Here is a 56,346-nt window from a genome sequence, read left to right as displayed (position 1 = left end):
CGAAGTGGAACACACCGAGCACGGTGTGCTGCCGCACCGGCTCCCGGCGCGGGCCCGGGCACAATGCACCGACGGGCAGTTGGCGCTGGCCGAGGCGCAGCCGTCCGGGGTCCGGCTGGCCCTCCGCACCCGGGCCACCGTCGTCGAGCTGGACACGCTGCCGACGAAGACGGCCTACCGGGGTGCCCCGCCCCGGCCGGACGGGGTCTACGACCTCCGTGTCGACGGTGTCCTGACGGACCGGGGTTCCGTGTCCGGAGGCAACACCCTGACGATCGACATGGCGACAGGTTCGGCCGGGACGCGCCCCGGCCCCGTCGGCACGCTCCGGTTCGCCGACCTGCCGGACCGGGAGAAGGACCTGGAGATCTGGCTGCCGCACAACGAGACGACACAGCTCGTCGCCCTGCGCTCCGACGCTCCGGTCGAACCGGCGCCGCAGGACGGCCGGCGCGTGTGGCTGCACCACGGCAGTTCCATCAGCCAGGGGTCCGACGCCGCCTCGCCCAGCACGACCTGGCCCGCTCTGGCGGCCTGCTCGGCAGGGGTCGACCTGGTGAATCTGGGCCTGGGCGGGAGCGCTCTGCTCGACGGATTCACCGCCCGCGCGCTGCGCGACACCCCTGCCGACCTGGTCAGCATCAAGATCGGCATCAATCTGGTCAACACCGACGCGATGCGGTTGCGGGCCTTCACCTCCGCGGTCCATGCCTTCCTCGACACTGTCCGGGAGGGGCACCCGGACACGCCGCTGCTGGTGATCTCGCCGCTGCTGTGCCCGCTCCACGAGGACACCCCGGGGCCCACCGCCCCGGATCTGAGCGCACTCGGTTCCGGACGGCTCCGGTTCCGGGCCGCGGGCGACCCGGCGGAACGCGCCTCCGGAAGACTGACGCTGGCAACCGTGCGCGAGGAACTGGCGCGGATCGTGCAGCAGCGGTCGGCCGACGATCGCCACCTGCATCATCTCGACGGCCGCGCGCTCTACGGCGAGGCGGACTTCGCGGAACTGCCGCTGCCCGACGGCCTCCACCCGGACGCCGCCACCCACCGGCGCGTCGGAGAACGCTTCGCCGAACGGACCTTCGGCACCGGCGGCCCCTTCGGCGGCGGGGCGGAGTGAGGTGCGGCGGTCGGGAGAGGTCGAACGACGGCCGGACCGGCACGAGCACGTGCTGAACGAGGACAACCGCACCGGAGGTGGGAGATGAAGCTGGCCGAGGGTCTGGCGTGGAGAGCCGACGCGACACGGCGCGTGGAGCAGCTCCGCGCACGCATCGTGAGCGCAGCCCGGTACCAGGAGGGTGAAGAACCGGCGGAGGACGCGGCCCGGCTGCTCGACGGGACCCACGAGGTGCTCGACGAGTTGGAGATGCTCATTCGGCGGATCAACCGCACGAACGCCACGGTGGACATGGGCGATGACGGGACCCTCACGGATGCACTCGCACGCCGGGACGTGCTGCGGCTCCGTCACTCGTTGGTCTCCGCAGCGGCGGACGCGGCCGCCGGGAAGGGCGAGCGCGGCATTGCACGCCAGATGCGTTCGGAACTGACGATGCTGGCCGCTCTTCCGGTAGCGGAGCTGCGGGCCCGGGCCGACGAACTCGCCAGAGACATCAGGGAACTGGACATGCGGATCCAACGGACGAATTGGGAGGTCGATCTGCTGGAATGACTCACCGAGCCGAGTGCAGCAGGTAGCTGTTCCGGAGGCGTGCACACACCGAGGGTCGGCGGTCTTCCGGCTCACTCCTGGCGTGCGGAGAGCAGCGCGGGGGTTCGACTCCCCTCGTCACACTGCAGCTCAGCACCGCGCACAGGTGACCGTGCACACCGCACAGCACATCACCACGTGCAGATCCGGAACGGCGAGGGCGGGTTCGGGGCTTCGCACTCGGCTTCCCGGTCGGTCTCCGGCACCGCACCGCGCCTCCGCATTGCCCGGGCCTGGCATGACGGCCGCCTCCCGCCGAGCGTACCGGGCCGCACGGCACGGAGAAACGCAGACGAAGGGATGCGTGAGGGCAGGGGTCGGCGGCGGAGCGGGACTGTTCTCGGTGGTGTGGGGGCTGGGAGCCGGCAGCTTCGGCTGGGTGATCGCCACGAATTTCCGTGGAGCCGCGGACCGTTCGCACCGGCTGTTCCGGCAGTCCCTACCGCTCGGCAGAGGCGGGCCGATACCGATGAGCGTCGGCTTTCAACGGGCCGTCGCCAGGGTGTTCGCCATCGCCGGGCCGATCGCTCTGATCGTGGGGATACTCGGTATGGCGAAGGGAGCCTCGCCCTCGGGCGATGTCGTCGAGGAGAGAGCCGGGGCTCACGCGGAATCGAACCGTGCACGACCGTGCGCAGCACGCTGAACAGCATGCGCGTCACAGGGTGAGCACCATTCCCTCGTCCGCAGTCAGGATCTCCCCGCTGCAGACGACACCGGCCTCCGCAACGGACTGCCCACGGTCGGCCCCGGGCCAGAAGTGCGTCAGCATCAGGCGCGCCGCTCCTGCGCACGCGGCCCACCGGCCGGCCTGAGTGGCGCTGAGGAGGTAGGGGTCGGCGGCCGCACCCTGCAGTGTTGCTCCGGCGATCAGCAGATCCGCCCCAGCCGCCAGTTCGCCGAGCACGTGGTCGGCGCCGGCGTCGCCCGTGTACGCCACGCTCAGATCGGGGCCCGTCAAGCGCACTCCCGCGTGTGGCACGTGGTGCGGAAGGAACCGTCCGTCCAGAAGAAAGGGTCCGACCTGGTAACGGCCGGGCAGCGGGCGCGCATCGAAGACCCCGTGCAGGTCCTCGGTCGGCTCCATCGCCTGCACTCTTCCGAGCACTCCCGCAGGGCAGTACAGCGGCACACGGTCCCGCCGCCCGCCGCCGTGGAGCAACGCTCGGCACAGGGCGCTGAGATCCGCACAGTGATCCGGGTGCTCGTGGGTGATGACGACGGCATCGAGCTCGCTCGCCGTACATCGCGCCAGGAGCCGGGGCAGCGTCGCATAGCCGAGGTCCATGACCAGGCGAAAACCTTGGGTCTCCAGCAGGAAACCGCTGGCTGCCCGGCCCGCCTCCGGCCAAGCGCCACATGTTCCCAGCACACTCAGGGAGTTGCACATCGACGCATGCTCCCACGAGGGAATGCGTTCCGAAGCGGTGAACGATGGCCCTCGCACGGGTGCAGTCCGTTCGCCTGCCGGGTCGGGACCGTACGTTCAGCACAGACCCGGCAGTTCCGGGTACGCAGCGCTTTACCGTCCTCGGAGCGACCGGTAGCGGGCGACGAGGGACGCGGTGGACGCGTCGAGGCCCTCCACGGCGGCGCCTTCGGTCAGTGCGGGTTCGAGGCGCTTGGCGAGGACCTTGCCCAGTTCGACGCCCCACTGGTCGAAGCTGTCGATGTCCCAGATCGCGCCCTGGACGAAGACCTTGTGCTCGTAGAGGGCGATGAGCTGGCCCAGCACGGACGGGGTGAGCTCGGAGGCCAGGATCGTCGTCGTGGGCCGGTTCCCGCGGAACACGCGGTGCGGGACCTGCGCCTCGGGCACGCCCTCCGCACGGACCTCCTCCTCGGTCTTGCCGAGGGCGAGGGCCTGGCCCTGGGCGAAGAGATTGGCCATCAGCAGGTCGTGCTGGGCGGCGAGTTCCCCCAGTTCGGGGACGGGACGAGCGAAGCCGATCAGATCGGCCGGCACCAGTCGGGTTCCCTGGTGCAGCAGTTGGAAGTAGGCGTGCTGCCCGTTGGTGCCGGGCGTGCCCCACACCACGGGTCCGGTCTGCCAGTCCACCGGACGTCCGGAGCGGTCGACGGACTTGCCATTGGACTCCATGTCCAACTGCTGCAGGTAGGCAGTGAACTTCGACAGGTAGTGGGAGTAGGGCAGGACCGCGTGCGACTGGGCGTCGAAGAAGCCTCCGTACCAGATCCCGAGCAGGCCGAGCAGCAGCGGCACGTTCTCCTCGGGGGGTGCCGTGCGGAAGTGCTCGTCGACCAGGCGGAAGCCGTCGAGCATCTCACGGAACCGGTCCGGGCCGATCGCGATCATCAGTGACAGGCCGATGGCCGAGTCGTAGCTGTACCGGCCGCCGACCCAGTTCCAGAACTCGAACATGTGGGTGGTGTCGATGCCGAACTCGGCAACCTTCTCCGAGTTCGTCGACAGCGCGACGAAGTGCATGGCGACGGCGGTGTGGTCGGCGCCGGGGCTGTCGAGCAGCCATCGCTTCGCGGCGTGCGCGTTGGTGAGGGTCTCGACCGTGGTGAAGGTCTTGGAGGCGACGACGAACAGTGTCGTCGCCGGGTCCAGGTCGCGCAGCGCCTCGTGCAGGTCGGCGCCGTCCACGTTGGAGACGAAGCGCACGTCGAGGTCGCGGCGGGTGTAGGCGCGCAGCGCCTCGTAGGCCATGGCGGGGCCGAGGTCGGACCCGCCGATGCCGATGTTGACGATCGTGCGGATCGGCAGGCCGGTGTGGCCGACCCATTTGCCGTCGCGCACGGCCTCGGCGAAGGAGCTCATGCGGTCGAGGACTGCGTGCACCTTCGGCACGACGTTCTCGCCGTCGGCCTCGACCACCGCGTCGCGAGGGGCACGCAGTGCGGTGTGCAGGACGGCGCGGTCCTCCGTGATGTTGATGTGCTCGCCGCGGAACATCGCGTCCCGCAGGCCGGCGACGTCGGCCGCCGCGGCCAGTGCGCGCAGCAGCCGCAGCGTCTCGTCGGTGACCAGCTGCTTCGAGAAGTCCACGTGGAGGTCTCCCACGCGGGCCGCGTACCGCTCGGCGCGTTCCGGGTCCTGGGCGAACAGGTCGCGGAGGTGCGTGTCACCGAACTGCTCGCGGTGTGCGGCCAATGCCTGCCACTCGGGCATCCGGTCGAGCCGGGTGCGCGGCGCCGCGCCGTCTCCATGTGTCTGCACAGTCAGCCCATTCGTTCTCGTCGGTTGCCCACGCCACGACCAACCTACGGGATCGGTGTCCCCGCCGCGCAGCCGACAGGGGCGCGTGGCGGGGAGGTGACACGGTGTTCATCCGACGGACGGGCGGTGTCCGGCTTCCGTTCCGGGCGGGAGCGCAGGGACCCGCCCGACCTGCTCAGACCTCGCCGCGCAGCTTGGCGAGCGCCTCGGCGAGGATCGCCTCGCCGTCGGCGTCGCTGCGGCGTTCCCGCACGTAGGCGAGGTGCGTCTTGTAGGGCTCGGTGCGCGGCGGGTCCGGTGGGCTCTCCCGGTCCTTGCCGGCGGGGAAACCGCAGCGGGGGCAGTCCCAGGTCTCCGGGACGTCCGCATCCCCGGCGAAGCTCGGCTGCGTCTCGTGCCCGTTCGAGCACCAGAAGGAGATGCGGAGCCGCGGCGCGGACTCGCCCCGTTCGGCTTCTCCCATCGGCCCCGCCCCGACCCGGCTGCCCCGGATCGCGTTGCCACTTGCCACGGTCGTACTCCCTGCCTCACGGTGCCGCGGAACGTGGAGGTGTCGCTCCGCCGCGGGCGCCCTGGTTGTCACGTAGCACCAACGCGCTTCCGACGGCCGGGCGGGACGACCGCACCGGCCGCGGTCGCGGAGCCACATGATAGGCAGGAGGGGCGGCCCGTTGTCAGCAGTGCGCCACGGTCAGCTGTTGCCGAACTTCATGAGCAGGCCGAGCACCACGACGATGCCGAACCAGGCGAGGCCCACGACGACGGTGATGCGGTCCAGGTTGCGCTCGGCGACCGAGGACCCTCCGACGGAGGACTGCATGCCGCCGCCGAACATGTCGGAGAGGCCGCCGCCCTTCCCCTTGTGCATCAGCACCAGCAGCATCAGCAGCAGGCTGAAGACGATGAGGGCGATAGAGAACCCCAAGACCACGGCTGGACCAACTCTCTCGGACGGTGAGCGGAAGATTCCTGACTGTTGCGGGGGCCGGGTTGTCACCTTCCCAGTCCCCCGACAGGGTACGACGAGCGGTCACCGTTCGTCACTCGTACCCCGGCACCCCGGGGCGGCACCACGGAGAGTCACCACGGTGCCACCCGCGGGACGCTCGGTCACTGGTCGCGGAAACGCACGATCCGGACGAACTCGTCCGCGTCCAGGGCCGCGCCGCCCACGAGGGCGCCGTCGACGTCGGGCTGCGCCATGATCGCCGCCACGTTGCCGGACTTCACGGAGCCGCCGTACTGGATGCGGACCTTGTCGGCGACGCCCTGGTCGTACAGCTCGGCGAGCCGGACGCGGAGCGCGTGGCAGACCTCCTGCGCGTCCTCGGGGGTGGCGACCTCGCCCGTGCCGATGGCCCACACCGGCTCGTAGGCGACGACGAGGGTCTCGGCCTGCTCGGCGGGGACGCCGTCGAGCGCCCCGTCGAGCTGCGCCAGGGTGTGCGCCACCTGGTTGCCGGCCTTGCGGACCTCCAGCCCCTCGCCGACGCACAGGATCGGCGTCAGACCGTGCTTGTAGGCGGCCTTGACCTTGGCGTTGCAGACGGCCTCGTCCTCGCCGTGGTACTGCCGCCGCTCGGAGTGCCCGACGGCGACATAGGTGCACTTCAGCTTGGCCAGCATCGGGGCGGACACCTCGCCGGTGTACGCGCCGGAGTCGTGCGCCGAGACGTCCTGGGCGCCGTACCCGATGCGCAGCTTGTCCCCGTCGACCAGGGTCTGCACCGAACGCAGGTCGGTGAAGGGCGCGAGGACGGCGACCTCGACGGCGTCGTAGTCCTTGTCGGCGAGGGCGAAGGCGAGCTTCTGGACGTGGGCGATGGCCTCGAGGTGGTTGAGGTTCATCTTCCAGTTGCCCGCCATCAGGGGCGTGCGGGTGCTCATACGTGCTGTCCTTTGTTCGCTGCTCCGCCCGTGCGGCGGGGGAGCGCGGGATTCGTGGTGGTCCGCCGGCGGGCGGCTTCGCGCGTGTCGCGCGGGGCCTCAGTCCTCCAGCGCGTCGAGGCCGGGCAGGGTCTTGCCCTCGAGGTATTCGAGGCTGGCGCCGCCTCCGGTCGAGATGTGTCCGAAGGCGTTCTCGTCGAAGCCCAGCTGCCGTACCGCTGCGGCGCTGTCGCCTCCGCCGACGACGGTGAAGGCCGGGCTGTCCAGGAGCCCCTGCGCCACCGCGCGGGTGCCTTCGGCGAAGTCGGGGTGCTCGAAGACGCCCATCGGGCCGTTCCAGAAGACCGTGGCCGCGTCCGCCAGCTTCGCGGCGTACAGCTTCCGGCTCTCCGGGCCGATGTCCAGTCCCTGCAGGTCTGCCGGGATGGCGTCGGCGGGCAACGCGACGGGGTCGACGGGTGCCTTGGCCCGAAGGTCCGGGAAGCCGGCCGAGGCCAGTACGTCCACGGGGAGCACGAACTCCACGCCGCGCTCCGCGGCCCGCTCGAGGTAGTCCTTCACGGCCGGGATCTGGTCCTCCTGGAGCAGCGAACCGCCCACCTCGTGGCCCTGGGCCTTGAGGAAGGTGTACGCCATGCCGCCGCCGATCAGGATGCGGTCGGCCTTCTCCAGCAGGTGCTCGATGACGCCGAGCTTGTCCGAGACCTTCGCTCCGCCGAGAACGACCGCGTACGGGCGGCGGACGTCGTCGGTGAGCTTACGCAGCACGCCGACCTCGGTGGCGATGAGGCCGCCGGCGGCGTGCGGGAGGCGGGCGGGAAGGTCGTACACCGAGGCGTGCCTGCGGTGGACCGCCCCGAAGCCGTCACCGACGTAGAGGTCGGCGAGGGAGGCGAGTTCGTCGGCGAACGCGCCGCGCTCGGCGTCGTCCTTGCTGGTCTCCCCCGCGTTGAAGCGGAGGTTCTCCAGCAGTGCCACGTCGCCGTCGGCGAGGGAGGCGACGGCCGCCCGGGCCTCGTCCCCGACCGTGTCGGCCGCGAAGGCGACGTCCTTGCCGAGCAGCTCCCCGAGCCGAGCTGCCACCGGCGCGAGGGAGAACTGCGGGTCGGGCGCCCCCTTCGGGCGTCCCAGATGGGAGGCGACGACCACGCGTGCCCCGGCGTCGGCCAGCCGGCGGATCGTGGGGACGGCGGCCCGGATACGGCCGTCGTCGCTGATGGTGCTCCCGTCGAGCGGAACGTTCAGGTCGGCGCGGACGAAGACCCGCTTCCCCGCCGGCTGAAGATCGTCGAGCGTCTTCATCGTTCGTTGGACTCCTCGTGCCGGGCCGCCGCGGCGGCCCGCGTCGTACGCGCCGGGGCCCGCGGAGCGGTTTCTGGTGCTCCGCGAGCCCCGGCCCTGTCACATTCCGGTGCGCTGCTCCGTGGGAGAGCCGCCGTCGGTCAGAGCTTGCCGCCGACGAAGACCGTGAGGTCCACGAGGCGGTTGGAGTAGCCCCACTCGTTGTCGTACCAGCCGACGATCTTCACCTGCTTGCCCTGCACCATCGTCAGCGACGAGTCGAAGGTGCAGGACGCGGGCCAGTTGACGATGTCGGAGGAGACGATCGGGTCCTCGGTGTACTCGAGGATGTTCTTCAGCTGCCCCTCGGCGGCCTTCTGGAAGGCGTCGTTGACCTCGTCCCGGGTGACCTCGCGGTCGAGTTCGATGACCAGGTCGGTGACGGAGCCGGTGGGGACCGGGACGCGCATCGCGATGCCGTCGAGCTTGCCCTTCAGGTGCGGCAGGACCAGGGCGGTGGCCTTCGCGGCGCCCGTCGAGGTCGGGATGATGTTCTCCGCCGCCGCCCGCGCCCGGCGCAGGTCCTTGTGCGGGAAGTCCAGGATGCGCTGGTCGTTGGTGTAGGCGTGGACGGTCGTCATCATGCCCTTGACGATGCCGAAGTTCTCATCGACGACCTTCGCCATCGGGGCCACGCAGTTGGTGGTGCAGGAGGCATTGGAGATGACGTCGTGGCGGGCGGGGTCGTAGTCGTCCTGGTTGACGCCCATGACCACCGTGATGTCCTCCTCCTTGGCCGGAGCCGAGATGAGGACCTTCTTCGCGCCGGCGGCGAGGTGCTTGGCGGCGTCCTCGCGCTTGGTGAAGATGCCGGTGGACTCGATGACGATGTCGGCGCCGAGCTCGCCCCAGGGCAGCCGGGCCGGGTCGCGCTCCGCCATCGTGCGGAAGGTTTGGTCGCCCACCGTGATGGTGTCGTCGGTGTGGCTGACGGGCTGCTGCAGGCGGCCGAGGATGCTGTCGTACTTCAGCAGGTGCACCAGGGTCGCGTTGTCGGTCAGGTCGTTGACGCCGACGACTTCGACGTCCGCTCCCTGCTCAAGGAGTGCGCGGAAGTAGTTGCGACCGATGCGGCCAAAGCCGTTGATTCCTACGCGGATCGTCACGAACCGATCTCCTCGTTGGTACGCCGGCACGAGCACCGGCGATGATGTGTGGGACGTCCCCGACCACTGCCGACCCTACCGCGCACCCGGGGCACGGGGCGTAGGGACGGGACGGTGCGTCTCACTCCGCAAGACCGCCGGAACCGCGCCGAACGCCCGGCACCGGGCAGCGCGACCGCCCGACCGGGGCCGGACGGTGCGGACGCACGGGCGGCGTCAGACCGCCATCTCCTCCGTGAGGTTGGACTCGGTTCCGGGGATGCCCAGGTCGGAGGCGCGCTTGTCCGCCATCGCGAGCAGCCGCCGGATGCGCCCCGCCACGGCGTCCTTGGTCAGAGGCGGGTCCGCGAGCGCGCCGAGTTCCTCCAGCGACGCCTGCTTGTGCTCCATCCGCAGTGCGCCCGCCGCCGCCAGGTGCTCGGGGACGTCCTCGCCGAGGATCTCCAGCGCACGCTGCACCCGGGCCCCGGCGGCCACCGCGGCGCGCGCGGAACGCCGCAGGTTCGCGTCGTCGAAGTTCGCGAGCCGGTTGGCCGTCGCCCGGACCTCCCGCCGCATGCGGCGCTCCTCCCAGGCCAGCACGGCCTCGTGTGCGCCGAGCCGGGTGAGGAGCGCGCCGATCGCGTCGCCGTCGCGGACCACGACCCGGTCCACGCCGCGGACCTCCCGGGCCTTCGCGGGGATCTGGAGCCGCCGGGCGGCACCGACCAGGGCCAGCGCCGCCTCCGGGCCCGGGCAGGTGACCTCCAGCGAGGAGGACCGGCCGGGCTCGGTGAGCGACCCGTGGGCGAGGAACGCGCCCCGCCAGGCGGCCTCCGCGTCACAGGTGGCCCCCGAGACCACCTGCGGCGGCAGGCCGCGGATCGGGCGGCCGCGGCTGTCGACCAGCCCGGTCTGCCGCGCGAGCTGGTCGCCGCCGGAGACGACGCGCACCACGTAGCGGGACCCGCGGCGGAGCCCGCCGGGAGCCATGACCACCAGGTCGGAGGCGTGTCCGAAGATCTCCAGGATGTCCTTGCGGAGGCGCCGGGCCGCGATGCCCGTGTCCAGCTCCGCCTCGATCACGATGCGCCCGCTCACCAGATGGAGCCCGCCCGCGAACCGAAGGATCGACGAGACCTCCGACTTCCGGCAGCAGGTCCGGGTGACGGGGAGCCGGGAGATTTCGTCCTTCACCGCTGCCGTCATCGCCATGGGCCGATCCTTCCATGCATCCGAAAAATACGGTCGTACGCGGCCGCCAGCCGCTCCGGGTCGTGCCGGGCGGAGTCCCCGGCGGCTGCCACCGGCGCCAGTTCGACCGCTGCCCCGAGCTGCTCCGCGGCTTCCCGCAGGGTCTGCTCGTCCGGCACGGCGTCCTGGTCGGCCAGCACCGCGTCAAAGGCGAGTTTAGGTGCGTGTCGTGCCAAAACCTCCAAATGACGCTGCGGGGAGAAACCTTCCGTCTCGCCCGGCTGGGGTGCCAGATTGAGTGACAGGACACGGCGCGCCCTGGTCTCCTGAAGCGCCTGGAGCAGTTCGGGCACCAGAAGGTGCGGGATCACCGAGGAGAACCAGGAGCCGGGACCGACCACGACCCAGTCCGCGTCCAGGACCGCTGCCAGCGCCTCCTCCACGGCCGGCGGGTCGGACGGCACCAGGTGGACCTGCTGCACCTCACCCGGGGTCAGCGCCACCGTGGCCTGGCCCCGGACGAGATCCACCGTGTCCGGGGCGGCGGGGTCGTGGCCCCGCACCGTCGCGGTGAGCTCCAGCGGCACCGCGGACATCGGCAGCACCCTGCCGTGCGCACCGAGCAGCTTGCCCACCAGGTCGAGTGCCTGCACGTGGTCGCCGAGCTGCTCCCACAGGGCCACGATGAGCAGGTTCCCCACGGCGTGCTCGTGCAGGTCGCCGCGGCTCTCGAAGCGGTGCTGGATGACCTCCGCCCAGGTGCGTCCCCAGTCGTCGTCCCCGCAGAGCGCCGCGAGAGCCTTCCGCAGATCGCCCGGCGGGAGCACGCCGAGCTCGTCGCGGAGGCGGCCGCTCGAACCGCCGTCGTCGGCGACGGTGACGACGGCGGTGAGGTCGCCCGTGATCCGCCGGAGCGCGGTGAGCGAGGCGGACAGGCCCATGCCACCCCCGAGCGCGACGACCTTGGGCTGCGTGCCCCGCCGGGCGACGTGACCGCCGACGAAGCGGCGGAGGCGGACGGTCCTACGCGGCATCACTCACGTCCCATGTCCCGGTGCACGACGACGGTCTCCACACCGTCGTGGGAGAGGCGTGCCGCCAGTCTCTCGGACATGGCGACCGACCGGTGCTTCCCACCGGTGCAGCCCACGGCGACGGTGACGTAGCGCTTGCCCTCCCGGCGGTAGCCCGCGGCGATGAGCTGGAGCAACTCGGCGTAGCGGTCGAGGAACTCCTTGGCGCCGGGCTGGTTGAAGACGTATCCGGAGACCTCCTCGTTCAGGCCGGTGTAGGGCCGCAGCTCCGGCACCCAGTGGGGGTTGGGGAGGAAGCGGCAGTCGACGACCAGGTCGGCGTCGACGGGCAGCCCGTACTTGTAGCCGAAGGACATGACCGTGGCCCGCAGCTCGGGCTCCTCCTCGCCGGCGAACCGGGCATCGAGCTTCGCGCGCAGCTCGTGCACGTTGAGGCTGGAGGTGTCGATCACCAGGTCGGCATCGCCCCGCAGCTCGCGCAGCAGGTCCCGTTCGGCGGAGATGCCGTCGACGATGCGGCCGTCGCCCTGGAGAGGGTGCGGGCGCCGCACGGATTCGAACCTGCGCACGAGGGCGTCGTCGGACGCCTCCAGGTAGACGGTGCGGCGGGTGACCTCCTTGGCGTCCAGCTCGGCCAGGGACTGCTTGAGGTTGTCGAAGAAGCGGCGGCCCCGCACGTCGACCACCACCGCGATGCGCGCCACGTTGCCCTGGGAGCGGGCCCCCAGGTCGACCATGGTGGGGATGAGCGCGGGAGGAAGGTTGTCGACGACGAACCAGCCGAGGTCCTCCAGGCACTTGGCAGCCGTGCTGCGGCCCGCCCCGGACATTCCCGAGATGATCACCAGTTCCGGCGTCGTGCCGTCCTCGGTCTCCGCCGCGGTGCCCGTGGCCACCTGTCCTCCGTCTCCGAGTGTCTCGTGCGTTGCTTCCATGCTCGCCGTCCCCCGGCCTCGCCGTTCCGCGCGTCCGCCGGTGGCCCGGCGCCGTCAGCGGTTGTCGTGTTCCACGATCTCACCCGTGGCGGTGTTCACGGCGGCCCCGCCCGGCGCCGCCCCGGCCAGGGACGCCACGACGGTCTCGGCGGTCCTGCGCCCGACACCGGGCACCTCGCAGATCTGCTCCACGGTGGCGGCGCGCAGCCGCTTCACCGAGCCGAAGTGCTTGATCAGCGCCTGCTTGCGGGTCTCCCCCAGGCCCGGCACGCCGTCCAGCGGGCTCGCCCTCAGCGCCTTCGAGCGTTTGCTGCGCTGGTAGGTGAGGGCGAAGCGGTGGGCCTCGTCGCGCACTCGCTGCAGCAGATACAGACCTTCACTCGTCCGGGGGAGCACAACCGGGTCGTCGTCGTCCGGCAGCCACACCTCCTCGAGCCGTTTCGCCAGGCCGCAGACCGCCACGTCGTCGATGCCCAGCTCGTCCAGGGCGCGGCGGGCGGCAGCGACCTGCGGGGCACCGCCGTCGACCACCAGGAGCTGCGGCGGGTAGGCGAACCGCTTCGGACGGCCGTCCTCGTCGCGGTGCTCGTCCTCCTCGCCCTCCGGCCATTCGCCGGTGCGCTGCCGTTCCTGGAGGTACCGCTTGAAGCGGCGGCCGACCACCTCGTGCATGGCCCGTACGTCGTCCTGTCCGGCGAACGACTTGATCTGGAACCGCCGGTATTCGCCCTTGCGGGCGAGTCCGTCCTCGAAGACGACCATGGAGGCCACGACGTCGTCGCCCTGGAGGTGGGAGACGTCGAAACATTCGATCCGCAGCGGAGCGGAGTCGAGCTCCAGCGCCTCCGCGATCTCCTCCAGGGCCCGGGAGCGCGTCGTCAGGTCGGACGCGCGCTTCGTCTTGTGCAGGGCGAGGGCCTGCTGGGCGTTGCGCTGCACGGTCTCCATCAGGGCCCGCTTGTCGCCGCGCTGCGGCACCCGGAGGTTCACCGCGGCACCGCGGTGGCCGGACAGCCACTGCGCTATCGGCTCCACCGGGTCGGGGAGCTCCGGGACGAGCACCTCCTTGGGCACGGCGTCCCCGGTCTCCTCACCGTAGAGCTGTTGGAGGGCGTGCTCGACGAGTTCGGCGGTGCCGACCTCCTCGACCCGGTCGGTGACCCACCCGCGCTGTCCGCGCACTCTGCCGCCCCGGACGTGGAAGATCTGCACCGCCGCCTCGAGTTCGTCCTCGGCGAGCGCGACGAGGTCGGCGTCGGTGGCGTCGGTGAGGACGACGGCGTTCTTCTCCATCGCCTTGCGCAGCGCCCCGATGTCGTCGCGCAGGCGCGCGGCCCGCTCGTACTCCATCTCCTCGGCGGCCTGCTGCATCTCCTTCTCCAGGCGCCGGAGATGCGTTCCCGTCCTCCCGGCCATGAAGTCGCAGAACTCCTCGGCGAGTTCGCGGTGTTCCTCGGGCGTGACACGGCCGACGCAGGGAGCGGAACACTTCCCGATGTAGCCCAGCAGGCAGGGGCGTCCGATCTGCGCGCTGCGTTTGAACACACCGGCGGAGCAGGTGCGCACAGGGAAGACGCGCAGCAGCAGGTCGACGGTCTCCCGAATGGCCCAGGCATGGGCGTACGGGCCGAAGTAGCGCACGCCCTTCCTCTTGGGGCCGCGCATCACCTGGACCCGGGGGAACTCCTCGCCCAGAGTGACGGCGAGCGACGGATAGCTCTTGTCGTCCCGGTACTTGACGTTGAAACGGGGGTCGTACTCCTTGATCCAGGAGTACTCCAGCTGCAGCGCCTCCACTTCGGTCCCGACGACGGTCCACTCCACGGAGGAGGCTGTGGTGACCATCGTCCGCGTACGCGGGTGGAGGCCCGCGAGATCCTGGAAGTAGTTGGCGAGCCGGGAACGGAGACTCTTGGCCTTGCCGACGTAGATCACGCGACCGTGCGGGTCGCGGAAGCGGTAGACCCCCGGCGAGTCGGGGATCTGTCCCGGCTTGGGTCGATAGCTGGAGGGGTCGGCCATGTGTCACAGCCTAATGGTCGCCCGTGCGTGTCCGGACGTCATGAGTACTGGTCCGCTGCCTGCCGCTCCGCCAACAGCACTGGTGGCCGGTGCGGCACCTGAGTTCCGGGACTTCTCCGTGCTGATGCGGGAGCGTGACCCGCATGCGGCGGCCCCGGAGCGGCCGCAGGACTCGAGGACTCCACAGGCCTGTACTGCGGCCGGCGGTGGCGGGCTCGGGGCGGTCAGTGGCCCGAGGTGACCTTGAGGCCGACGATTGCCACCAGCAGCAGACCGATGAAGAAGATCCGTGCCGCGGTCGCGGGTTCGTCCAGTACGAGCATGCCGACGAGGGCTGCTCCGAGCGCACCGATGCCGACCCACACGCCGTAGGCAGTGCCGATCGGCAGGGTGCGGGTGGCCTGGGCCAGCAGCAGCATGCTGGCGGCGAAGCCGGCGACGGTGAGCACGCTGGGCCACAGCCGGGTGAAGCCCTCGGTGCAGGTGAGGCCGATCGCCCAGCCGACCTCGAGCAGTCCGGCGACGGTGAGCATGATCCAGGCCATGACGGGCACCTCCGTGTCGGGTGAGCGGGGGTGCGTCGTCTTTGCCTCGGCCGGTCACGTCGCTGGGGGGCCTGCGTGCGGGCGGCCGCCCGGTACGGCGCGTCTCGTCGGGCGTTGGTGCTGAAACTAGCAAACCGATGTGTCCGGTCGGCCGGTACTCCGGCCTACGGCGTCATCGCCCGGAGTGCCGGGGTGCAGTCGGTCGAGGTTTCGCCGGTGGACCCGCCGTTCGTCGTGCCGCTCCCCTCCGCGTCGACCTCCGCGTCGGGGTCGAACGTGGCGGTGCCTGGTGCGTCAGCACGGTCACCAGCCGCGCTCGCGCCACTCCGCGAGGTGCGGGCGTTCGGCTCCCAGCGTGGTGTCGGCGCCGTGCCCGGGATACACCCAGGTCTCGTCGGGCAGCCGGTCGAACAGCTTGGTCTCCACGTCGTGCAGCAGCTGTCCGAACGCCGCGGCGTCGCCGAAGGTGTTGCCGACGCCGCCGGGGAACAGGCAGTCGCCGGTGAAGAGGTGCGGATGACCGTGCGGGTCGTCGTGGACCAGCGCGACGGAGCCGGGGGTGTGCCCGGTGAGGTGGCGGACGGTGAGCTCCACCTCGCCGACCCTGACGGTGTCGCCGTCCGCCAGCGGTACGTCGGTGGGCACGGGGATGCCCTCGACGTCGAACCGTCCGGCGTAGGTACGGGCGCCGGTGGCGCGGACGACCTCTTCCAGGGCCTGCCAGTGGTCGCCGTGGCGGTGGGTGGTGACCACGGCGGTGATGCCGTCGTCGCCGATGAGCCGCAGCAGCGTGTCCGCCTCGTTGGCGGCATCGATCAGGAGCTGCTCGCCGGTGGCGCGGCAGCGCAGCAGGTACGCGTTGTTGTCCATCGGGCCGACGGCGACCTTGGAGATCATCAGATCGGCCAATTCGTGCACGTCGGCGGGACCGCCGACCTTCACCGCTCCGCTGTATGCCATGGCGCCAGCCTAGTGCCGCGCGGCGACGGTGCGGCAGACCCCGGCACGTCACGTGCAGGCGGACGGCAGCACCTCCCGTGCGGGGCGCAGCACGCCACCGCACGGGGGTGGTCCGGGTTCAGAAGGTGGGCAGCACCGGGAGCTCGGCGGAGGCGGTCAGGGCGGTCGCGTCGCCGCGGCCGCTGATCCAGCCCAGGAGGTCCGCGGGCCGGCCCGTGACGACGACGGGTTCGCCGTCCGGCGTGCCGGTGCGCCACGACTGCCCGTCCTCGCTGCGCAGCTCGATGCCGACGCCCAGGTCGGGGTGGCCCGTGAAGCGTTTCGCCAGGTTGGCGATCTCGCGGCCGACGAACTCCTCGGGGATGTCGTCGAGTCCGTAGCCCGCTCCCAGGTCGACGTGGTGCAGCTCCACCTCGATCCACCGCCGCCACGGGATGCCGGCGACCAGGTCGGTCACGCCGTTGCGCAGTTCGATGGTGCGCTGCCATCCGGCTTCGCCGTCCGGCTGCGCGGTGAAGGCGCCGTCGAGGCGGTGGGCGGTGAAGGTCAGGTCCGCGAGCTGTGTGGCGGCGGGCCGTGGCGCCCCTTCGGCGATGTCGGCGTCGCGGGCCTCGGCGCTCGCGTACATCGGGCGGCCGGCCAGCACCTCGATCAATGCGTCGGAGTTGCGCGCGAGATGCGCGAGCACGTGGCCGCGGGTCCATCCCGGCAGCCGCGAGGGAGCGGTGACGTCCGCGTCCGAGAGCCCGGAGACGGTGTCGAGCAGGCGTGCGGTGGCGGCGCTGAGCGCCGCGCAGTCTTCCTGGGGTACCGGAGTCGTCATGGCCCCAACGTATCGGCCTCACACTATGGGGTGAAGCTCGTCCGGCGGCGACGAAAATCGAATGCACGTGCTATAGGCTCGCTGTGCGGCATCCGAAGCACACCACTGCGGCGCTCCCCATACCCTGGGATTCGTGGGCTGGCGCCCATACCTCCCGCACGAAAGGTCTCAACCGGCGTGGCCGACCGTCTGTACGTCCGAGGCGCTCGCGAGCACAACCTCAAGAACGTCTCCATCGACCTCCCCCGTGACTCGCTCATCGTGTTCACGGGGCTCTCCGGCTCGGGCAAGTCCTCCCTGGCCTTCGACACGATCTTCGCGGAGGGACAGCGGCGCTACGTGGAGTCGTTGTCCAGTTACGCCCGGCAGTTCCTCGGGCAGATGGACAAGCCCGACGTCGATTTCATCGAAGGCCTGTCCCCGGCGGTGTCGATCGACCAGAAGTCGACCTCCCGCAACCCGCGGTCCACGGTCGGCACCATCACCGAGGTCTACGACTACCTCCGGCTGCTGTTCGCCCGGATCGGGAAGCCGCACTGCCCGGAGTGCGGGGACCCGATCGCCCGCCAGTCGCCGCAGGCCATCGTGGACAAGGTGCTCGGGCTGGAGCCGGGCAGCCGCTTCCAGGTGCTCTCGCCGCTGGCCCGCGAGCGCAAGGGGGAATTCGTCGACCTCTTCAAGGAGCTGCAGACCAAGGGCTACAGTCGCGCCCGGGTCGACGGGCGCACCGTGCAGCTCTCGGACCCGCCGAAGCTGAAGAAGCAGGAGAAGCACACCATCGAGGTGGTCGTCGACCGCCTCACGGTGAAGGAGAGCGCGAAGCGCCGGCTGACCGACTCGGTGGAGACCGCTCTCGGTCTCTCCGGCGGCATGGTGATCCTCGACTTCGTCGACCTGGACGAGACGGATCCGCAGCGCGAGCGGATGTACTCGGAGCACCTGTACTGCCCGCGGGACGACCTGTCGTTCGAGGAGCTGGAGCCGCGCTCGTTCTCGTTCAACTCACCGTTCGGCGCCTGCCCCGAGTGCACCGGCATCGGCACCCGCATGGAGGTCGATCCGGAGCTGATCGTTCCGGACGAGGACAAGTCGCTGGACGAAGGCGCGATCCACCCCTGGTCGCACGGCCACACCAGGGACTACTTCGGGCGCCTGGTCGGTGCCCTCGCCGACTCGCTGGGCTTCCGCACGGACGTCCCCTGGGCGGGGCTTCCGCAGCGGGCCCGAAAGGCGCTGCTGAACGGCCACCGCACACGCATCGAGGTGCGCTACCGCAACCGCTACGGGCGGGAGCGGGCGTACACCACCGCCTTCGAGGGCGCGGTCCCGTTCGTGCGGCGGCGGCACCAGGAGGCGGAGACCGACAGCAGCCGGGAACGCTTCGAGGGGTACATGCGCGAGGTGCCCTGTCCGACCTGCGAGGGGACGCGGCTGAAGCCGATCGTGCTCGCGGTCACGCTGCACGGCAGGTCGATCGCGGAGGTCTCGGCGATGTCCATCAGCGACTGCGCCGAATTCCTGCGGGAGTTGAAACTGAACGCCCGCGAGAAGACCATCGCGGAACGGGTACTCAAGGAGGTCAACGAGCGGCTGCGCTTCCTGGTCGACGTGGGCCTCGACTACCTGTCGCTGAACCGCGCGGCAGGCACCCTCTCCGGCGGCGAGGCGCAGCGCATCCGCCTGGCCACGCAGATCGGTTCGGGGCTCGTCGGCGTGCTGTACGTGCTGGACGAGCCGTCGATCGGCCTGCACCAGCGGGACAACCACCGCCTGATCGAGACGCTGGTGCGCCTGCGGGATCTGGGCAACACCCTGATCGTGGTGGAGCACGACGAGGACACCATCAGGACCTCCGACTGGATCGTCGACATCGGCCCCGGTGCCGGTGAGCACGGCGGCAAGGTCGTGCACAGCGGACCGTTGGGCGGGCTGCTGGCCAACGGCGAATCGATCACCGGGCACTACCTCGCGGGCAAGAAGCAGATCCCCACTCCGGGCGAGCGCAGGCCGGTGGATCCGGAGCGGCGTCTGACGGTCCGCGGTGCCCGCGAGAACAACCTGCAGAACATCGATGTCGGCTTCCCGCTGGGAGTGCTGAGCGCGGTCACCGGTGTGTCCGGTTCGGGCAAGTCCACGCTGGTGAACGACATCCTCTACACGCACCTGGCGCGGGAACTGAACGGCGCCAAGACCGTCCCCGGCCGCCACACGCGTGTCGAGGGGGACGACCTCGTCGACAAGGTCGTGCATGTCGACCAGTCCCCCATCGGCCGGACGCCCCGCTCCAACCCGGCCACCTACACCGGGGTGTTCGACCGGGTGCGGAAGCTCTTCGCCGAGACCACCGAGGCCAAGGTCCGCGGCTACCAGCAGGGCCGCTTCTCGTTCAACGTCAAGGGCGGGCGCTGCGAGAACTGCTCCGGCGACGGAACGATCAAGATCGAGATGAACTTCCTGCCGGACGTCTACGTGCCGTGCGAGGTGTGCCACGGCGCGCGGTACAACCGGGAGACCCTCGAGGTCCACTACAAGGGCAAGAGCATCGCCGAAGTTCTCGACATGCCCATCGAGGAAGCGCTCGACTTCTTCGAGGCGGTCCCGGCGATCGCCCGCCACCTGCGCACCCTGCACGACGTCGGCCTCGGCTACGTGCGGCTGGGGCAGCCCGCCCCGACGCTCTCCGGCGGAGAGGCGCAGCGGGTGAAGCTCGCGAGCGAGCTGCAGAAGCGCAGCACCGGACGCACGGTGTACGTGCTGGACGAGCCGACGACCGGTCTCCACTTCGACGACATCCGCAAGCTGCTCGGCGTGCTGTCCGGGCTGGTCGACAAGGGCAACTCGGTCATCGTCATCGAGCACAACCTCGACGTCATCAAGACCGCGGACTGGATCGTCGACATGGGTCCGGAAGGCGGTAGCGGCGGCGGCCTGGTGGTCGCCGAGGGAACGCCGGAGCAGGTCGCGGCGGTCCCGGCCAGCCATACCGGGAAGTTCCTGCGGGAGATCCTGGGCGACCGGGTGAGCGACGCCTCGGTGCCGGCTTCCCGGAAGCCGCGCAGCTCCTCCGGCCGCGGCAGGGCAGGGGCCCGGAAGTGACCGGCCCGCACGGGCGTGCAGGCGTGGACGTCGACGATCGCCCCACCCCCGGCGGTGGGCCCGCGGTTTCCCGGCGGGGCGCTCTGCTGTGCGGCGCGGCGCTGGCAGGGCTGGGCGCCGCTGCCGCCGGCTGCTCCTCCTCGGGTGGGCCCGAGACCTCCACCACGCCGACGGCGCCGGTGGAGTTGGGCCCTGCCACGGCCGTTCCGGTGGGTGGGGCGAAACTCTTCCGCGAGCAACGGCTCCTGGTGTCCCAGCCGTCGGAGGGCGAGTTCCACGCCTTCAGCGCGGTCTGCACACACGCCGGATGCGTCCTCGACAGCGTCGAGGACGGGCAGGGCAGGTGCCCCTGTCACGGCAGCCGGTTCGCCGTGGATTCGGGCACGGCCGTCCGCGGACCGGCCCGGAGGTCACTGCCCGCCGTGCCGGTGCGTGTTCGGAACGGTCATCTGGTCGCGGGGCCCCGGGGATAGCGCTCCGGGCCCCGGCTCGGCGTCCGGTGGCTGACGGACACCGGGCCGAGGGGCCGCGGGATCTCAGTGCCAGTCCCAGGCGATGCCCAGGAGGCCCGGTTTCACTTCCTGATCGACGAGGTGCACGGTGCGGTGCGGGCCCGTCAGGGGCAGTTCACGCACTCCGGTCGGACGGGCGCCGGGGGCGGTACGGGCGAAGCTGCGGCACCGCATCGGCAGCGCGGCGTCGTCGAAGGCGACCTGGAGCACGTACTGGCCACCGCCGAAGCTGAATCCGCGCACGTACTCGTCGCATCGGCCGGCCGTGCCGTCCTCGAAGGTGTAGCTGAACATGTGCGTCTCCCCCACCCGCAGGCGCGCGTCGAAGAGCAGCTCCGCGGCGACGAGGCCCGTGGGCGCGTGGCGGCGCATGCTGCCGAGGCGGCAGTTCTCGCCGGGGTGCAGCCGCACCCCGGCCACGTCGCACCCCGGGTCGCCGTAGTGGATGGCGACGTACCGGTCGACGCCGTCCCGATGCGCGCGGACCACCTGTTCGGAGTGGCGGGCCGCCAGCTCCCTGCGGGGCCCGGTCCGCACCCGTTCGACGTGCAGCACGGTGTGGACACCGCCATCGGCGGGGGCCTGGAGTTCGGCGAGCAGTTGCTGCAGCGCATCGGCCGCATCCACCAGGGACCGGTAAGGGCGCGCGGTCGGCTGCTCTGCGGTGGCCGCCTCCCGCAGCAGGCGGGTCAGCGTGTCCTGGGGGAGGTCCAGTACCTGTTCGAGCACGGTGACGGCACGGATCGACTCCGGGCGTGCCGGGCGGCGGCTGCCCTGCTGCCAGTAGCTGAGGCTCGTGACCCCGACGCGGATGCCGCGTTCGGCCAGTCGGTGCTGTATACGGTGCAGTGCCAGTCCCCGCGCCTTGATGGCTGCTCGCAGGGCGACGTGGAACGGGCCGGTCTTCAGGAGCTGTTCCAGTTCGGAGTGTGTGTCCACCGTGTCGCTCTCGTTCTCGCGCGGGGCTTCGACCCGCACCGGCCCACGTCCACCGGCGCCCGGTCCCTCACCCCGGTACGTCCTCGCGCATTACAGCTTGTTGACCTGCGGGTAAGCAAGGTTCTCGGCAGCTTCGGCTTCGCGAGCCCGGCTGCGGCCGGTTTGCTCCCTCCTCCGGACGGACACGGACGGGACATGTCTCTCGACGATCTGCGGCAGCGCGCACTCCGCGTCCACGACCTCTACGACGCTCTCAACAGGCAGGAGAGGGGCAGGGTGTGGACGCGCGAGGAGTTCATGCTCGGCTTCATGGGCGACGTGGGCGATCTGGCGAAACTCGTGATGTCCGAGGAGGGGGCGCGGGACGTGCCGGGCGGTCGGGCCGCGCTGGAGCACGAACTCGCGGACTGCCTCTGGTCGGTGCTCATCCTGGCGCACCGTTACGGCGTCGGCCTGGAAGCGGCCTTCGCCCGCACCATGACGGAGCTGACCGCGACCGTCCGTGCCCGACTGCCCGGGGAGGACGCGGCCGCGGCGTCCTCGGAGTGAGGCCCCTGCACGGCTTCCCCGCGTCCTCACTCGTGGCGGCCGTTGCCGCCGTGCTCGCCGTCGTCCCGTACGGGGCCACCGCTGACCGGCTCGGGGCTCTTCGCCTCCGCCCTGTCCTGCTTCCTGGCGGCGTACAGGCTGGTCGCGGTGGTGAGGACCAGAACGGCGCAGATCACGGCGAGCGACACGGGTGTACTGATCTGGGGCACGTGGACGCCGGTTTCATGGAGCGCGTGGAGCACCAGCTTCACTCCGATGAAGCCGAGGATGACCGACAGCCCGTAGGAGAGGTGGACCAGCTTCTTCAGCAGCCCGCCGATGAGGAAGTAGAGCTGGCGCAGCCCCATGAGCGCGAAGGCGTTCGCGGTGAACACGATGTACGGGTCCTGGGTGAGCCCGAAGATCGCGGGGATCGAGTCGAGTGCGAAGAGGACGTCCGTCGTGCCGATCGCGAGCATCACGATGAGCATCGGCGTCATCAACCGCCGGCCGTTCTCCCGGACGAACAGCTTGGTGCCGTGGTACCGGTCGGTGGAGGGGAAGCGGCGCTCGACCGCCTTGAGCAGGCGGTTCTCCTCGTAGGCCTCCGTCTCGTCCTCGGCACGTGCTTCCTGGATGAGCTTCCAGGCGGTCCAGACGAGGAAGCCCCCGAAGAGGAAGAAGACCCAGGAGAAGCTGGCGATGATGGCTGCTCCGGCGGCGATGAAGCCCGCACGGAGTACGAGGGCGATGAGCACGCCGACCATCAGCACGCGCTGCTGGTAGATGGTGGGCACGGCGAACTTCGCCATGATCAGGACGAAGACGAAGAGGTTGTCGACGCTGAGGGACTTCTCGGTGATGTAACCGGCGAAGAACTCGCCGGAGGTCCCGCCGCCGGCCGTGACCAGCAGGCCGGCACCGAACGCGGCGGCCAGGACGATCCAGACGACCGTCCAGGTGCCCGCTTCCTTCAGGGACACCTCGTGGGGCTTCCGGCCGACGAAGAAGTCGACCGCGACGAGGGCGCAGAGACCGACAACGGTCACGGCCCAGATGGAGAAGGACACATCCACAGGAAAGGCACCTCCGGCCTTCATGCTGCCGGAGGTCTCTTCCGCTCGCGACGCACCTGATCCTCGGGCGCATGGCGGGCCGGCTCCCCGGGGCCGGTCCGCCCGGCCCGTACTGACGAGGTCGCCGCAGAACGGGAATACTCCCCTCCGCTCACCTCAAGGTAAAGCAGAACCAAGAAAAGGTAAAGAACCTCTTTGCTCGGCGCTCCCGGTCGCCCGGTGGGTCCGAACTCAGAGGTGCGCCACGATCGACGGCATGAGGTCCTGGAAAGTGCGGCCCTGAGCGGGCTCGCCGATGGCCTTCATCTGCCAGCCGCTCCCCTCGCGCTGCACCTTGGCCATGATCTGCGCGGTCCAGTCGCCGCCACCCGTCAGCGTGTAGCGCGCGAGTTCCTGGCCCGTGGCCTCGTCGAGCAGACGGCAGAAGGCGTTCTCCACCTCCGCGAAGGTCTGCCCGGTGAAGGAGTTCACGGTGAAGACGACGCGGTCCACGTGCGCCGGGATCTGCTGGAGATCGACCATGATCGTCTCGTCGTCGCCACCGCGGCCCGCGCCGCCGACCAGGTTGTCGCCACCGTGCCGGACCGACCCGTCGTCGCTCACGAGATGCCGGAAGAACACGACGTCGACAGGCTCCTTCCCGGCGAACAGCACCGCGGAAGCGTCCAGGTCGATGTCCTTGGTGCGCCGGCCGAACAGGCCGCGCCGGGGTGCGGCCTGCCAGCCCAGGCCCATGCGCACCGCGGACAGGCTCCCGCCCCCGGACTTCTCCAGGCTGATGGTCTGACCCTTGGACAGATTGACCGACACCGTGCGCCCCTCTCGACGTGTCCTGCGCCGTCCCCGTTTTCGGGGGTGCCCGTGAAGCCTACTTGAGCCCGGCCTCCCGCATCTGGCGCAATTCCTTCTTGAGCTCGCCGACCTCGTCACGCAGCCTGGCGGCCACCTCGAACTGCAGCTCGGCCGCGGCGGCCCGCATGCGCTCCGTCATGTCCTCGATCAGTTCGGCAAGTTCCCCGGCGGGCCGATCGGTGGGCTCGGCCGGGCCCTGCTTCCCGGCCTTCGCCCCCTTCTTCGCGGCCTTTCCTGCGCCGTCCCGCCCGAGCTCCGGCACCGGCGCCCTGCCGGAGCCCGAGCCGCCCGACGGGCCCTGCCGGTAACCGGACCCCAGGAGCTGCTCGGTGTCGACATCCTCCCGGGCGATGTCCGCGACGATGTCGCCGATCCGCTTGCGCAGCGGCTGCGGGTCGATGCCGTTCGCCTCGTTGTAGGCGATCTGCTTGGCGCGACGGCGGTTGGTCTCGTCGATGGCCTTCGCCATGGCGGGGGTGACCTTGTCGGCGTACATGTGCACCTGCCCGGAGACGTTCCGCGCGGCACGTCCGATCGTCTGGATCAGTGAGGTACCCGAACGGAGGAACCCCTCCTTGTCGGCGTCGAGGATGGCGACGAGCGACACTTCCGGCAGGTCCAGTCCCTCCCGCAGCAGGTTGATGCCGACCAGTACGTCGAACTCGCCCGCTCGCAGTTCCCGCAGCAGCTCGACGCGGCGGAGGGTGTCGACATCGCTGTGCAGGTACCGGACCTGGATGCCCAGCTCGAGGAAGTAGTCGGTGAGGTCCTCCGCCATCTTCTTCGTGAGGGTGGTGACCAGGACGCGCTCGTCGCTCTCCGTCCGGGTGCGGATCTCGTGCACCAGGTCGTCGATCTGCCCCTCGGTCGGCTTCACCACGACCTCCGGATCGACCAGCCCCGTCGGACGGATGATCTGCTCCACCACCCCGTCGGAGCGGGACAGCTCGTACGCGCCCGGAGTGGCGGAGAGGTAGACCGTCTGACCGATGCGCTCCAGGAACTCCTCCCACTTCAGCGGCCGGTTGTCGATCGCCGAGGGCAGCCGGAAGCCGTGGTCGACCAGAGTGCGCTTGCGCGCGGCGTCCCCCTCGTACATGGCACCGATCTGCGGCACGGTGACGTGCGACTCGTCGATGACCAGCACGAAGTCGTCCGGAAAGAAGTCGATCAACGTGTGCGGCGCCGAGCCGGGTTCACGGCCGTCGATGTGGCGCGAGTAGTTCTCGATGCCGGAGCAGGTGCCGATCTGGCGCATCATCTCGATGTCGTACGTGGTCCGCATCCGCAGCCGCTGAGCCTCCAGCAGCTTGCCCTGCTTGTCGAGCGCGGTCAGCTGCTCGTCCAGCTCGGCCTCGATGCCCCGGACGGCGCGTTCCATCCGCTCCGGGCCGGCCACGTAGTGGGAGGCCGGGAAGACGTAGAGCTGCTCCTCCTCCGTGATGACCTCGCCGGTGAGGGGGTGGAGCGTGGACAGCGCCTCGATCTCGTCGCCGAACATCTCGATGCGGACAGCGAGCTCCTCGTACACCGGGAAGATCTCCACCGTGTCGCCGCGGACCCGGAAGGTGCCACGGGTGAAGGCGGCGTCGTTGCGGGCGTACTGGATGTCCACGAAGCGGCGCAGCAGGACATCGCGGTCGATCTCCTGGCCGACCCGGAGCTGCACCATCCGGTCGACGTACTCCTGCGGCGTGCCCAGACCGTAGATGCAGGACACCGACGCGACCACCACGACGTCGCTGCGGGTGAGCAGCGCGTTGGTCGCGCTGTGACGGAGACGTTCGACCTCCTCGTTGATGGAGGAGTCCTTCTCGATGTAGGTGTCGGTCTGCGGGACGTACGCCTCGGGCTGGTAGTAGTCGTAGTACGAGACGAAGTACTCGACGGCGTTGTTGGGGAGGAGTTCGCGGAACTCCGTGGCCAGCTGGGCGGCGAGCGTCTTGTTCGGCGCCATCACCAGGGTCGGCCGCTGGAGCTTCTCGATCATCCAGGCCGTGGTCGCCGATTTGCCGGTGCCCGTCGCACCCAGCAGTACGACGTCCTTCTCGCCGCCCTGCACCCGCTGGGCGAGCTCCTCGATGGCGCTCGGCTGGTCGCCGCTGGGCCGGTACGGGCTGACGACCTCGAAGGGCGCCGTCGTGCGTTCGATCTGCTGGGTCTCGGGCCGCATGACCCCCACGGTACGGCCCGGCACCGACACAGGGACCGTCACCGGGTCGGCACCCGGACGCCGTCCCACCGATTGCTTCTCGCCCCCGTAGGGGAACACTTCCGCACACCCACCAGTGACCGTGTGTGCACGGTTCGACGCGAGGAGTTGCCGATGGCTCTGCGATCCACCACCCCTGCGGCCGGCGCGCTGCTCGGACTCGCTGCGCTCGTCCTCCCGCTCACGACACCGGCCGCGGCGGACGCGCGCCCCGACGGGCGTCCACCTGTTGTCGTCGCCCACCGAGGAGCGTCCGCCTACGCGCCGGAGAACACGCTGGCGGCAGTCGACGAGGCCGCCGCCAGAGAGGTGACGTGGGTGGAGAACGACGTGCAGCGCACCCGGGACGGCGCGCTGGTCGTCCTGCACGACACGACGCTGGAGCGGACCACCGATGTCGAGGAGGTGTTCCCGGACCGCGCCCCGTGGCGGCTCGCGGACTTCACCCTGGCGGAGGTGGAGAAGCTCGACGCGGGCAGCTGGTTCGCCGAGGACTACGCGGGCATCCGGATCCCGACGCTGCGGCAGTACCTCCGACGGGTGGAGGCGAACGGCCAGAACCTGCTGCTGGAACTCAAGAGACCGGACCTCTACCCCGGCATCGTGCGGCAGACACTGAGAGAGCTGGCCGAGGAGGGCTGGCTGGACCGGTCGCATCGGGTGGAGCGGCTCATCGTTCAGAGCTTCGACGCCGATGCCGTACGGACCGTCCACGATCGGGCCCCGGCCCTCACGACCGGGTACCTGGGTACGCCGAAGGCCGCCGCACTGGGGAGGTACGCCCGGTTCACCGACCGGATCAATCCACGGTGGTCCACGGTGGACGCGGCGTACGTACGGGCCGTGCACGCGCTGAAGGGCGCGCACGGCCGGCCGTTGCAGGTGTGGACCTGGACCGTCGACGATGCGGCGACGGCGCGACGGATGGCGGAGCGCGGCGTGGACGGCATCATCTCCAACCGGCCCGACGTGGTGCTGGAGGCCGTCGGGGACGGCGCGGGGCCGGTTCTCACGGGCCCCACGACCGACACATCGCAGTAGGGTCGGGCGGGTGCCGACCGACGCAGAGAACATCGAGGCAGGGAGCCCGGGGCACTCCGGGTACACCGAGCACCCGGTAGCGCCCCACCCCCGCGCCTGGGCGTGGAGCGTGTTCCGCACTCCGGTCGGCCCGCTGCTGTTGGCGGCCACGGCGGACGGGCTCGTGCAGGTCGTCTTCCATGCCGAGGCACGCCGCGCTCGCCGCGTTCGGGAGACGTTGCGCGCCCGCATGGGGGATCCCTCCCCCGCGGCGCCGGGCTCGGCGCCGCACCAGCATCTGGTCACCGCCGAACGGGAGTTGCGCGCCTACTTCGACGGGGCGCTGCGCGCGTTCACCGTCCCCCTCGACTGGTCGATGACCGGCGGCTTCCCGCAGCACGTGCTCCGCGCCCTGGCCGCGCACGTCCCCTACGGCACGACGGCCGCCTACCAGGACCTCGCCGACCGGGTGGGGGAACCTGATGCCGCACGCGCCGTGGGGGCCGCCATGGGAGTGAACCCGCTGCCGATCGTGGTGCCCTGCCACCGGGTGGTGGAGAGCGGTGGCGGCCTCGGAGGCTTCGGCGGTGACCTGGAGACGAAGCGGGAGCTGCTCGCCCTGGAGGGAGTGCTCCCGCAGCGCCTTTTCTGACCCGCGGACCGGCTTGGGGCGTTACGGCTTCAGGCCGTGCTTCTGCAGGAAGGGCACGGGGTCGAATCCGGAACCGTAGTACGGCGAGGTGCGCACCTCGAAGTGCAGGTGCGGACCGGTGGAGTTGCCGGTGCTGCCCGAGACGGCGATCTGCTCGCCGGTGTTCACGTGCTCGCCGGGCACCGCGCGGAACTCCGACAGGTGGGCGTACTGCGTGTACGTGCCGTTCGGGTGCTTCACGACGATCTCGTTGCCGTAGGCGCCGCCCCAGTCGGCGGTGACGACGGTGCCGTTGTGCACGGCCTTGACCGGGGTGCCGGTCGGTACGGCGAAGTCCTGGCCGGAGTGCTTGGCGGCCCAGCGGTCGCCGCTGTCGGAGAAGCCCGCCGTCTTCGCGTAGGGGTGGGAGACGGGCAGCACCCAGGAACGGACCTTGCCGCGCCCCTTGCTGCGGCTGGCCTTCTTGGAGTCCTTGTGCTTGCCGCCGTTCCCGGCCTTGTGCTTGTCGTGGTGCTTATTTCCGCTCTTGCGTGCCTCGGCGCGCTTCTCGGCCTGCTTCTGCTTCTTCTTCTCCGCGGCCTTCTTCTCGGCCGCCTTCTTCTGGGCGGCCTTCTTCTGGGCGGCTGCCTTCTTCTCCGCGGCCTCCCGTGCCTCGGCCTTCTTCTCGGCCGCGGCCTTGTCGCGGGCCGCATCCCGGCGCTCCTCGGCCTTCCGCTCCGCGTCCTGCTGTTCGTCCGCCTTCTTCCCGGCCGCGGAGGACTCGGCGTCCTTGGCGTGGTCCTGCCGTTCGGCCGTGGCGGAGGGCTTGGCGGCGGTGTCGGATGCGAAGAGGTCGCCGCCGGCGGCGAGCGCCACGCCGGAGCCCAGGACGAGGGACGCGCCGACGCCGGTGGCCACGACGGTGTTGCGGGTGCGCGGTATGCGGCGAAGAGCATCGGTGATCGCGGGGTGCAGGCGCATGGGGGTACTTCCTCCGGAAATTCGGTGGGGGTTCCTGGCTCTGCGGACCAGGCCTCACCTTGGTAACCCGCGAATCAGGCATTTCCAAGAAAGAACGTGTACGAAGGTGCGTCGTACGTGAAACTCGGCAATTCGGACATAATTGACAGCGCGAGCACCCTCCCAGCAGCGACGCGGCCGCCCACCGAAGCATCGGCGCGCACCGGCACAAGCCCACAAGCTGGCACGACGACACCCCGAAGCCCGAACGGCCACCCCTTCACCCCGAGGTGGAACAGTTCGGGACCTTGGTCCCCGTTATTCCTATTCGGCTTCGTAGGGGCCGTTTTCCTGTGCTTCACCTCACGGACGAACAAGCAGTGCATCACCTTTCTGTGACGTGGGGCACCCGCTTTCTGTGACCCGCGTTACCCGCATTCCTGTGACCTGGAGCACGGGAATGCGCCGAATGCTCCTCGTCCGACGGACGATCCCTGCCGGGCGTCACCCCGTGCTGGCAGACTGCCCGCGTGACCGACACCGCTGATGCCCCGGACGCTCATCACGCCGCTCCCGCTCCGGAGAAGACCGCCCATTGCTCCGGCCCTCGGGCGGCCTCTGCTGTCGCGGCCGGGGACGGCCTGCGGGCCCTGCGACGCCGCACCACGGCCGTCCTGGTCGCCTCGCAGATCCTCGGCGGGCTCGGTGTGGCGACCGGTGTCGCGCTCGCTGCGGTGCTCGCCGAGGAAGTAAGCGGCTCGGAGGGGCTCTCGGGCCTGGCCTCCACGTCCGCCGTCGTCGGCACGGCGCTGTTCTCCCTGCCCCTGGCCACCCTGATGGCAGCGAGAGGCCGCCGCCCCGGACTGGTCCTGGCCTACTCCGCGGCGGCACTCGGCGGAGCGGTCGTCGTGGGCGCGGCCGCCGCCGGCAACTTTCCTCTGATGCTGGCCGGCATGGCCGCCTTCGGTGCCGGCTCCGCGGCCAACCTGCAGTCCCGCTACGCCGCCGCCGACCTGGCCGACCCCGACCGTCGGGCGCGCGCCATCTCCACGGTGGTGTGGGCGGCGACGATCGGCGCCGTCCTCGGGCCGAACATCGCGGCTCCGGCGGGCGACAGCGTGGCGGCGCTCGGCCTGGGCATACCCGTGACGGCCGGGCCGTTCCTGTGGTGCTCGGGGATCTTCCTCCTGGCCGCCCTGACCGTGCACCTGCTGCTGCGTCCCGACCCCCTGCTCGCCGCGCGCGCCCGGGAGGCCGGCTCCGCCGGGGCCGGCGACGGCGAGGAACGTTCACTGCGGGCCGGGTTCACCGCGGTCGCCTCCTCCCGGCCCGCCCGCCTCGCCCTCGCCACCATCGCCGGCTCCCACACGGTCATGGTCTCGATCATGGTGATGACGCCGGTCGACCTGGGGCACCACGGCATCGGCATCGAGCTGATCGGCCTGGTCATCAGCGGTCACATCGCAGGCATGTACGCGTTCTCCCCCGTGATGGGCCGGCTCTCCGACCGGCTGGGACGCCTCGCGGTCATCGGTCTGGCCGTCGTCCTCCTGGGCTCGGCGGCAGGACTGGCAGGCACGGCGGACGGCGACCACCGGCAGTCGGCCGTCGGCCTGTTCCTGCTCGGTCTCGGCTGGTCCGCCGGGCTGGTGTCCGGTTCCGCCCTGCTCACGGACTCGGTGCCGCAGGCGGCCCGGGCGGCCGCGCAGGGTCTGTCCGATCTGACGATGAACGCCGCCGCCGGCGCGGGCGGCGCGCTGTCGGGGCTGGTCGTCGCACGAGCCGGGTACGGGTGGCTGACCGCGCTGTCCGCGTCGCTGCTGCTTCCCGTGACGTTGCTCGCCCTGCACACCGCCCTGCGGCGCCCCTCTCCGGTTCGGGCCGGGGACGGGGCGGATGCTCCGCGCGGAGACGCTCAGCGCGGATAGAGCTGGAAGGAGACCCCGCGGCGCCCCCGGAACCGCTCGGCGACGCCGTCGAGCATCCCGGTCAGGAGACGCCGCGCATACGCCTCCGGCTCCTCGTCGCTCAGTGCCGTGAGGTACGCCCGGTGTTCGACCAGCGAGGCGATGCCACGCTCCAGGGCGTCGTCGGAGACCTGCGCTGCGTGCGTGGCGTGCGGCGAAGCGGCGACCGCGACCCAGCGCACCCCGCTCCAGGGGGCCACGTCCCCGTGCTGCAGCTGCTCGGGGAAGATCCAGCGGTTGCCGGCGTCGCCCACGGCGTCCAGCACCGCGCGTCCCACCGCCCGGTGGTCGGGCGTGTTCCACCAGGTGCCGCCGAAGGTGTCGTGGTGGTTGAGGGTGAGCACCAGTTCCGGACGGTGCCTCCGCACGGCGGCGGCGATGTCCCGGCGCAGCCCGGGGCCGTTCTCGATCACCCCGTCCCGGTGGTCGAGGAACTCCACAGTGTCGACGCCGACCACCGCGGCGCCGGCCCGCTGTTCGGCCTCCCTGACCCGGGCGGCCTCCGCCGGATCCATGGTGTCGATGCCCGCCTCGCCCCGCGTGACCAGCAGGTAGGTCACTTCCCGCCCGGCAGCGGTCCACGCGGCGACCGCGGCTGCCGCACCGTACTCCATGTCGTCGGGGTGGGCGACGACCGCCAGCGCACGCGACCAGTCCTCCGGCATGCTCGACAGCGGTTCTTCCGTCCCGGCCGCCCGGGCCTCCTGCTCGCTCATCGCGTCCCTCCGTCAACGGTTCGCGCCGTGTCACTCGATGGCCCGATCCTCGGGTGCACCTTCTCGCCATTCCTTCCCGCTGCGGGAAACATGCACCGGTACGCACCATCCTCGCCCGCCACGCCACCGATGCAGGAGAACACCGCAGATGCCCACCATCGTCCCCTCCCACAACCGGTCGTCCCTGGCCCACCGCCTGCGCTACGCGCTCCACCATCCGCAGCGCGTGATGCCGTATCTGCGCCGGCATCTGCGCGACCGGAGACTGCAGCGGCAGTCCGGCGGGAACCACCTCGCCTACTACCGGGCCGTCATGAGGGCCGACACGGCACGGAACCCCCGCGGCGCGGTGGGAACGCCCACACGGAAGCGGTGGAACGCCCTGGGCAGGATGCAGTTCCAGTACCTGCTGGGGCACGGACTGCAGCCCGCGGACCACATGTTGGAGATCGGTTGCGGGAACCTGCGCGCAGGGCGGCACTTCGTCGCATACCTGGACGCCGGCCACTACTACGGCGTGGACATCTCACCCGACATCCTCCTCTCGGCGCAGCAGACCGTCGTCGACCACGGGCTCCAGGACAAACTGCCGTACCTCACCCTGGTGGACGACATGCGGCTCGCCCACCTCCCCGACGGCCACTTCCGGGTGATCCACGCGCACAGCGTGTTCTCCCACTCGCCGCTCGGCGTCATCGGGGACTGCTTCCGCCACGTCGGAAGGCTGCTCGCCCCGGGCGGCTTCTTCGACTTCACCTACAACCGCACCGACGGGCCGGAGCACGACGTTCTGCGGGAGGACTTCTACTACCGGCCGGCGACCCTGATCGCGCTGGCCGCGGAGCACGGTCTGGCGGCCCGGACCATGGAGGACTGGGACGAGCTGCCTCACAAGCAGTCGAAGATCCGCGTCACCGTCCCCGGCCCGGGCGGCTCCGCCGCACCCGCGGAGGAGGCGGAACGGGGCGGGCGCGGCGAGCCCCGGGAGGGCGGATCCTGATCGGAGAGAGTCCGGCGCCCGCCCCGCCGGGCCTCAGCCCTTCGCGACCTCCCTCAACCGGGCGGTCAGCGTGTCCACGTCCTGGTAGGTCATGCCCACCAGTGAGACGTGCTTCCAGCCGACGGTCCCGTCGGGCCGGACGAGGAAGACGGAACGGCGCAGCCCGATCCCGGGAGCGGCGACGCCGTAGGCGCGGGCCGCGAGAAGGTCGGGGTCCGCGAGCAGCGGCATGCGCAGGTCGTGCTTGCGCGCGAACCGCTCGTGACTGTCGAGGCCCTGCGGACTGATGCCCCACACCTCGGCGTCCAGCTCGGCGAACTCTTCGAGCCCGGCGGAGTAGGAGCACAGCTGCTTGGTGCACACGGCCGTGTCGTCGCCGGGGTAGAAGGCCAGGACCAGCGGCCGGCCCGGTGCCCCGCGCAGCGCGTAGTCGCCACGCTCGAAGACGGTGTCCTCCCCGTCACCGCGCAGCACACCGCCGGTGAGCGCGAATTCGGGCGCGGACGCCCCTGTCCCGGCGTGCCTCGGCATGCGGTCTCCTTGCGGTACGGCTCTCGGCGCCCGGCAGGACACCGACCGCCTCCGTAGGCGCCGCTACCCCGTCGGGCGCCGGGCACACCCGGCCGCCGCGGGGCGGGGCCGACCGGTCGTCAGTCCGGGGCGCTTCCCCTGCCGGGAGGAGGGGGCTGCCGGTCGGGGCCCGGACCGCTGCCGTCCTGCGGTGCCGCGGGGTTCGGAACGGGTTCGGCGTGGATGCGGGGCAGGATCCGGTCCAGCCAGTGCGGCAGCCACCAGGCGCTGCTTCCGAGCAGTGTCAGCACCGCCGGGACCAGGAGCAGCCGTACCAGGGTGGCGTCCACCAGTACGCTGACGGCGAGGCCGAGTCCCAGCATCTTGACGACGACGTTGCTGCTGAACAGGAACGCCGCGAACACGCTCATCATGATGAGTGCCGCGCAGGTGATGACCCGCGCGGTGATCTCCAGCGCGTGGGCGACGCTCCCCCGGGCGTCGCCGGTGCGCAACCAGGCCTCGTGCACGCGGGAGAGCAGGAAGATCTCGTAGTCCATGCTGAGGCCGAACACGATGGCGAACATCATCATCGGGACGTAGCTCTCGATCGGCACGGTGCCGGACACTCCGAGCTCGGGCCCGCCCCACCCCCACTGGAAGACGGCCACCAGGACGCCGTACGAGGCGCCGATCGAGACCAGGTTGAGGACGGCTGCCTTCAGGGCGACCAGGACGCCGCGGAAGACGGCGAGAATGATGAGCAGGGCCAGACACACGACGACCCCGATGATGACCGGGAGCCGATCGGCGACGATGTCGCGGAAGTCCGTCTGTGCCGCGGTGCTGCCGGTGACATAGCCCTGCGCGCCGGTTCCGCGGACCGCCTGCGGCAGGACGGTGTCCGAGAGGCGGTGCACCAGGTCGGTGGTGTTCGCGCTCTGCGGACGCTGGGCGGGGATCACGGTCGCCAGCAGGGCCTCGCCGTCCGGTGTGGGCACAGGTGTGCCGACCGCTGCGGCGCCGGAGAGGCCGCGCAGCGAGGAGGTCAGGGTCCGCTGCAGCGCCGGTCGTTGACCGGACGGCACCTCGGCCGCGTCGACGACGACCGTCAGCGGACCGTTGGCGCCCGCCCCGAACGCGTCGGTGACCAGGTCGTAGGCCCTGCGGTCGGTGTAGGAGGTGGGGTCCGCGCCGTCGTCGATGTGCCCGAGGCGCAGCGACAGCAGGGGGATGCTGAGCACGATCAGGGCGGCGAGTCCGGCGAGCAGGTGGCGCCAGGGGCGGCGGCCGACGCGGAGCGCGTAGCGGTGCCAGAACCCGCCGGCCTCCTCGTCCGGGTCGCCCGTGCCGCGGGGCGGGCGGTCGGTGGGGAGTTCGGCCTCGGCCACCGGCGGGCGGACGTGGTAGCGGTCGATGTTCCTGCCCGCGAGGCCGAGCAGGGCGGGCGCGAGGGTGAGCGCGCCGAGGACGGCGGTCACCACCGCCACTCCGGCCGCCGCACCGAGCTTGCCGATGAAACCGACGCCCGAGGCGTTGAGTCCTGCCAGGGCGACGATGACGGTGGTTCCGGAGACGACGACTGCGCGGCCGCTGCTGTGGGTCGCCTGTCCGGCGGCGGCGACCGGATCCATGCCCTCCATGAGGTCCTGGCGGTGGCGGGTGATCAGGAACAGTGCGTAGTCGATTCCCACGCCCAGCCCGATCATGGTGGCGAGCGTCGGCGAGACCTCGGCGAAGGTCGTCGACGCCGCGATCAGGGACAGCACGCTGAGGCCGACGAGGACGGCGACGAGCGAGGTGAGGAGCGGGACGAAGGCGGCGAGGACGCTGCCGAACCCGATCAGGAGCACCACGACGGCGACGGCGAGTCCGACGGCTTCGCTGAGCCGGTCGGATCCGCCCGGGCGGGCCAGTTCACCGAGGCCGCCCCCGTACTCCACCTCCACTCCGGCCTTCCGGAGCGGCCGCACGGCGTCGTCGACCCCGTCGAGGTAGGAGCTGCCGAGCGAGGCCGGATTCTCGTCGAAGGTGACGGTGACGTAGGCGGTCCTGCCGTCGGAGGAGACGGTTTCCAGGGGGCGCTTCGGCGTGCCGTCCGGTTGCGGTGGTGGGGCGGTCAGCGGGTTCTGGGCGGACAGGACGTGGGGGAGGTCGCCGAGCTTGCCCACCGCGGTGTCGACCTGCGTGCGGTGCGAGGACAGCGGAGCGTCCGTATCGTGCAGCACGACTTTGGCGCTCTGCCCGCCGCGTCCGGGGTCGTGCCGCTGGAGCACGTCGAACCCGTCCTGCGCCTGGGAGTCGGAGAGGGTGAAGTCGTCCGCGTAGGTGCCGCCGAAGGCGTTCCCCGCGACGTGCAGTCCGCCGGCGGCGACCACCCAGCCGAGGAGCACGACGACGAAGTGGCGCGCGCACCACTCCCCCAGCCTTCTCAGCCGCCCGCCTGACGGTGTGACGGGAGCCTCCCGGTTCCCGGAGCGTCTTCTGGACACCTTTCGCACCTTAGATCCCGCCGGCCGCTCCGGCACCTCGGCGGCTCTGCGGCGGGCTCCTCGGGGGCGCCCCACGTACCATGCGGACAGGACGCAACCGGTCGGCGGAGGAGCGGTCGCATGGTGTGCAAGCGCGTGATCGTGTCCGGGACGGTGCAGGGTGTGTTCTTCCGGGACACCTGCCGGACGACCGCCGCGCGGAACGGCGTGCGGGGGTGGGTCCGCAACCTGCCCGACGGCACGGTCGAAGCCCTGTTCGAAGGCGCGCCGGAGGCGGTGGACCGGCTCGTCTCCTGGACGCGCGCGGGACCGCCCGCCGCGCACGTGACCCGGGTACGCGTCCTGGACGCGGAGCCGGAGGGGGCGGCGGGGTTCGAGGTCCGCCCGACGCCCACCGGCCCGCCGTGACGCCCGGAGCCCCGGAGCCCCCGCGTGCCCGCATCCGCGTGCAGGTAGCCCCGGAGCTGCGCTTCCTGCTGCCGGCCGTGCACCGGCACGGCGACGTGTCCTTCGGGCACGACGGGACATCCTCCCTCGGGCACGTGGTCGAGGCGCTGGGCGTGCCGCTGACCGAGGTGGGTCTGCTGACGGTGGACGGAAGGGAGGTGCCGCCGTCGCACCGCCCGGTCGACGGCGAGCACGCCGAGGTCCACCCCGTGCACCGGCCGCAGCACCTCCCTCCGGAGGCGCCCAGGCCGCCGCGCTTCCTGCTCGACGTGCACCTGGGCACCCTGGCCCGGCGCCTCCGCCTGGTGGGCGTGGACGCCGCGTACCGGAACGACAGCGACGACGACGCGCTGCTGCGGCAGGCCAACGAGGAGAAACGCGTCCTGCTGACACGGGACCGTGGCCTGCTGCGGCGCCACGCCCTGTGGGCGGGGGCCCACGTCCGCGGCAGCAGCCCCGACGCCCAGGCGGCGGACGTCCTCGACCGCTTCGCTCCTGCGCTGCGGCCGTGGAGCCGCTGCACGGCCTGCAACGGCCTCCTCGCACCGGTCCGCAAGGCGGACATCGCCGACCGGCTGCCGCCCGGCACCCGACGCACCTACGACACCTTCCGGCGGTGCGGGACGTGCGGGCGGCTGTACTGGCCCGGCGCCCACCACGCGCGGCTCCGGGCCCGTGTCGAGGCGGCTCTCGCGGACGCCGCCCGCCGCCGCGAGCGGGCGAACCGCGGAGAGCCGGACGGTCTTGGCGGAGCGTGATGTTCCGGGAGAGGATCCCGACATGCACAGCGAGCTCTTCTCGACCGAGAACACGGCGCAGCCGGCGACCGCGCCCGGCATGACGCAGCAGAACTCCAAGTCGCTCAAGTACACGGTGGACGGCGAGTGCTACGCCCGCCAGGGAGCCATGATCGCCTTCCGTGGCGATCTCCGGTTCGAGAAGAAGGGGCAGGGCGTCGGCAACTTCCTCAAACGTCAGGTGACCGGCGAGGGCCTGGCCCTGATGACGGTCCGCGGCCGGGGCGAGGCCTGGTTCGCGCACGAAGCGGCGAACTGCTTCGTGGTCGACTTCTCCGAGGGCGACGCCCTCACCGTCAACGGACGCAACGTGCTGTGCTTCGACGCGTCCCTCCACTACGAGATCAAGATGGTGAAGGGCGCCGGGATGGCGGGAGGCGGCCTCTTCAACTGCCTCTTCACCGGACAGGGCCGGCTCGGGGTCGTCTGCGAGGGCGATCCGATCGTCATCCCCGTCTCCCCGCAGCAGCCGGTGTTCGTGGACACCGACGCCGTGGTGGGCTGGAGCGCCTCGCTCCAGACCTCGCTGCACCGTTCGCAGAGCTTCGGCTCGATGATCCGGGGCGGCTCCGGTGAGGCGGTCCAACTCAAACTGGAGGGCGAAGGCTTCGTGGTCGTGCGCCCCAGCGAGACGCACCACGCCGCTCAGCAGGGGTGAACACCGGCGCCCCGCACAGCAGGAGAACGGACCAGGGGCCGAGGATTGTCCGCAACGGGGCCGAGGAGGACGGCACTCGGGCCCGGAAGGAGGGGGAGTTGGCTGTTGCCTTCACCGCGGGCGACTTGCGGGAGCTGGCCGGCGACGCCGGTTTCGAGCGCGGTGAGCGCTGCGTCGCGGCCGTGTCGGAGCTGCGGCTGCGCGACGGTGAGCTGCGTGCGGTCGTTTCCGGCACCGAGCCGTACCGGGTGTGGCTGGACGTCCGGACCCTCGACGGCGACTGCGAGTGCCCGCACGCCGACGAGGGAGCCTTCTGCAAGCACCTGGTGGCCGTCGGCCTGACCGAACTCGGCGACAGGAACGCTCACTTCGCGCAGGACGAGGGCGACGGGGCGGCCCCGGAGGACGAGGCTGCTCTGGAGGAGGATCTGGAGTCGCTGTACGGCTACCTCAGCGATCTGCCCCGTTCCACACTCGTCGATCTGCTGCTGGACGCCGCGGAGGAGGACGCCTGGCTGCGCGACCGGCTGCTCGACCGGGAGTCCCGCGGACTGCGGGAGTACCGGTGACACCGGTATTCCCCGACCTGCCATCATCGTCGGGGCCGGACCGGCGATGAGAGGAAGAGCGTGCAGCGCATCGGAAGGTACGTCGTCGAGCGGGAACTCGGGCGGGGCGACACGGGCACCGTGCACCTGGCACGGACCCCGGCAGGCCGCGCCGTGGCCGTGAAGGTCCTCCACCCCCGGGCGCAGCAGGACACGGCCGGTCCCGACGGGGCACGCGCCGCCGTCGATGCCGCACGCCGGGTCGGCGGATTCCACACCGCCCCCGTCCTCGATGCCGGAACGGAGAGCGGAGCCGTCTGGTTCGCCACCGCCTACGAGCCGGCACCGTCCCTGGCCACCATGCTGGAGAGCCACGGCCCGCTGGACGAGACGGGCCTGCGCCGCCTGGGCACCGGAGTCGCGGACGCGCTCCGCTCGGTGCACGCCTGCGGGCTGGTGCACGGGGCGCTGAAGCCGTCCGACGTGCTGATGGCCGACGACGGCCCGCGCGTACGGGACTTCGGGCTGCGCGGGACCATCGGTGAGGGGGAACCGACCGGCGCGGCCGAGGACGTACGGCAGCTCGGCGCACTTCTGCTCGCCGCCGGTGGCGGCGCTCTCGCCCGGCTTCCGCACACCCTCCGGAGCGTGGTGGAGTCGTGCCTGGAGGACGAGGCGACTGCGCGGCCGGCCGTCGACGAGCTGCTGGAGGTGCTGCGGAACGGTCCTCCGGCCGCAGCCCCGCCGGCCCCCGCCCACGCTCCGGGACACCCTGCGGGCGCGGGCCCCTACCCGGCGGACCCGTACGGGCCGGGCCCGCACGGACCGGCCGCTCCCCCGGTGCCCGGTCAGGCCCCGGCCCCGCAGGGCGGCTTCGGGCCCCCGCCCGCGACCGCGCCTGTGCCGCCTCCGGCCCCGGCCCCGGCGCCCGTGGCGCCTCCCGGTCACCCGGTTGCCGGACCGCCCGGCCCCGGCGAGCCCGAGTTCCTCGCGATGGACCGCAGGAACGACATCGTCGCGGACGCCCACGGCATCTCCTTCACCGCACAGGGCCATCACACCGACCTGCCGTGGCCGCACCTCCGCTTCGTGCAGCACCGGCGGGACGCGCAGGGATCCACCTTCCACCTCACCGTGTCCTTCGTCCTGGTGAACGGGGCACAGACCGCCTGCCGGGTGAGCACCCGGAATCCGGGCGAGGTCGAGCAGTGGGCGGCACAGCTGGACGCGGTGCTGTCCCGCTTCCTGCCACCCCCGCAGTGACAGGTGCCGGGGCGGGCCTTACGGCCCGTCGGGTCCGGTGGCGTACAGGAACCGGTTCACGATACGGGCGAGTTCGGGACCGCGGTCCTCCTGGAGGAAGTGCCCGCCGCCCTCCACCGTCACGTGGTCCTGGCCCTCGCACCCGGGGATCAGTGTGCGGAAGACCCGGTCCATGCCGCGGGTGATCGGGTCCTGGTCGGCGAAGGCGCAGAGGAAGGGTTTGTCGAACCGGCGCAGGGCCTGCCAGGCGTCGCGGTTGGCCGAACTCGCCGGATCGTCGGGCGAGGAGGGCACGAGGACGGGGAACACCCGGGCACCCTCCTTGTACGTGTCGTCCGGGAACGGCGCGTCGTACCCGGCCCTCACCTCGGCCGTGAGCTCGGTGGCGCATCCGCTGCCGACGATGTCCCCCACCCGCAGGTCGGGAACCTTCTGGCTGAACTCCTGCCACTGCAGGAACGCCTCCGTCGGCTGCTCGTCCCCCGTCGGCAGGCCGGTGTTGGCGGCCACCACGCGGGCGAAACGGTCGGGGTGCTCCGCGACCAGGCGCAGTCCGACGAGGCCGCCCCAGTCCTGGCAGACCAGTGTGACGCGGCGCAGGTCGAGGTGGTCGAACACGGCCTCGCGCACCCAGTCCACGTGCCGCTGGTAGGTGTAGTCGGCGCGGTCGGCGGGCTTGTCCGAGCGGCCGAACCCGACCAGGTCCACCGCGATGCAGCGGTGCCCGGCGTCGACGAGCAGCGGGATCATGTGGCGGTAGAGGAACGACCACGAGGGCTCGCCGTGGAGCAGCAGCACGGTCTCGCCGGAGGAGCCGGACCCTTCGTCCAGGTAGTGCACGCGCAGGGTGTCGCCGCTGCCGTCACCGGCGGCGACCTCCGTGTAGTGCGGGGCGAACGGATGGTCCGGCAGGTCGTGGAAGCGTTCGTCGGGCGTGCGCAGGATCTCCATGCTCGGTGCGTCTCCTCTGGGTGCGTGCGGAAGGGCGGCGACGTCCTCCGCCTGTCTACTGGCCGGTAGCCCGCGAGGCAAGCCCGGTACGCGGCGCGCCACCCGTGCCTGGTGGTGCGCCACGACGGACGGACCGCGGACAGGTGACACGGGTTCCGGTGGGCGGGTGACATCCGGGCCCAGCGCTTGCGAGCGGGCCCGTCCGCACCGTTGGGTGGCTGCATGGCGCTGAGTTGGAAGCTGGTCGTCGACAGTGCGGACGCCTCCGCCCTGGCGGACTTCTGGGCCGCGGCACTGGAGTACGAGGTGGAGGACCCCACTGCGCTCGTCGAGGGACTGCTGGCAGCGGGCCGGATCGGCGAGGAGGCGGTGCGGGTGCACCGGGGGCGCACGACCTTCCGCGGCTACGCCGCGATCCGTCACCCCGAGGACCCGTACGACAGGGCCAGCGGCGTCGGACACGGCAGGCGCCTGCTCTTCCAGGACGTCCCCGAGCGCAAGACGGGCAAGAACCGGCTGCACCTCGACATCCACAGCGGCCCCGAAGGCCTCGACGCGCTCGTGGCACGCCTGGAGACGCTGGGAGCGGCCCGGGTCCGCGAGGTCGACAAGGGGCCCGCCGGGCACTGGTGGATCATGCAGGACCCGGAGGGCAACGAGTTCTGCGCCGCACGGACCGGCGCGTGATCCCGCCGGAGGAGCGCGGCTGCCACGAGGGTTTGGACGGGGTGGGGCGACCCGCTGCGGTAGCGTGCGCTCCGGCGCCACCGGCCGTCCGGTGGGAGAGGGGGAACGGTTGAGAGCCGCACGCACGACCGCCGCAGCGCTGATTTTGACCGTTGCGGGGTGCACCACCTCGGGTGCACCCGACAACAAGGCGTCGGCGCCCACGCGGGCACCGTCCGAGGCGGAGCGGACCGCAGCCTCCGACACGACCGTCACCGAGCCGACAGCCACACCGTCCTTCGCCCAGGACGGGCCCACCCGCGTACTGACGTACGGAAACCTGGAGGTCCGCGCCACTCCCGGGGCCGAAGGGGTCCGCGGCACCGTCGCGGTTACCAACCGGTCCTCGAAGAAAGCGACTTACCAGCTCAAGGTGAGCATCGGCAACGGTTCGGACTGGGTGGCGCACAAGAACTTCTGGTTCCAGGACGTCCCGCCGGGCGGGACCAGCGAGCAGAGCGCGCTCTTCGGGACCACCCACCGGGATGCGCTCCCCGACCGGCCCTCGATCCTCATCGACCGCTTCGAGCGGATCGGGCTGCGATAGGGGCGCCGACGCTGCCGGGAACGGTGGGGCGGGTCGTCACGGGACGTCGGACGACCCGCCCTCCTGCGGTGCTGGGAGAAGCGTCAGCACCAGCCGTTGACGGGACCGTTGATCCCGGTCCACAGGAACGCGTCACTGACCCAGCGGCCGTCCGTGAGCCGGTTCCACAGACTCGTGGTGCCGTAACGCCCGGTGTGTGTGGTGCCGTTGGCGGAGCAGGCGATGCCCACCGTCGCGCCGTCGTTGACGGAGCCGTTCACCGCGTAGCCGGTGCCGGGCCCCGACCGTGTGTTGAGATAGCTGCCGCCCCAGGTGTCGACGAGGGCCTGGGTGAAGCCGAGGGCGCCGTGGTTGTAGAGCGCACCGCCCGGGGTGACCTGCTGACTGCCGTGCAGGGCGTACCCCTGGTAGGCGCTGGCACCGTTGTAGAAGACCCACTTGCCGACGTTGTGACCGGCGATGCCCACGTAGGCGCTGTTCTGGCGGAGGGCGAAGTGCACGTGCCGGCCGGAGGCCGAACCGCCGCAGGTGATGTCGGTACCCGTGTTCCCCAGGAAGGTGCCGGTGCTCACCGCGCCGCCGTCGGTGCTGATGTTGTTCCACAGGTGGTAGTAGTCGGTGGCGTAGCCGCGGTCGTGGACGACGCGTATCCAGCCCTGGCACATGGTGTACGCCGTCCCCTGCCGGGCCGCGCGCACCACTTCGTCACCGCCGCTGAGATCGACGGAGCTGTAGGGCGTCTCGGTGCCGGACCAGCCGTGGGGACCGCCGGTCAGGTACGTGCCGCCGCCCGCGGTCTTGGGCAGTGCCATGCCGGTGCGGTAGTCGCCTCCCGCGGCGAACGTGCCGGACCGGTCCCCGTCCGCCGCCTCGGAGGTGCGAGGACTGCCTGCCTCCGGCTGCTTTCCGTCCTGGGCGGCGAGGAGGGGCTGTTCGTTCTTCCGGACGAGGGGGGCCTGCCGGGAGAGGTCGGCGAAGCCCTCCTCTCCCTCGAAGGCGACGTGCCACGCGTTGCCCTGGCGCTCCGCCAGGAACAACCAGCCCTGCGGCAGGTCGGTGGAGCCGGGTTCGGTGGCGAGGACGGCGGTGCCGAACGCCCACCGGCCGGCCCGGCGTGTGACGTTGACGCGCGGTTCGGTGTCAGCCGGGGCGAGCGAGGTGCCGGCGCGGTCCAGCAGGCGCTCGGTCACCGCCTGGGACGGGGTCTTCGCGGGGCTGCCGTCGGCCGCGGAGGCCGGCGCGGACAGGGCGAGGGCACCTGCGAGGGCGAGCAGGGCGCAGGCCGCACGTCCGCGGCGGAGGCGGGGGCTTCTTCGACCGGACACGGTGGTTCTCCTCTTCCTGGGCTACGGGGCGAACGGATCGCGGGGACCGCGACCGGTTCGGGCGGGCCGCCGGGGTCCGGCGGCCCGCCCGAACCGTGATCGGGGAAACGCTCCGGAGAGGTGCTCCCCCGCCGAGGACGGACGACGGGGCCTCAGCAGCCGCCGCAGCTGTAGAAGGTGACGTCCCAGTGGTTGCTCTCTCGGGCGTAGAGGTTGCCCGAGGCGGCCTCGTACAGGGCCGCTCCGTCGCTGCGGGTGCCGATGTAGGTGAACGCGCTGGTGATGTAGTTGCTGAGACAGCTGTAGGGGTGGAAGTCGAGCTTGTAGCCGTTCCAGTGGCTGTAGGTGCCGCCGGCGTGGCCGGTCTCGGTGCCGCCGGTGATGTGCACCGCGCAGCCGCTCGCGCTCTTGAGGGTCTGGGCGCCCTGCACGGTGGCGAGGTTGATCTGCTCGAACGAGGTGCAGGTGGAGACGTTGCGATCCGAGCAGCCGCCGGTCGAGGACCAGGTGATGCCGGAGGAGGTGAACATGGACGCCGCCTGGCTGTGCGACAGCTTCGTGACGGCCAGCGACGGGGCGGAGGCGGCGGGTGCTGCCGGGGCGCTGTCCGCCGCGACGGCGGAGCCGGCGGGCAGGACGGTGAACGCGAGGGCCGCGGCCAGTGCGCCGAGGACCGGGCGGAGGCGAGAGGTTCTCATGGGGGGTTCCTCCATTGTTGACGTGAACACGCCTATCGTGTCCCCCGGTGATGATGCCGGGAGCACGGCAGGCCCGCAACAGTCCCGGCAGGTGTGCGGCGGTCCGGACACCCGGGCCGCCACGCGCCGCTACCCTGGCCCGGTGGATTCCTCGCACCGTTCCTCGCAGGCCGTGCCGACGAAGCGGCCGTTGCTCCTGAAGGAGCTGTCCCGTGCCGTGCCCGGCGTGGACGACCGCGTGCGGGAGCTGGACGAGGGCGCCGCCCCCGGCGAGTACGAGGTGATCGCGGACGGGCTCTGGTCCGTCTTCCTCCTCACGCGCGAACTCGCTCCGACCCGCTCGCGCACCGGTTGCGACGTGCATCCGGACGGTCCGGTCGATCCGCTCGCACCTCCCGGCTGGACACGCTGCCTGCTGTGCAACCGGAACCGGCGCATCTCCGATCCGGCGTCGCCGTCGGCCGAGGCGAGCGCGGGACCCGCCACGGCGGGGTCCGGATACGCCGTTCCGCCTCCGCCGTACACCCGCGACGCCCTCACCGAGGCCGTCCGCCGCGTCACCGGGCTCACCCTGGACCTGGACTACGAGTCCCCCGATGCGGAGTTCACCGCACTCGCCGACCGGACCCACGCCGCCTTCGTGATCGCCCGCGAACTCTCCCGTCCCCGGGCCGCGGCGACCTGCCCCCGGCACCCGGGGGCTCCGGTCGACCCCACGGCGGAGGAGACCGGGGGCTCGGCCTGCCTGTTCTGCCGCGGCGAGGAGACGCGCCGCGGCAGTCAGGGCCCGCCGGTGCCCCGGGGACGGATGCCCAGGTCCCGTCGCAGAATCGGCCGCAGGTTCGGCCCACCGCCCGGAGGCGGGCCACGGCGTGGCAGGGCGCCCGGGGCGGAGGGCGGACCGGCCCCGGAGGAGAGGGACCGTTGACGAGCACGACGGATACGGCGAAGACAGCCGGGTGCCCCGACGCCTCCGCCGCAGGCACCTGGACACTCGGCGATCTGACCGTGCGCCGCCTCGGGTTCGGCACGATGCGGCTGACGGGTACCGCCGCTTTCGACCACGGCACTCCGCGCGACCGGGACACCTCGATCCGGGTGCTGCGTCGCGCGGTGGAACTCGGCGTCAACCACATCGACACCGCGTCCTTCTACTTCTCTCGGCTGCGCTGCGTCCCGCGTCCGGGATGCGCGGACCCGGGGCCGGAGGATGCGCGGCCGCGCTCCCCCGCCGCGCCGTGAATAAGGTGAGGGCATGACGAAGCGCACGGCGGTCCGCGGTGCCAAGGGCACGCTGGTCACAGCGGTTGCGGCCCTTTCCTGCCGGTCCCTGTGGGCCTCGCTGCGCGCATGGGCGCAGGAGGTGAGCGCCGCAGCCCCGGACGGAATGTTCGCCGGAACGCTGGAATCGCTGCTCGCGGGCGTCGTCGGGGTACTGGCGATGCCCGTGCTGCTGTGGGCCGGGATGCGTGTGCTGGGAGAGCGCGGCACCGCTTTGCTCGTCCTCGGCGGCGCGGTGGCCTGGCCGTTCGTCGGCGGTCACGTGGTCGAGGACGCCGCCGGTGGCGCGGAGACCGCGGGGTTCCTCGTGCTGTTCACCGCTCTCGGAGGCCTGCTGTCCCTCGCCCGCGTGCCGGGAGGGCGGCAGGGCCCGCCCGCGTCCTGATCGCCGTCCCGGCGGGCAGGGCGCCTCCGGAGCGGCGCCGGCCGGTCGCCGGTCGTCACCGGTCGAGGTTCCGGAGGAACCTCACGGCCACGGGCCCGGCGTCGGCACTGCCCGAACCGCCGTCCGCCAGCAGCACCGCCCAGGCAAGGTCCTGCCGGCCCTGGTAGCCGATCATCCAGGCGTGGGTGCGGGGCGGGGTCCCGTCGCCGAACTCCGCGGTCCCGGTCTTCGCGTGCGGCTCGCCGGGGACGTCCCGGAGCGCCGCGGCCGCGCCGTACGTCACGGTGGCGCGCATCATGTCCCGCAGCCCGTCGACCACTTCGGGGGCGAGGCGGCGGGTGGCCCGGTGGCGGTGCCGCACCTTGCCGGGCACCAGGACGGGCTGTGCGAACTCACCCTGCTTCACTGTCGCGGCGATCGAGGCCATCACCAGTGGGGAGACCTGCACCCGCCCCTGTCCGATGGTCGAAGCGGCCTTGTCGTTGTCGCCGTCCGCGACGGGAACGCTGCCGTCGAAGGTGGCGGCTCCCACATCCCAGGTGCCACCGACGCCGAAGGCCCCGGCGGTGTCGTGCAGAGCGGAGTCGGTGAACTTCTTCCGGGAGCGGACGAAGAAGGTGTTGCAGGATTTCGCGAAGGCGTCGCGGAGAGTGGCCCCCCGGGGCAGGACGAACCGGTCCTGGTTCTCGAAGCGCTGCCCGTTGGCGTAGGCGAACCTCGGGCAGGCGGCACGGTCCGACACGCGCATGCCCCGTTCCAGCAGAGCGGCGGCGGTGACGACCTTGAAGGTGGAGCCGGGAGGGTAGTGCCCGACGAGCGCGCGGTTCATGCCCGCCGGCACGTTGGCCGCGGCCAGGATGTGGCCGCTCGAGGGCTGGATCGCGACGAGGGCGGCATCGCCGTCCACGTCCCGCAGGGCATCCGCCGCGGCCTGCTGGACCCGCTGGTCGACGGTCGTGCGTACCGGCGTGCCGCCGGGACCCCGAGGGGTGGTGAGCGCTCTCACCACCCGTCCACTCGCACGCTCGACGACCACCATCCGGTTCGGGACACCGCCGGAGCCGACGAGTTGCTCGTCGTAGCGGGCCTGGAGGCCCGATGTCCCCCTGCCGGTCGCGGGGTCGACCGTGCCGACGAGGGAGGCCGAGCGCAGCCTTCTCCCGTCCCTGGCGAGGATCGGGGCGCGGGCACGCCGTTTCAGGGCAAGGGTCTGCCCCGGCGCCATCTCCGGGTGGATCACCGGAGTGCGGAACTCCACCTTCCAGGTGCCGCCCCTCTTCGAGAGGTCGGCGGTCGAGTCCCAGGCGTGCCGGCCCGCTCCCGGGAGCGCCATCCGCACCGTGAACGGGATCGCGACCGCGCCCCGGTCGGTCCTCTCCCCTGCGCCGGGAGTGATCTCGGTGCGCGAGGGGCCGAGGTTCGTCATCACCGACCGGATCAGCGACTCCGCGTCGGCCGGGCGGTCCGTCAGTCTCCCGGCCCGCCGCGCGTCGCCCGACTCCCAGGCGTCAAGGAAACGTTCGAAGCGTCCTCGGGCCGCGACCACTTCGGGATCGTCCGGGCCCGCGGCCAGCAGGACGAAGCCCCCGTAGAGCACGCCCCCGGTGACAGCGAGAACCGCGGCCACGCCTGCGAGCGTGCGGCCGGGAGACCTGGCTCCGCCGTACGGCGCGATGTCGTGGCGGCGTCCGGTACGTCTCATGCCGCGCACCCTAGACCGCCGCTGCTCTCCCGGCCCCCCTGCACACCGCGTTCGGGACAGGCACAGCCGAAAGGGTGAGGCGAGGAAGCACCGCCCGCGCACGGGCTGCTGGGCGGGCCGACGACGGCGTCCGGGACCACACACCGCCGCGCCGCTGTGGTGCCCCGCACCCTGTCGGTCGCGGCCCGGTGTTCGTAGGTTGACGCTCTGCCACGTCAACACCAGGAGGTCGCTGTGCAGTTGGACGCCATGCCCGACAGGCCCTCATGCGGCAGGAGGAAGCGTGCGGCCGCGGTCGGAGCGGCCGCGGGTCTGCTGCTGTGCGGCGGAGTGCTCGCCCCGGGCGCAGCCGCGCAATCCGCAGCGCACCCCGTGCGGAGCGGCACCGCCGGGCACTGCGCCGGGATCGACCGGATCGGGGTGCCCGGTGCCGCCCACCAGGAGGCCTCGTGCCTGGCGGAGTTGACCACCGCGGGCACCGTGGATTCCGGCCACACCGTGGCCGGCGACTGGGCCGGTCTCACCGCCGCCGGCGCCCCCGTGCCCGAGGGGGTGCCGGGGATCCAGATCGACGGGTACTTCCCGGACTCGTCGGCCGGGAACACGCATCACGGCTGGGACCACGACTCGCAGTTCGTGATCCGGCTCCCGGACGACTGGAACGGTGGGCTCGTCGTCACCGGTGCGCCGGGCGTACGTGGCCAGTACGCCAACGACAGGGCGATCGCCGATCACGTCCTGGCGGCGGGCTACGCCTTCGCCTCCACCGACAAGGGCAACGTCGGCGGCGCGTTCTTCCGGGACGGCCGCCGGCCCGGGGACGCCGTGGCGGAGTGGAACAGGCGGGTGACCCAACTGACGAGGGCTGCGCGGGCGGTCGCCGTCCAGCGGTATCTCCGGCCCCCACGGCGGACGCTCGCCGCCGGCCTGTCCAACGGCGGCTACCTGGTCCGCTGGCAGCTGGAGAACCGTCCCGGCCTGTACGACGGCGGCGTGGACTGGGAGGGGACCCTGTGGCGGGCCGACGGCCGCCCGGGGGAAGGCGCCGGCCCGAACCTCTTCACCTTCCTGCCTCCCGCCCTGCGCGCCTACCCCGTGTACGCGGCGGGCGGTCCGGACGCGGCGGAAGCGCACCGGAGGATGACGGCCGCCGGGTTCCCTGCCGGGTCGGAGTTCCTGTGGCCCTACCACTACGCCCACTACTGGGACGCCACTCAGCGGATCTACCGGGAGGAGTTCGATCCCGCCTACGACGGGGACCGCGAGGCCGGTACGGCGTTCTGTCCTGGCGGCACCGGCCCGGGGTGCGACACCGACTACGTCTACGCCGACCGTCCCCGGTCGGTGCACCGGGCGGTGGACCGGGTGGGGCTGACCGGCAGGATCGGCAAGCCGCTGATCACGCTGCACGGCACGCTGGACGTGCTCCTGCCGATCAGCGAGGCCTCCGACGTCTATGCGGGGATGGTGCGCGACGCCGGCCGGGGCGGTCTGCAGCGCTACTACCGGATCGAGGACGGTACGCACGTCGACGGCCTTTTCGACGAGCATCCCGATCGGCTGCGTCCGCTGGAGCCGTGCTTCCGCTCCTCCCTGTCGGTGCTGGAGAACTGGCTGGACGGCCGGTCGGAGCCGCCGCGCAGCCGGACGGTGGAGCGGCCCGCCGACGCGGACCGGGACGCCCTGCTGAGCACCTGCCGGCTGGAGCACGGCGCGGCCTGACGCAGCCGCGGGGATCCTGGGATCCGCGGGGGTTCACGGAAAGGGGCCACCGGCGGCGGAGGGAGGCGCGGATGCCCCCTCAGCCGCCGGTGGCCCCGCCCGACAGGTCCTGGGGCTGCCGAACGCCGCCCCGACCGCCCCGCCCCGAGCAACATGGCGCTGGGCACCACATCCACGGGCGTCACTGTGGCTTCCGCACACGTAGGCGTGTGCCCGGTCACATCCCTACCGTTCCCGCCATGACAAGCCGATTCGACGCTTCCGCCACCGCCGACCTGTCCGGGCGAGCCGCCATGGTGACCGGCGGCGGCAGCGGTATCGGGAAGGCCTGCGCCCGTGCGCTGGCCGCCGCAGGGACTCTGGTGCACGTCGTGGACCTCGACGCCGACGCGGCGAAAGCGGTCGCCGAGGAGACCGGTGGACGGGCGCACGTGGTGGACCTGGCGGACACCGAGGCGCTGGAGATGCTCCCCGCCGAGGTCGACGTCCTGGTGAACAACGCCGGGCTGCAGCATGTCGCCCCGATCGAGGACTTCCCGCCGGAGCGGTTCGCACTGATCCAGCAGGTGATGGTGACCGCTCCGTTCCTGCTCGTGCGGCGCACACTCCCCCACATGTACGCACGCGGCTGGGGGCGGATCGTGAACCTCTCCAGCGTCCACGGTCTGCGGGCCAGCCCGTACAAGTCGGCGTACGTCACCGCCAAGCACGCGCTGGAGGGCCTGAGCAAGGTCACGGCCCTCGAGGGCGCCGCACACGGTGTGACCAGCAACTGCGTCAATCCCGGCTACGTCCGCACCCCGCTCGTCGAGGGGCAGATCGCCAGCCAGGCCGAGGCGCACGGCATCCCGGAGGAGAAGGTGGTCAGCGACGTGATGCTGGAGCGCTCCGCCATCAAGCGCCTCATCGAACCCGAGGAGGTCGCGGCCATGGCCCTCTGGCTGTGCGGACCGCACACGAGTCACCTCACCGGCGCCTCGCTGCCGCTCGACGGCGGGTGGTCCGCCCACTGACGAGCAGCAGCACCACCGGTGTCGCGCACACCGGCTCCGGACCCCCACGAGCTCAACCCGTCCCCGTTCAGCTCCCACCCAGCGAAGAGTGGTGAACCATGGCAGCAACCGAGAAGCACGACCCCACCAGAAAGGCCCACATCGGCCGCGTTATCAGCGCGAGCATCATCGGTACCACCATCGAGTGGTACGACTTCTTCCTCTACGGCCTTGCTGCCGCGCTCGTCTTCGACAAGCTCTTCTTCCCGGACAACGATCCGCTCATCGGCACCCTGCTCGCCTTCGCGACCTTCGCCATCGGCTTCGCGGCGCGTCCGCTGGGCGGACTGTTCTTCGGCCACTACGGCGACAAGGTCGGGCGGAAGAAGCTGCTGGTCATCAGCCTGCTGCTGATGGGCGGCTCCACCTTCGCCATGGGGCTGCTGCCCACCCACGCCACGGTCGGTGCGGCGGCGCCCGTACTGCTGGTACTGCTCCGCCTGATCCAGGGCTTCGCGCTCGGCGGTGAGTGGGGTGGTGCCGTGCTCATGGTCTCCGAGCACGGAGGTGCCGACCGGCGCGGCTTCTGGGCCTCCTGGCCGCAGTCCGGCGCCCCCGGCGGAAACCTGCTGGCCACCGGCGTGCTGGCGGTGCTGGCTGCCGTGCAGACCGACGAGGCGTTCCTCGCCTGGGGCTGGCGCATCCCGTTCCTGCTCTCCGGCGTCCTGGTCGTCGTGGGCCTGTGGATCCGGCTGGTGGTGAGCGAGTCCCCGGTCTTCCTGGAGGCGCAGCGCAAGGCGCAGGAGATCAAGAAGGAGACGGGCGGCGACGAGCAGGCGCCGGTCGTGGAGGTCTTCCGTTCCAGCTGGCGCGAGGTGCTCACCGCGATAGGCGCCCGCTTCGGCGAGAACATCTCCTACTACATCATCACGTCCTTCCTGGTCGTGTACCTCACCACGCAGCTGGAACTCGACAAGTCGATGGCACTCAACGCCGTGCTCATCGCGTCGGCCATCCACTTCGTGACCATCCCCCTGTGGGGCGCGCTCTCCGACCGCATCGGGCGGCGCCCGGTGATCGCGATCGGCGGCATCGGCATGGCCGTGTGGGCGTTCCTGTTCTTCCCGGTGCTGGACACCGAGTCCTTCGCGGCCATCACGGTGGCCGTGACCGTCGGACTGCTGTTCCACGGCGCGATGTACGGGCCGCAGGCCGCCTACATCTCGGAGATGTTCGACACCAAGGTGCGCTACACCGGCGCCTCCATGGGCGCGCAGGTGGCGTCGATCGTGGCGGGGTCGATCGCCCCGCTCATCGCCGTCGCCCTGCTGGACGCCTTCGGCTCCTCCGTCCCGGTCTCGATCTACCTCGCCTTCGCCTCCGTCGTCACCGCGTTCGCGGTGCTGCGGAGCCGTGAGACGCGCGGCCGGGACCTCACGAAGGACCTGCGGACCACCGGCGTGCGCGACGACTCGGGCAGCGTGAAGGCCACGGCCGGCTCCGCCGCGTCGGGCTGACGGACCCCTCGCGGGCGTGCTCCTCCGGCCGTGCCGGAGGAGCACGCCCGCGGCGACCGGCTCCGCGGAGAGGTACCCCGTATGCTCCCCACCGTGACAGCCTCCGGCACACCGCGAACCCAGAACGCCCTGCGCCGGCTCCTCGACCTCCTCGACCGGGATGCTCCGGCCGAGGACTTCGCCCGTCCGGCCGCCGAGGCCAGAGAAGACGGTGCCTCGGCCGCCGAACTGGCCGAGGTCGACGAGGCGACCCGCGTCGCCCTGCGCATCCGCCGCACCCTCAGCCAGCACCGGGTGCGGGAGGCGGAGCTGACCGCCCTGTTCGACACCGCCAGCGACCTCGCCGCCCTCCGGGATCTGGACGCGGTGCTGCGGGCCATCGTCCACCGGGCGAAGCTGCTGCTGGGAACCGACATCACCTACCTGTCGCTGAACGACGAGAACGCGGGCGACACCTACATGCGCGTGACCGACGGCTCGGTAGCCGCCTCGTTCCAGCAGGTGAGGCTGGGTATGGGCGAGGGGCTGGGCGGGCTCGTCGCACAGACCGCGCGCCCGTACGCGACCGGCGACTACCAGGCGGACACCCGCTTCCACCACACCGGCACCATCGACAGCGCGGTCCTGGACGAGGGTCTGCGGGCCATCCTGGGTGTGCCGCTGCGCCTGGGCTCCCGCGTGATCGGTGTGCTCTACGCCGCCGACCGCACCCCGCGGCAGTTCGCCCGCGAGGAGGTCGCGCTGCTCTCCTCCCTCGCCGATCACGCCGCGATCGCCATCGACAGTGCCCGCCTGCTGGAGGAGACCCGGACGGCACTGGCCGACCTGGGCGCCGCGAGCGAGACGATCCGTGCCCACAACGAGGCCATGCATCGCACCGAGGAGGCCCACGACCACCTGACCGACCTGGTGCTGCGCGGGGCGGACGCCACCGAGGTGGCCGCCGGCATCGCCGCGCTGATGGACGGCGGCATCCTGATCCACGACGCCGACGGCACCGAGTTGGCACGCACCGGCACCGGTCCGCTCACTCCGCCCGGGGAAGCCGTGGCGGCCTCCCGCGCCAGCGGCCGCGCCGTGCCCGTCGAGGATGACGAGGAGACATGGGTGTGCGCGGTACTGGCGGGACCGGAACTGCTCGGCAGCATCGCCCTCACCGGACGGGCGGGGCTTCCCGACACCGAGCGACTGCTCTTCGAACGCGCCAGCATCGTCACGGCCCTGCTGCTCCTGCTGCGGCGTTCCGCGGCCGAGACGGAGGACCGAGTACGTGCCGAGCTGCTCCACGACCTGCTGACGGGTTCCGGCGACCGGGGCAGCCTGACGGCACGCGCCCGTCGGTTGGGCGTGCAGCCCTCCCGGCCGCACGCCGTGCTGGTCGCCCTCTGCGGGGCCGCATCCCGGCAGCGACTGCTCGCCGCGGCCGCCCAGAGCGCCAGGACCCGCAGCGGTCTGGCCGGGCTGCACCACGACCACGTGGTGATCGCCGTGCCGTCCGACGCGCCGGGACGGTGCGCGCAGGACGTCGCCGCGGAGCTGGGAAAGGCCGTCGGCTCGCCGGTGACCGTGGGAGGTGCCGGCGCATCGACGGCCGTGGGCGGCGCGCCGGGGGCCGATCCGGCAGCCGGAGGTGAGCACAGCCCGCTCGCCACCGCGCACAGCGAGGCGCACCGCTGCCTGTCGGCACTGCAGGCCCTGGGCCAGACCGGGCACGGCGCCGCCCTGCCGGATCTGGGCTTCCTGGGTGTGCTGCTCGGCGACCAGGCGGACCTGGCCGGCTATGTCCGTCAGACCCTGGGACCGGTGCTGGACTACGACGCCCGCCGCGGCACGGAACTGGTACGCACCCTCGACGCGTACTTCGTGCAGGGAGCGAGCCTGACGCGCACCAAGACGTCCCTCCACATCCACGTCAACACAGTGGTGCAACGACTCGAACGCATCGGCCGGCTCCTGGGCAAGGACTGGAACACGCCTGCGAGGTCGCTGGAGATCCAGCTGGCGCTGCGGCTCCACCACCTGGCCCAGGAGCTGTGACGACCGGGCACGGGCCGGGCCTCGGCCCCTCCGGCATGCGGATGCGATGCGCCCCGGCGGGTGTCACCGTGGAAGCATGAAGATCACCGATCCGGTGCTCGGCTCCCCCTGCTGGGCGGAGCTGGCCACGTCCGACGTGGCGTCGGCCGGGCGTTTCTACGGTGGGCTCTTCGGGTGGGTGGCGGAGGAGGACTCCAGCCCCGAGGCGGGGGGCTACACGATGATGCTCCTCGACGGCGACCCGGTCGCGGCGGCGGCACCGACGTACCAGCCGGAGCAGCCGGTCTCCTGGACGATGGCCGTCTCGGTCGCCGACGCCGACGTGGTGACCGAACGCGTGCGCGAGACGGGCGGCTCGGTCCTGATGGAGCCGGTGGACGTGTTCGACCTGGGCCGCTTCTCCGTGGTCACCGACCCTGACGGTGCGGTGTTCACGCTGTGGCAGGCAGGCCTGTTCCCCGGCGCCGCCCGGCTCGACGAGACGGGAGCACTGTGCTGGGTGGAGCTGGCCACGCGCCGCACCGACGCGGCGCGGGCCTTCTACACCACCGCCCTGGGCTGGGAGGCGTCCGGCGGTGACGAGGAGCACGGCGGCTACACGCAGTGGAGGATCGCAGGACGCACCTTCGGCGGCATGCTGCGGATCCCGGAGGAACGGAACGGAGCCGGACCACCTGCGCACTGGCTGCTGTACTTCGCGGTCGACGACGTCGACACGTCCGTCGCCCGCGCCCTCGAACTGGGCGGACGTCTCGGCTTCCCGGCGGTGGATCTTCCGGGTACGGGGCGCGTGGCGGGGCTGAGCGATCCGCAGGGCGGCAGCTTCGCGGTCTACACGCCCGCGAGCTACCTCTCGGGCGGCCGCTCCCCGAGCCCCGGGCTGACACCCGGGTGACTCCCGGTCGGCCCGGCGGAGGACGACCGGGAGCGTGCGGCTCGCGGCGGTCCGCTCAGGATGCGGAGGTTCCCTCTCCCGGCGCAGCGATTTCGCCGAGCTCCTGCCAGAGACGACGCACCTGGTCCTCCAGGCTCTCCAGCGGGCCGTCGTTGCGGAGAACAGCGTCGGCAACGGCCAGGCGCTCCTCCGGGGTCGCCTGGGCGGCGATCCGGGACCGTGCCTCGTTCTCGGTCATGCCGCGCAGCCGCACCAGCCGGTCGAGGCGGGTACCCGGGGACGCCTCGACGACCACGACCCGGTCGTACAGCGGGGCGAGGCCGTTCTCGGTGAGCAGCGGGACATCGTGCACCACGACGGCGTCCGAGGGCGCCGCCCCCTCGATCTCGGCGGAGCGGGCCGCCACGAGCGGGTGGACGATGGCGTTGAGCGCGGCCCGCCGGTCGGCGTCCGAGAAGACGAGCGAGGCGAGTTTCGGCCGGTCGAGCGTGCCGTCGGGGGTGAGCACGTCCGGACCGAACTCGGCCACGACCGCGTCGAGACCGGGCGTTCCCGGGGCGACGACCTCCCGGGCGATGCGATCGGCATCCACGATCACCGCACCGTAGGAAGCGAGCAGACGCGACACTTCGCTCTTGCCCGCGCCGATCCCACCGGTCAGTCCCACCTTCAGCATGTCCGCCACGCTATACGGTCCACCGGCCCCACCGGCCCGCGCCCCGTGGTGACGCCTGGCCCCGGGGGTCAGTCGTCGCCGGAACCTCGCGGCTCGTCCCCCGACCCTCCACTGGTGTCGTGCTCCGCGAGGAACCGTTCGAAGACCTCGCCGAGCTCCTCGGCGGAAGGCAGTTCGGAAGGTTCCGCAACCAGGTTGCCGCGGCTCTCGGCTCCGGCGACGGCGTCGTACTGCTGCTCCAGGCCGCGGACCACGGAGACCAGTTCCTCGTCCCCCTCGGCCAGTTGCCGCTCGATCTCGTTCTGCGTGCTCAGCGCGTCGTTCCGCAGTCCGTGGGTCGCTTCGGGGAGCACCAGCCCCGTGGCCGAGGTGACCGACTCGAGCACGGCCAGGGAGGCGTCCGGGTACGGCGAGCGGGCGATGTAGTGGGGGACGTGTGCGGCGATCCCCAGCACGTCGTGGCCCGACTCCGCGAGACGGTACTCCAGGAGGGCAGCCGCGCTTCCGGGCACCTGGGCCTCCTCGAAGAACGGCTCGGACCGTGCCGGGACCAGGTCGATCCGGTTGCCGTGGGGGGTGAGACCGACCGGCCTGGTGTGCGGCACGCCCATCGGGATGCCGTGGAACGTCACGGTCAGGCGCACTCCCACGCGCGCGACGATCTCGCGCACCGCCTCCGTGAAGGTCTCCCACAGCACGTCCGGTTCCGGCCCGGACAGCAGCAGGAAGGGAGTGCCGGTCGCGTCGCGCAGCAGGTTCAGTTCCAGGCGGGGCGCGGCGTAGGAGGCCCACCGGTCGCGCCGGAAGGTCATGGCGGGACGGCGCGACCGGTAATCGGTGAGGCGGTCCGCGTCGAACCGGGCGACCGTGACGTGGGCGGCGGCGTCCTCGAGCAGACGCTCCGTCACCTGGCCGCCGGCCTCACCCGCGTCGATGAAGCCCTCGAAGTGGTAGAGCAGGACGAGCCCGCTGGAGTCCCCGCTGCGGATGATCTCGTCCACGGCGCGGAGCCCTTCCGGCTCCCACTCGTACAAGCCCTTCGGTTCCAGCACTCTCAGCTCCTTGTCGACTACGTGGGTGTCAACGCCGTTCCGTTGCGCGGCATTCCCGCCGTCGGCGGTCCGGCGAAGCGTGCATGTGCCGAACGCGGTGAGGCCCGCACTCCCGGTCCGGGAGTGCGGGCCTCACCGATGGTGACGCGCCCGTGGGCGTGCGATCAGCTCTGGCCGCCGGCCAGCTTCTCGCGGAGGGCGGCCAGCGCCTCGTCGGAAGCGAGGGCACCGGCGTCGTCGGTCGTCTCCGAGGAGTACGAGCCGCCGCCGCCCTGGTGGCCGGCACCGCCGCCCTGCGGGGCCGGGGCACCGCCGGCGGCGGCCTCGGCCGCGGCCTGCTCGTCCGCCTCGCGGGACTTGATGACCTGCGCCTGGTGCTGCTCGAAGCGGGCCTGCGCCTCGCCGTACTGGCGCTCCCACTCCTCGCGCTGCTTCTCGTACCCCTCCAGCCAGTCGTTGGCCTCGGGGTCGAAGCCCTCGGGGTAGATGTAGTTGCCCTGGTCGTCGTAGGACGCGGCCATGCCGTACAGGGTCGGGTCGAACTCGGCCGCCGTCGGGTCACCGCCGAAGGCCTCGTTGGCCTGCTTCAGCGACAGGCTGATGCGGCGACGCTCGAGGTCGATGTCGATGACCTTGACGAAGATCTCGTCGTTGACCTGGACGACCTGCTCCGGGATCTCGACGTGGCGCTCGGCGAGCTCCGAGATGTGGACCAGACCCTCGATGCCCTCGTCCACGCGGACGAACGCACCGAACGGCACCAGCTTCGTGACCTTGCCGGGCACGACCTGGCCGATCTGGTGGGTGCGGGCGAACTGCTGCCAGGGGTCCTCCTGGGTCGCCTTGAGCGACAGGGAGACCCGCTCGCGGTCCATGTCGACGTCCA

General features: G+C 71.6%; 52 protein-coding genes and 1 pseudogene (2 of these 53 running past the window's edge). 24 read left to right on the top strand and 29 right to left on the bottom strand.

The window, feature by feature from the left end:
- Together ACL06G_RS12270 and ACL06G_RS12265 are read left to right on the top strand one after the other, a co-directional pair.
- A protein-coding gene (locus tag ACL06G_RS12270; protein ID WP_412835878.1) for a GDSL-type esterase/lipase family protein crosses the window boundary here: on the top strand, window positions 1-1,123 show its 3' portion. Its footprint begins 92 nt before the window's first position; the window shows 1,123 of its 1,215 coding nt (coding positions 93-1,215); the start codon falls outside the window, past its left edge; the stop codon is at window positions 1,121-1,123.
- An 84-nt stretch (window positions 1,124-1,207) separates the two neighbouring features.
- Complete coding sequence (locus ACL06G_RS12265) at window positions 1,208-1,678, top strand: DIP1984 family protein (RefSeq protein ID WP_412786664.1); 471 nt, start codon at window positions 1,208-1,210, stop codon at window positions 1,676-1,678.
- Window positions 1,679-2,375: 697 nt separating this feature from the next.
- Here ACL06G_RS12265 and ACL06G_RS12260 read toward each other — a convergent pair.
- The 14 genes from ACL06G_RS12260 to ACL06G_RS12195 form a co-directional block, all read right to left on the bottom strand.
- Window positions 2,376-3,107 carry an MBL fold metallo-hydrolase gene (locus tag ACL06G_RS12260; protein WP_412786665.1) on the bottom strand — a complete coding sequence of 244 codons (732 nt, stop codon included), beginning with the start codon at window positions 3,105-3,107 and terminating at the stop codon, window positions 2,376-2,378.
- 132 nt (window positions 3,108-3,239) lie between these two features.
- Window positions 3,240-4,904, bottom strand: a complete 1,665-nt coding sequence (gene pgi / locus ACL06G_RS12255; protein WP_412835877.1) for a glucose-6-phosphate isomerase — start codon at window positions 4,902-4,904, stop codon at window positions 3,240-3,242.
- Between the two features lie 175 nt (window positions 4,905-5,079).
- Entirely contained in the window at window positions 5,080-5,367 is a 288-nt protein-coding gene (locus tag ACL06G_RS12250) for an RNA polymerase-binding protein RbpA (RefSeq protein WP_412786720.1), read from the bottom strand.
- Between the two features lie 228 nt (window positions 5,368-5,595).
- Window positions 5,596-5,835 carry a preprotein translocase subunit SecG gene (gene secG / locus ACL06G_RS12245; protein WP_412786667.1) on the bottom strand — a complete coding sequence of 80 codons (240 nt, stop codon included), beginning with the start codon at window positions 5,833-5,835 and terminating at the stop codon, window positions 5,596-5,598.
- A 179-nt stretch (window positions 5,836-6,014) separates the two neighbouring features.
- Window positions 6,015-6,791, bottom strand: coding sequence for a triose-phosphate isomerase (gene tpiA, locus ACL06G_RS12240; RefSeq protein WP_412786668.1), 777 nt, complete (start codon window positions 6,789-6,791; stop codon window positions 6,015-6,017).
- A gap of 99 nt (window positions 6,792-6,890) precedes the next feature.
- Window positions 6,891-8,093 (bottom strand): phosphoglycerate kinase, encoded by a 1,203-nt coding sequence (locus ACL06G_RS12235; protein ID WP_412786669.1) that lies wholly within the window; start codon window positions 8,091-8,093, stop codon window positions 6,891-6,893.
- A gap of 140 nt (window positions 8,094-8,233) precedes the next feature.
- On the bottom strand, window positions 8,234-9,238 hold the full coding sequence (gap, locus tag ACL06G_RS12230; RefSeq protein WP_412786670.1) for a type I glyceraldehyde-3-phosphate dehydrogenase: 1,005 nt from the start codon (window positions 9,236-9,238) through the stop codon (window positions 8,234-8,236).
- A gap of 216 nt (window positions 9,239-9,454) precedes the next feature.
- Window positions 9,455-10,432: a DNA-binding protein WhiA gene (gene whiA / locus ACL06G_RS12225; RefSeq protein ID WP_412786671.1), complete on the bottom strand. Its 978-nt coding sequence runs from the start codon at window positions 10,430-10,432 to the stop codon at window positions 9,455-9,457.
- A complete protein-coding gene (locus tag ACL06G_RS12220) occupies window positions 10,423-11,445 on the bottom strand; it encodes a gluconeogenesis factor YvcK family protein (protein WP_412786672.1) in 1,023 nt (340 codons plus the stop codon). Before ACL06G_RS12220 ends, whiA begins: the two co-directional genes overlap by 10 nt.
- A complete protein-coding gene (gene rapZ / locus ACL06G_RS12215; protein WP_412786673.1) occupies window positions 11,445-12,380 on the bottom strand; it encodes an RNase adapter RapZ in 936 nt (311 codons plus the stop codon). Before rapZ ends, ACL06G_RS12220 begins: the two co-directional genes overlap by 1 nt.
- Before the next feature lie 54 nt (window positions 12,381-12,434).
- Window positions 12,435-14,402 carry an excinuclease ABC subunit UvrC gene (uvrC, locus tag ACL06G_RS12210; RefSeq protein ID WP_412835876.1) on the bottom strand — a complete coding sequence of 656 codons (1,968 nt, stop codon included), beginning with the start codon at window positions 14,400-14,402 and terminating at the stop codon, window positions 12,435-12,437.
- A 224-nt stretch (window positions 14,403-14,626) separates the two neighbouring features.
- Window positions 14,627-14,947: a DMT family transporter gene (locus ACL06G_RS12205; protein ID WP_412786675.1), complete on the bottom strand. Its 321-nt coding sequence runs from the start codon at window positions 14,945-14,947 to the stop codon at window positions 14,627-14,629.
- Window positions 14,948-15,250: 303 nt separating this feature from the next.
- Window positions 15,251-15,907, bottom strand: a complete 657-nt coding sequence (locus tag ACL06G_RS12200; RefSeq protein WP_412786676.1) for an MBL fold metallo-hydrolase — start codon at window positions 15,905-15,907, stop codon at window positions 15,251-15,253.
- 118 nt (window positions 15,908-16,025) lie between these two features.
- Window positions 16,026-16,730: a maleylpyruvate isomerase family mycothiol-dependent enzyme gene (locus tag ACL06G_RS12195; RefSeq protein ID WP_412786677.1), complete on the bottom strand. Its 705-nt coding sequence runs from the start codon at window positions 16,728-16,730 to the stop codon at window positions 16,026-16,028.
- Window positions 16,731-16,907: 177 nt separating this feature from the next.
- Between ACL06G_RS12195 and uvrA the strand changes: the two genes are divergently transcribed.
- Together uvrA and ACL06G_RS12185 are read left to right on the top strand one after the other, a co-directional pair.
- Window positions 16,908-19,826, top strand: coding sequence for an excinuclease ABC subunit UvrA (uvrA, locus tag ACL06G_RS12190; RefSeq protein ID WP_412786678.1), 2,919 nt, complete (start codon window positions 16,908-16,910; stop codon window positions 19,824-19,826).
- A 23-nt stretch (window positions 19,827-19,849) separates the two neighbouring features.
- Window positions 19,850-20,299, top strand: coding sequence for a QcrA and Rieske domain-containing protein (locus ACL06G_RS12185; RefSeq protein ID WP_412786721.1), 450 nt, complete (start codon window positions 19,850-19,852; stop codon window positions 20,297-20,299).
- Window positions 20,300-20,362: 63 nt separating this feature from the next.
- On the opposite strand, the gene ACL06G_RS12180 is transcribed toward ACL06G_RS12185, so the two are convergent.
- On the bottom strand, window positions 20,363-21,316 hold the full coding sequence (locus tag ACL06G_RS12180; protein WP_412835875.1) for a hypothetical protein: 954 nt from the start codon (window positions 21,314-21,316) through the stop codon (window positions 20,363-20,365).
- A 156-nt stretch (window positions 21,317-21,472) separates the two neighbouring features.
- Between ACL06G_RS12180 and ACL06G_RS12175 the strand changes: the two genes are divergently transcribed.
- Window positions 21,473-21,826 carry a nucleoside triphosphate pyrophosphohydrolase family protein gene (locus tag ACL06G_RS12175; RefSeq protein WP_412835874.1) on the top strand — a complete coding sequence of 118 codons (354 nt, stop codon included), beginning with the start codon at window positions 21,473-21,475 and terminating at the stop codon, window positions 21,824-21,826.
- A gap of 26 nt (window positions 21,827-21,852) precedes the next feature.
- Here the strand turns inward: ACL06G_RS12175 and ACL06G_RS12170 are convergent, their stop codons facing one another.
- The 3 genes from ACL06G_RS12170 to uvrB all read right to left on the bottom strand — a co-directional run bounded on the left by ACL06G_RS12170 (window position 21,853) and on the right by uvrB (window position 25,906).
- Window positions 21,853-22,881 (bottom strand): TerC family protein, encoded by a 1,029-nt coding sequence (locus ACL06G_RS12170; protein ID WP_412835873.1) that lies wholly within the window; start codon window positions 22,879-22,881, stop codon window positions 21,853-21,855.
- Window positions 22,882-23,112: 231 nt separating this feature from the next.
- On the bottom strand, window positions 23,113-23,691 hold the full coding sequence (locus ACL06G_RS12165; protein ID WP_412786682.1) for a TerD family protein: 579 nt from the start codon (window positions 23,689-23,691) through the stop codon (window positions 23,113-23,115).
- Between the two features lie 58 nt (window positions 23,692-23,749).
- Window positions 23,750-25,906, bottom strand: a complete 2,157-nt coding sequence (uvrB, locus tag ACL06G_RS12160; RefSeq protein ID WP_412786683.1) for an excinuclease ABC subunit UvrB — start codon at window positions 25,904-25,906, stop codon at window positions 23,750-23,752.
- Window positions 25,907-26,059: 153 nt separating this feature from the next.
- On the opposite strand from uvrB, the gene ACL06G_RS12155 reads away from it, so the two are divergent.
- Entirely contained in the window at window positions 26,060-26,986 is a 927-nt protein-coding gene (locus tag ACL06G_RS12155; protein WP_412786684.1) for a glycerophosphodiester phosphodiesterase, read from the top strand.
- 10 nt (window positions 26,987-26,996) lie between these two features.
- On the top strand, window positions 26,997-27,617 hold the full coding sequence (locus ACL06G_RS12150) for a methylated-DNA--[protein]-cysteine S-methyltransferase (RefSeq protein ID WP_412835872.1): 621 nt from the start codon (window positions 26,997-26,999) through the stop codon (window positions 27,615-27,617).
- Window positions 27,618-27,638: 21 nt separating this feature from the next.
- Here the strand turns inward: ACL06G_RS12150 and ACL06G_RS12145 are convergent, their stop codons facing one another.
- Window positions 27,639-28,577 carry a M23 family metallopeptidase gene (locus ACL06G_RS12145; RefSeq protein WP_412835871.1) on the bottom strand — a complete coding sequence of 313 codons (939 nt, stop codon included), beginning with the start codon at window positions 28,575-28,577 and terminating at the stop codon, window positions 27,639-27,641.
- A gap of 509 nt (window positions 28,578-29,086) precedes the next feature.
- On the opposite strand from ACL06G_RS12145, the gene ACL06G_RS12140 reads away from it, so the two are divergent.
- Entirely contained in the window at window positions 29,087-30,484 is a 1,398-nt protein-coding gene (locus ACL06G_RS12140) for an MFS transporter (RefSeq protein WP_412835870.1), read from the top strand.
- On the opposite strand, the gene ACL06G_RS12135 is transcribed toward ACL06G_RS12140, so the two are convergent.
- Entirely contained in the window at window positions 30,472-31,239 is a 768-nt protein-coding gene (locus tag ACL06G_RS12135) for a PIG-L deacetylase family protein (RefSeq protein WP_412835869.1), read from the bottom strand. The genes ACL06G_RS12140 and ACL06G_RS12135 overlap by 13 nt on opposite strands.
- Before the next feature lie 148 nt (window positions 31,240-31,387).
- On the opposite strand from ACL06G_RS12135, the gene ACL06G_RS12130 reads away from it, so the two are divergent.
- The gene (locus tag ACL06G_RS12130; protein WP_412786689.1) at window positions 31,388-32,239 is read left to right on the top strand and encodes a class I SAM-dependent DNA methyltransferase; all 852 of its coding nucleotides are present in this window, start codon (window positions 31,388-31,390) and stop codon (window positions 32,237-32,239) included.
- 33 nt (window positions 32,240-32,272) lie between these two features.
- Here the strand turns inward: ACL06G_RS12130 and ACL06G_RS12125 are convergent, their stop codons facing one another.
- Both ACL06G_RS12125 and ACL06G_RS12120 read right to left on the bottom strand, forming a co-directional pair.
- Window positions 32,273-32,770 carry a peroxiredoxin gene (locus ACL06G_RS12125; RefSeq protein WP_412786690.1) on the bottom strand — a complete coding sequence of 166 codons (498 nt, stop codon included), beginning with the start codon at window positions 32,768-32,770 and terminating at the stop codon, window positions 32,273-32,275.
- Between the two features lie 119 nt (window positions 32,771-32,889).
- The gene (locus tag ACL06G_RS12120) at window positions 32,890-35,241 is read right to left on the bottom strand and encodes an MMPL family transporter (RefSeq protein WP_412835868.1); all 2,352 of its coding nucleotides are present in this window, start codon (window positions 35,239-35,241) and stop codon (window positions 32,890-32,892) included.
- A gap of 120 nt (window positions 35,242-35,361) precedes the next feature.
- Between ACL06G_RS12120 and ACL06G_RS12115 the strand changes: the two genes are divergently transcribed.
- The 5 genes from ACL06G_RS12115 (at window position 35,362) to ACL06G_RS12095 (ending at window position 38,954) form a co-directional block, all read left to right on the top strand.
- Entirely contained in the window at window positions 35,362-35,649 is a 288-nt protein-coding gene (locus tag ACL06G_RS12115; RefSeq protein WP_412786692.1) for an acylphosphatase, read from the top strand.
- A complete protein-coding gene (locus tag ACL06G_RS12110; protein ID WP_412786693.1) occupies window positions 35,646-36,446 on the top strand; it encodes a Mut7-C RNAse domain-containing protein in 801 nt (266 codons plus the stop codon). Before ACL06G_RS12115 ends, ACL06G_RS12110 begins: the two co-directional genes overlap by 4 nt.
- Window positions 36,447-36,468: 22 nt before the next feature.
- Window positions 36,469-37,143, top strand: a complete 675-nt coding sequence (locus ACL06G_RS12105) for an AIM24 family protein (RefSeq protein WP_412786694.1) — start codon at window positions 36,469-36,471, stop codon at window positions 37,141-37,143.
- Between the two features lie 98 nt (window positions 37,144-37,241).
- Window positions 37,242-37,712 carry an SWIM zinc finger family protein gene (locus tag ACL06G_RS12100; protein WP_412786695.1) on the top strand — a complete coding sequence of 157 codons (471 nt, stop codon included), beginning with the start codon at window positions 37,242-37,244 and terminating at the stop codon, window positions 37,710-37,712.
- Window positions 37,713-37,772: 60 nt separating this feature from the next.
- Complete coding sequence (locus ACL06G_RS12095; RefSeq protein WP_412835867.1) at window positions 37,773-38,954, top strand: protein kinase domain-containing protein; 1,182 nt, start codon at window positions 37,773-37,775, stop codon at window positions 38,952-38,954.
- 18 nt (window positions 38,955-38,972) lie between these two features.
- Here ACL06G_RS12095 and ACL06G_RS12090 read toward each other — a convergent pair whose 3' ends face one another.
- On the bottom strand, window positions 38,973-39,905 hold the full coding sequence (locus ACL06G_RS12090) for a haloalkane dehalogenase (RefSeq protein ID WP_412786697.1): 933 nt from the start codon (window positions 39,903-39,905) through the stop codon (window positions 38,973-38,975).
- A 222-nt stretch (window positions 39,906-40,127) separates the two neighbouring features.
- Between ACL06G_RS12090 and ACL06G_RS12085 the strand changes: the two genes are divergently transcribed.
- Both ACL06G_RS12085 and ACL06G_RS12080 read left to right on the top strand, forming a co-directional pair.
- The gene (locus tag ACL06G_RS12085) at window positions 40,128-40,592 is read left to right on the top strand and encodes a VOC family protein (RefSeq protein WP_412786698.1); all 465 of its coding nucleotides are present in this window, start codon (window positions 40,128-40,130) and stop codon (window positions 40,590-40,592) included.
- Between the two features lie 109 nt (window positions 40,593-40,701).
- Window positions 40,702-41,178: a hypothetical protein gene (locus tag ACL06G_RS12080; protein WP_412835866.1), complete on the top strand. Its 477-nt coding sequence runs from the start codon at window positions 40,702-40,704 to the stop codon at window positions 41,176-41,178.
- An 83-nt stretch (window positions 41,179-41,261) separates the two neighbouring features.
- Here ACL06G_RS12080 and ACL06G_RS12075 read toward each other — a convergent pair whose 3' ends face one another.
- Both ACL06G_RS12075 and ACL06G_RS12070 read right to left on the bottom strand, forming a co-directional pair.
- The gene (locus ACL06G_RS12075; protein WP_412786700.1) at window positions 41,262-42,503 is read right to left on the bottom strand and encodes a hypothetical protein; all 1,242 of its coding nucleotides are present in this window, start codon (window positions 42,501-42,503) and stop codon (window positions 41,262-41,264) included.
- A 152-nt stretch (window positions 42,504-42,655) separates the two neighbouring features.
- Window positions 42,656-43,201, bottom strand: coding sequence for a hypothetical protein (locus ACL06G_RS12070; protein ID WP_412786701.1), 546 nt, complete (start codon window positions 43,199-43,201; stop codon window positions 42,656-42,658).
- A gap of 142 nt (window positions 43,202-43,343) precedes the next feature.
- Here ACL06G_RS12070 and ACL06G_RS12065 point away from each other — a divergent pair, with 142 nt between their 5' ends.
- The 3 genes and pseudogenes from ACL06G_RS12065 (at window position 43,344) to ACL06G_RS12055 (ending at window position 44,867) form a co-directional block, all read left to right on the top strand.
- Window positions 43,344-44,129, top strand: coding sequence for a hypothetical protein (locus ACL06G_RS12065; RefSeq protein WP_412786702.1), 786 nt, complete (start codon window positions 43,344-43,346; stop codon window positions 44,127-44,129).
- Window positions 44,126-44,371 (top strand): annotated as a pseudogene (locus ACL06G_RS12060) (aldo/keto reductase); the annotation flags it as partial. The gene ACL06G_RS12065 and the pseudogene ACL06G_RS12060, both read left to right, overlap by 4 nt.
- 85 nt (window positions 44,372-44,456) lie before the next feature.
- Window positions 44,457-44,867 (top strand): hypothetical protein, encoded by a 411-nt coding sequence (locus tag ACL06G_RS12055; protein WP_412786703.1) that lies wholly within the window; start codon window positions 44,457-44,459, stop codon window positions 44,865-44,867.
- A 55-nt stretch (window positions 44,868-44,922) separates the two neighbouring features.
- Here the strand turns inward: ACL06G_RS12055 and ACL06G_RS12050 are convergent, their stop codons facing one another.
- A complete protein-coding gene (locus ACL06G_RS12050; protein ID WP_412835865.1) occupies window positions 44,923-46,569 on the bottom strand; it encodes a penicillin-binding transpeptidase domain-containing protein in 1,647 nt (548 codons plus the stop codon).
- 249 nt (window positions 46,570-46,818) lie between these two features.
- On the opposite strand from ACL06G_RS12050, the gene ACL06G_RS12045 reads away from it, so the two are divergent.
- The 5 genes from ACL06G_RS12045 (at window position 46,819) to ACL06G_RS12025 (ending at window position 53,732) form a co-directional block, all read left to right on the top strand.
- Window positions 46,819-48,291, top strand: coding sequence for an alpha/beta hydrolase family protein (locus tag ACL06G_RS12045; RefSeq protein ID WP_412835888.1), 1,473 nt, complete (start codon window positions 46,819-46,821; stop codon window positions 48,289-48,291).
- A gap of 239 nt (window positions 48,292-48,530) precedes the next feature.
- Window positions 48,531-49,304 carry a 3-hydroxybutyrate dehydrogenase gene (locus ACL06G_RS12040; RefSeq protein ID WP_412835864.1) on the top strand — a complete coding sequence of 258 codons (774 nt, stop codon included), beginning with the start codon at window positions 48,531-48,533 and terminating at the stop codon, window positions 49,302-49,304.
- 98 nt (window positions 49,305-49,402) lie between these two features.
- Entirely contained in the window at window positions 49,403-50,800 is a 1,398-nt protein-coding gene (locus ACL06G_RS12035; RefSeq protein WP_412835863.1) for an MFS transporter, read from the top strand.
- An 81-nt stretch (window positions 50,801-50,881) separates the two neighbouring features.
- Entirely contained in the window at window positions 50,882-52,837 is a 1,956-nt protein-coding gene (locus ACL06G_RS12030; protein WP_412787208.1) for a helix-turn-helix domain-containing protein, read from the top strand.
- A gap of 76 nt (window positions 52,838-52,913) precedes the next feature.
- Window positions 52,914-53,732: a VOC family protein gene (locus ACL06G_RS12025; protein ID WP_412835862.1), complete on the top strand. Its 819-nt coding sequence runs from the start codon at window positions 52,914-52,916 to the stop codon at window positions 53,730-53,732.
- Between the two features lie 55 nt (window positions 53,733-53,787).
- On the opposite strand, the gene coaE is transcribed toward ACL06G_RS12025, so the two are convergent.
- The 3 genes from coaE to rpsA form a co-directional block, all read right to left on the bottom strand.
- On the bottom strand, window positions 53,788-54,408 hold the full coding sequence (gene coaE, locus ACL06G_RS12020) for a dephospho-CoA kinase (RefSeq protein WP_412835861.1): 621 nt from the start codon (window positions 54,406-54,408) through the stop codon (window positions 53,788-53,790).
- A gap of 68 nt (window positions 54,409-54,476) precedes the next feature.
- The gene (locus ACL06G_RS12015) at window positions 54,477-55,460 is read right to left on the bottom strand and encodes a PAC2 family protein (protein ID WP_412787211.1); all 984 of its coding nucleotides are present in this window, start codon (window positions 55,458-55,460) and stop codon (window positions 54,477-54,479) included.
- A 164-nt stretch (window positions 55,461-55,624) separates the two neighbouring features.
- A protein-coding gene (gene rpsA, locus ACL06G_RS12010) for a 30S ribosomal protein S1 (RefSeq protein WP_412787212.1) crosses the window boundary here: on the bottom strand, window positions 55,625-56,346 show its 3' end. Its footprint extends 796 nt past the window's final position; only the last 722 of its 1,518 coding nucleotides appear in the window; its start codon lies beyond the right edge, outside the window — the gene reads right to left on this strand; the stop codon is at window positions 55,625-55,627.

The organism is Streptomyces callyspongiae (assembly GCF_047200695.1).
Taxonomy (GTDB): domain Bacteria; phylum Actinomycetota; class Actinomycetes; order Streptomycetales; family Streptomycetaceae; genus Streptomyces.
The sequence above is the reverse complement of the archived record's forward strand: the minus strand, read 5'-3'. Positions and strand labels throughout refer to the sequence as shown.

Coding starts and splice junctions, on each gene's coding strand:
- ACL06G_RS12035 (WP_412835863.1), top strand. CDS start 49,403: ATGGCAGCAACCGAGAAGCACGACCCCACCAGAAAGGCCCACATCGGC.
- ACL06G_RS12205 (WP_412786675.1), bottom strand. CDS start 14,947: ATGGCCTGGATCATGCTCACCGTCGCCGGACTGCTCGAGGTCGGCTGG.
- ACL06G_RS12040 (WP_412835864.1), top strand. CDS start 48,531: ATGACAAGCCGATTCGACGCTTCCGCCACCGCCGACCTGTCCGGGCGA.
- ACL06G_RS12030 (WP_412787208.1), top strand. CDS start 50,882: ATGCTCCCCACCGTGACAGCCTCCGGCACACCGCGAACCCAGAACGCC.
- ACL06G_RS12045 (WP_412835888.1), top strand. CDS start 46,819: ATGCCCGACAGGCCCTCATGCGGCAGGAGGAAGCGTGCGGCCGCGGTC.
- ACL06G_RS12070 (WP_412786701.1), bottom strand. CDS start 43,201: ATGAGAACCTCTCGCCTCCGCCCGGTCCTCGGCGCACTGGCCGCGGCC.
- ACL06G_RS12155 (WP_412786684.1), top strand. CDS start 26,060: ATGGCTCTGCGATCCACCACCCCTGCGGCCGGCGCGCTGCTCGGACTC.
- ACL06G_RS12130 (WP_412786689.1), top strand. CDS start 31,388: ATGCCCACCATCGTCCCCTCCCACAACCGGTCGTCCCTGGCCCACCGC.
- uvrC (WP_412835876.1), bottom strand. CDS start 14,402: ATGGCCGACCCCTCCAGCTATCGACCCAAGCCGGGACAGATCCCCGAC.
- ACL06G_RS12135 (WP_412835869.1), bottom strand. CDS start 31,239: ATGAGCGAGCAGGAGGCCCGGGCGGCCGGGACGGAAGAACCGCTGTCG.
- ACL06G_RS12265 (WP_412786664.1), top strand. CDS start 1,208: ATGAAGCTGGCCGAGGGTCTGGCGTGGAGAGCCGACGCGACACGGCGC.
- coaE (WP_412835861.1), bottom strand. CDS start 54,408: ATGCTGAAGGTGGGACTGACCGGTGGGATCGGCGCGGGCAAGAGCGAA.
- ACL06G_RS12050 (WP_412835865.1), bottom strand. CDS start 46,569: ATGAGACGTACCGGACGCCGCCACGACATCGCGCCGTACGGCGGAGCC.
- ACL06G_RS12175 (WP_412835874.1), top strand. CDS start 21,473: ATGTCTCTCGACGATCTGCGGCAGCGCGCACTCCGCGTCCACGACCTC.
- ACL06G_RS12195 (WP_412786677.1), bottom strand. CDS start 16,730: ATGACGACTCCGGTACCCCAGGAAGACTGCGCGGCGCTCAGCGCCGCC.
- ACL06G_RS12085 (WP_412786698.1), top strand. CDS start 40,128: ATGGCGCTGAGTTGGAAGCTGGTCGTCGACAGTGCGGACGCCTCCGCC.
- ACL06G_RS12125 (WP_412786690.1), bottom strand. CDS start 32,770: ATGCCGAGGCACGCCGGGACAGGGGCGTCCGCGCCCGAATTCGCGCTC.
- ACL06G_RS12115 (WP_412786692.1), top strand. CDS start 35,362: ATGGTGTGCAAGCGCGTGATCGTGTCCGGGACGGTGCAGGGTGTGTTC.
- ACL06G_RS12200 (WP_412786676.1), bottom strand. CDS start 15,907: ATGGCATACAGCGGAGCGGTGAAGGTCGGCGGTCCCGCCGACGTGCAC.
- tpiA (WP_412786668.1), bottom strand. CDS start 6,791: ATGAGCACCCGCACGCCCCTGATGGCGGGCAACTGGAAGATGAACCTC.
- rapZ (WP_412786673.1), bottom strand. CDS start 12,380: ATGGAAGCAACGCACGAGACACTCGGAGACGGAGGACAGGTGGCCACG.
- ACL06G_RS12025 (WP_412835862.1), top strand. CDS start 52,914: ATGAAGATCACCGATCCGGTGCTCGGCTCCCCCTGCTGGGCGGAGCTG.
- ACL06G_RS12235 (WP_412786669.1), bottom strand. CDS start 8,093: ATGAAGACGCTCGACGATCTTCAGCCGGCGGGGAAGCGGGTCTTCGTC.
- ACL06G_RS12055 (WP_412786703.1), top strand. CDS start 44,457: ATGACGAAGCGCACGGCGGTCCGCGGTGCCAAGGGCACGCTGGTCACA.
- whiA (WP_412786671.1), bottom strand. CDS start 10,432: ATGGCGATGACGGCAGCGGTGAAGGACGAAATCTCCCGGCTCCCCGTC.
- ACL06G_RS12220 (WP_412786672.1), bottom strand. CDS start 11,445: ATGCCGCGTAGGACCGTCCGCCTCCGCCGCTTCGTCGGCGGTCACGTC.
- ACL06G_RS12105 (WP_412786694.1), top strand. CDS start 36,469: ATGCACAGCGAGCTCTTCTCGACCGAGAACACGGCGCAGCCGGCGACC.
- ACL06G_RS12090 (WP_412786697.1), bottom strand. CDS start 39,905: ATGGAGATCCTGCGCACGCCCGACGAACGCTTCCACGACCTGCCGGAC.
- ACL06G_RS12145 (WP_412835871.1), bottom strand. CDS start 28,577: ATGCGCCTGCACCCCGCGATCACCGATGCTCTTCGCCGCATACCGCGC.
- uvrB (WP_412786683.1), bottom strand. CDS start 25,906: ATGCGGCCCGAGACCCAGCAGATCGAACGCACGACGGCGCCCTTCGAG.
- ACL06G_RS12250 (WP_412786720.1), bottom strand. CDS start 5,367: ATGGGAGAAGCCGAACGGGGCGAGTCCGCGCCGCGGCTCCGCATCTCC.
- ACL06G_RS12260 (WP_412786665.1), bottom strand. CDS start 3,107: ATGTGCAACTCCCTGAGTGTGCTGGGAACATGTGGCGCTTGGCCGGAG.